Annotated in this window: 51 protein-coding genes, 1 tRNA gene and 2 pseudogenes (2 of these 54 only partly in view); 23 read left to right on the forward strand and 31 right to left on the reverse strand. The window is 71.3% G+C overall.

Features of this window, described 5'->3' with window-relative positions:
* Both ACIPSA_RS23065 and ACIPSA_RS23070 read right to left on the reverse strand, forming a co-directional pair.
* Positions 1–740 carry the 5' portion of a pirin family protein gene (locus ACIPSA_RS23065; RefSeq protein WP_402637854.1) on the reverse strand. The gene continues 238 nt to the left of window position 1, outside the view, so 740 of the gene's 978 nt are visible here — the first part of the coding sequence; the start codon lies at positions 738–740; its stop codon lies off the left edge, out of view.
* Between the two features lie 275 nt (positions 741–1,015).
* Complete coding sequence (locus ACIPSA_RS23070) at positions 1,016–1,486, reverse strand: SseB family protein (protein WP_402637855.1); 471 nt, start codon at positions 1,484–1,486, stop codon at positions 1,016–1,018.
* Between the two features lie 213 nt (positions 1,487–1,699).
* Between ACIPSA_RS23070 and ACIPSA_RS23075 the strand changes: the two genes are divergently transcribed.
* The 3 genes from ACIPSA_RS23075 (at position 1,700) to ACIPSA_RS23085 (ending at position 5,255) form a co-directional block, all read left to right on the forward strand.
* Positions 1,700–3,526, forward strand: coding sequence for an acyl-CoA dehydrogenase (locus ACIPSA_RS23075; protein ID WP_402637856.1), 1,827 nt, complete (start codon positions 1,700–1,702; stop codon positions 3,524–3,526).
* An 86-nt stretch (positions 3,527–3,612) separates the two neighbouring features.
* Complete coding sequence (locus ACIPSA_RS23080; RefSeq protein WP_402637857.1) at positions 3,613–4,920, forward strand: M18 family aminopeptidase; 1,308 nt, start codon at positions 3,613–3,615, stop codon at positions 4,918–4,920.
* 80 nt (positions 4,921–5,000) lie between these two features.
* The gene (locus ACIPSA_RS23085) at positions 5,001–5,255 is read left to right on the forward strand and encodes a DUF6458 family protein (protein WP_402637858.1); all 255 of its coding nucleotides are present in this window, start codon (positions 5,001–5,003) and stop codon (positions 5,253–5,255) included.
* On the opposite strand, the gene ACIPSA_RS23090 is transcribed toward ACIPSA_RS23085, so the two are convergent.
* Together ACIPSA_RS23090 and ACIPSA_RS23095 are read right to left on the reverse strand one after the other, a co-directional pair.
* Entirely contained in the window at positions 5,243–7,102 is a 1,860-nt protein-coding gene (locus ACIPSA_RS23090; protein ID WP_402637859.1) for a thioredoxin-like domain-containing protein, read from the reverse strand. The two genes, ACIPSA_RS23085 and ACIPSA_RS23090, sit on opposite strands and share 13 nt — an antisense overlap.
* Positions 7,095–7,520 carry an ATP-binding protein gene (locus tag ACIPSA_RS23095; RefSeq protein ID WP_402637860.1) on the reverse strand — a complete coding sequence of 142 codons (426 nt, stop codon included), beginning with the start codon at positions 7,518–7,520 and terminating at the stop codon, positions 7,095–7,097. Before ACIPSA_RS23095 ends, ACIPSA_RS23090 begins: the two co-directional genes overlap by 8 nt.
* 224 nt (positions 7,521–7,744) lie before the next feature.
* Between ACIPSA_RS23095 and ACIPSA_RS23100 the strand changes: the two genes are divergently transcribed.
* Both ACIPSA_RS23100 and ACIPSA_RS23105 read left to right on the forward strand, forming a co-directional pair.
* Positions 7,745–8,590, forward strand: coding sequence for a Scr1 family TA system antitoxin-like transcriptional regulator (locus ACIPSA_RS23100; RefSeq protein WP_402637861.1), 846 nt, complete (start codon positions 7,745–7,747; stop codon positions 8,588–8,590).
* 9 nt (positions 8,591–8,599) lie between these two features.
* A complete protein-coding gene (locus ACIPSA_RS23105) occupies positions 8,600–8,782 on the forward strand; it encodes a DUF397 domain-containing protein (RefSeq protein ID WP_402637862.1) in 183 nt (60 codons plus the stop codon).
* A 25-nt stretch (positions 8,783–8,807) separates the two neighbouring features.
* On the opposite strand, the gene ACIPSA_RS23110 is transcribed toward ACIPSA_RS23105, so the two are convergent.
* Complete coding sequence (locus ACIPSA_RS23110; RefSeq protein WP_402637863.1) at positions 8,808–9,668, reverse strand: calcium-binding protein; 861 nt, start codon at positions 9,666–9,668, stop codon at positions 8,808–8,810.
* Between the two features lie 167 nt (positions 9,669–9,835).
* Positions 9,836–10,228: a cupin domain-containing protein gene (locus tag ACIPSA_RS23115; protein ID WP_402637864.1), complete on the reverse strand. Its 393-nt coding sequence runs from the start codon at positions 10,226–10,228 to the stop codon at positions 9,836–9,838.
* Between the two features lie 53 nt (positions 10,229–10,281).
* On the opposite strand from ACIPSA_RS23115, the gene ACIPSA_RS23120 reads away from it, so the two are divergent.
* The 3 genes from ACIPSA_RS23120 to ACIPSA_RS23130 all read left to right on the forward strand — a co-directional run bounded on the left by ACIPSA_RS23120 (position 10,282) and on the right by ACIPSA_RS23130 (position 14,627).
* Positions 10,282–11,262 carry a helix-turn-helix domain-containing protein gene (locus tag ACIPSA_RS23120; protein ID WP_402637865.1) on the forward strand — a complete coding sequence of 327 codons (981 nt, stop codon included), beginning with the start codon at positions 10,282–10,284 and terminating at the stop codon, positions 11,260–11,262.
* A 100-nt stretch (positions 11,263–11,362) separates the two neighbouring features.
* On the forward strand, positions 11,363–11,857 hold the full coding sequence (locus ACIPSA_RS23125) for an LURP-one-related/scramblase family protein (RefSeq protein ID WP_402637866.1): 495 nt from the start codon (positions 11,363–11,365) through the stop codon (positions 11,855–11,857).
* A gap of 103 nt (positions 11,858–11,960) precedes the next feature.
* Positions 11,961–14,627, forward strand: coding sequence for a SpoIIE family protein phosphatase (locus tag ACIPSA_RS23130; protein ID WP_402637867.1), 2,667 nt, complete (start codon positions 11,961–11,963; stop codon positions 14,625–14,627).
* Between the two features lie 98 nt (positions 14,628–14,725).
* Here the strand turns inward: ACIPSA_RS23130 and ACIPSA_RS23135 are convergent.
* A pseudogene (locus ACIPSA_RS23135) lies at positions 14,726–15,517 on the reverse strand (carbon-nitrogen family hydrolase); the annotation flags it as partial.
* Between the two features lie 182 nt (positions 15,518–15,699).
* On the opposite strand from ACIPSA_RS23135, the gene ACIPSA_RS23140 reads away from it, so the two are divergent.
* A complete protein-coding gene (locus ACIPSA_RS23140; protein WP_402637868.1) occupies positions 15,700–16,524 on the forward strand; it encodes a maleylpyruvate isomerase family mycothiol-dependent enzyme in 825 nt (274 codons plus the stop codon).
* Between the two features lie 36 nt (positions 16,525–16,560).
* Here the strand turns inward: ACIPSA_RS23140 and ACIPSA_RS23145 are convergent, their stop codons facing one another.
* Both ACIPSA_RS23145 and ACIPSA_RS23150 read right to left on the reverse strand, forming a co-directional pair.
* Positions 16,561–17,856 (reverse strand): nitrate/nitrite transporter, encoded by a 1,296-nt coding sequence (locus tag ACIPSA_RS23145; RefSeq protein WP_402637869.1) that lies wholly within the window; start codon positions 17,854–17,856, stop codon positions 16,561–16,563.
* The gene (locus tag ACIPSA_RS23150) at positions 17,853–18,503 is read right to left on the reverse strand and encodes a GntR family transcriptional regulator (RefSeq protein ID WP_402637870.1); all 651 of its coding nucleotides are present in this window, start codon (positions 18,501–18,503) and stop codon (positions 17,853–17,855) included. Before ACIPSA_RS23150 ends, ACIPSA_RS23145 begins: the two co-directional genes overlap by 4 nt.
* A 189-nt stretch (positions 18,504–18,692) precedes the next feature.
* Between ACIPSA_RS23150 and ACIPSA_RS23155 the strand changes: the two genes are divergently transcribed.
* Complete coding sequence (locus ACIPSA_RS23155; RefSeq protein ID WP_402637871.1) at positions 18,693–19,595, forward strand: D-alanyl-D-alanine carboxypeptidase family protein; 903 nt, start codon at positions 18,693–18,695, stop codon at positions 19,593–19,595.
* 84 nt (positions 19,596–19,679) lie between these two features.
* Here the strand turns inward: ACIPSA_RS23155 and ACIPSA_RS23160 are convergent, their stop codons facing one another.
* The 4 genes from ACIPSA_RS23160 to pdhA (ACIPSA_RS23175) all read right to left on the reverse strand — a co-directional run bounded on the left by ACIPSA_RS23160 (position 19,680) and on the right by pdhA (ACIPSA_RS23175) (position 24,207).
* Positions 19,680–20,429: a hypothetical protein gene (locus ACIPSA_RS23160; RefSeq protein ID WP_402637872.1), complete on the reverse strand. Its 750-nt coding sequence runs from the start codon at positions 20,427–20,429 to the stop codon at positions 19,680–19,682.
* 194 nt (positions 20,430–20,623) lie between these two features.
* Positions 20,624–22,027, reverse strand: a complete 1,404-nt coding sequence (locus tag ACIPSA_RS23165; protein ID WP_402637873.1) for a dihydrolipoamide acetyltransferase family protein — start codon at positions 22,025–22,027, stop codon at positions 20,624–20,626.
* A 10-nt stretch (positions 22,028–22,037) separates the two neighbouring features.
* A complete protein-coding gene (locus ACIPSA_RS23170; RefSeq protein WP_402637874.1) occupies positions 22,038–23,015 on the reverse strand; it encodes an alpha-ketoacid dehydrogenase subunit beta in 978 nt (325 codons plus the stop codon).
* Between the two features lies 1 nt (position 23,016).
* Complete coding sequence (pdhA, locus tag ACIPSA_RS23175; protein WP_402637875.1) at positions 23,017–24,207, reverse strand: pyruvate dehydrogenase (acetyl-transferring) E1 component subunit alpha; 1,191 nt, start codon at positions 24,205–24,207, stop codon at positions 23,017–23,019.
* Between the two features lie 506 nt (positions 24,208–24,713).
* Between pdhA (ACIPSA_RS23175) and ACIPSA_RS23180 the strand changes: the two genes are divergently transcribed.
* Complete coding sequence (locus tag ACIPSA_RS23180; protein WP_402638129.1) at positions 24,714–25,712, forward strand: phosphotransferase; 999 nt, start codon at positions 24,714–24,716, stop codon at positions 25,710–25,712.
* 96 nt (positions 25,713–25,808) lie between these two features.
* Here the strand turns inward: ACIPSA_RS23180 and ACIPSA_RS23185 are convergent, their stop codons facing one another.
* Complete coding sequence (locus ACIPSA_RS23185) at positions 25,809–27,386, reverse strand: protein kinase (RefSeq protein WP_402637876.1); 1,578 nt, start codon at positions 27,384–27,386, stop codon at positions 25,809–25,811.
* 345 nt (positions 27,387–27,731) lie between these two features.
* Here ACIPSA_RS23185 and ACIPSA_RS23190 point away from each other — a divergent pair, with 345 nt between their 5' ends.
* On the forward strand, positions 27,732–29,396 hold the full coding sequence (locus ACIPSA_RS23190) for a protein kinase (RefSeq protein WP_402637877.1): 1,665 nt from the start codon (positions 27,732–27,734) through the stop codon (positions 29,394–29,396).
* Between the two features lie 78 nt (positions 29,397–29,474).
* On the opposite strand, the gene ACIPSA_RS23195 is transcribed toward ACIPSA_RS23190, so the two are convergent.
* On the reverse strand, positions 29,475–30,011 hold the full coding sequence (locus ACIPSA_RS23195) for a bacterial proteasome activator family protein (protein WP_402637878.1): 537 nt from the start codon (positions 30,009–30,011) through the stop codon (positions 29,475–29,477).
* A 153-nt stretch (positions 30,012–30,164) separates the two neighbouring features.
* Here ACIPSA_RS23195 and ACIPSA_RS23200 point away from each other — a divergent pair, with 153 nt between their 5' ends.
* Positions 30,165–30,812 (forward strand): hypothetical protein, encoded by a 648-nt coding sequence (locus ACIPSA_RS23200; RefSeq protein ID WP_402638130.1) that lies wholly within the window; start codon positions 30,165–30,167, stop codon positions 30,810–30,812.
* Positions 30,813–30,830: 18 nt separating this feature from the next.
* Here ACIPSA_RS23200 and ACIPSA_RS23205 read toward each other — a convergent pair whose 3' ends face one another.
* From ACIPSA_RS23205 to pdhA (ACIPSA_RS23230), 6 genes are all read right to left on the reverse strand, one after another.
* Complete coding sequence (locus tag ACIPSA_RS23205) at positions 30,831–31,811, reverse strand: NAD(P)H-quinone oxidoreductase (protein ID WP_402637879.1); 981 nt, start codon at positions 31,809–31,811, stop codon at positions 30,831–30,833.
* A 66-nt stretch (positions 31,812–31,877) separates the two neighbouring features.
* On the reverse strand, positions 31,878–33,233 hold the full coding sequence (locus ACIPSA_RS23210; RefSeq protein WP_402637880.1) for a molybdopterin molybdotransferase MoeA: 1,356 nt from the start codon (positions 33,231–33,233) through the stop codon (positions 31,878–31,880).
* Positions 33,230–34,192 (reverse strand): NTP transferase domain-containing protein, encoded by a 963-nt coding sequence (locus ACIPSA_RS23215; RefSeq protein ID WP_402637881.1) that lies wholly within the window; start codon positions 34,190–34,192, stop codon positions 33,230–33,232. Before ACIPSA_RS23215 ends, ACIPSA_RS23210 begins: the two co-directional genes overlap by 4 nt.
* A 40-nt stretch (positions 34,193–34,232) precedes the next feature.
* On the reverse strand, positions 34,233–35,534 hold the full coding sequence (locus ACIPSA_RS23220; RefSeq protein ID WP_402637882.1) for a dihydrolipoamide acetyltransferase family protein: 1,302 nt from the start codon (positions 35,532–35,534) through the stop codon (positions 34,233–34,235).
* Positions 35,534–36,538 carry an alpha-ketoacid dehydrogenase subunit beta gene (locus ACIPSA_RS23225; protein ID WP_402637883.1) on the reverse strand — a complete coding sequence of 335 codons (1,005 nt, stop codon included), beginning with the start codon at positions 36,536–36,538 and terminating at the stop codon, positions 35,534–35,536. The genes ACIPSA_RS23220 and ACIPSA_RS23225 overlap by 1 nt, the downstream gene beginning before the upstream one ends.
* Positions 36,535–37,671 (reverse strand): pyruvate dehydrogenase (acetyl-transferring) E1 component subunit alpha, encoded by a 1,137-nt coding sequence (gene pdhA / locus ACIPSA_RS23230; RefSeq protein WP_402637884.1) that lies wholly within the window; start codon positions 37,669–37,671, stop codon positions 36,535–36,537. Before pdhA (ACIPSA_RS23230) ends, ACIPSA_RS23225 begins: the two co-directional genes overlap by 4 nt.
* 175 nt (positions 37,672–37,846) lie before the next feature.
* Between pdhA (ACIPSA_RS23230) and ACIPSA_RS23235 the strand changes: the two genes are divergently transcribed.
* Complete coding sequence (locus ACIPSA_RS23235; protein WP_402637885.1) at positions 37,847–38,347, forward strand: Lrp/AsnC family transcriptional regulator; 501 nt, start codon at positions 37,847–37,849, stop codon at positions 38,345–38,347.
* 49 nt (positions 38,348–38,396) lie between these two features.
* Here ACIPSA_RS23235 and ACIPSA_RS23240 read toward each other — a convergent pair whose 3' ends face one another.
* On the reverse strand, positions 38,397–38,987 hold the full coding sequence (locus ACIPSA_RS23240) for a TetR/AcrR family transcriptional regulator (protein WP_402637886.1): 591 nt from the start codon (positions 38,985–38,987) through the stop codon (positions 38,397–38,399).
* A complete protein-coding gene (locus ACIPSA_RS23245) occupies positions 38,984–40,498 on the reverse strand; it encodes a 3-hydroxyacyl-CoA dehydrogenase (RefSeq protein WP_402637887.1) in 1,515 nt (504 codons plus the stop codon). Before ACIPSA_RS23245 ends, ACIPSA_RS23240 begins: the two co-directional genes overlap by 4 nt.
* A 160-nt stretch (positions 40,499–40,658) precedes the next feature.
* Here ACIPSA_RS23245 and paaN point away from each other — a divergent pair, with 160 nt between their 5' ends.
* Entirely contained in the window at positions 40,659–42,353 is a 1,695-nt protein-coding gene (paaN, locus tag ACIPSA_RS23250) for a phenylacetic acid degradation protein PaaN (protein WP_402637888.1), read from the forward strand.
* Between the two features lie 7 nt (positions 42,354–42,360).
* Here paaN and ACIPSA_RS23255 read toward each other — a convergent pair whose 3' ends face one another.
* Genes ACIPSA_RS23255 through ACIPSA_RS23265 form a run of 3 tightly spaced genes read right to left on the reverse strand, consistent with a single transcriptional unit; the run spans position 42,361 to position 45,142 of the window.
* Positions 42,361–43,116 (reverse strand): TrmH family RNA methyltransferase, encoded by a 756-nt coding sequence (locus tag ACIPSA_RS23255; protein ID WP_402637889.1) that lies wholly within the window; start codon positions 43,114–43,116, stop codon positions 42,361–42,363.
* Positions 43,113–44,321 carry an HTTM domain-containing protein gene (locus tag ACIPSA_RS23260; protein ID WP_402637890.1) on the reverse strand — a complete coding sequence of 403 codons (1,209 nt, stop codon included), beginning with the start codon at positions 44,319–44,321 and terminating at the stop codon, positions 43,113–43,115. The genes ACIPSA_RS23255 and ACIPSA_RS23260 overlap by 4 nt, the downstream gene beginning before the upstream one ends.
* A complete protein-coding gene (locus tag ACIPSA_RS23265; RefSeq protein WP_402637891.1) occupies positions 44,318–45,142 on the reverse strand; it encodes a DUF5819 family protein in 825 nt (274 codons plus the stop codon). The genes ACIPSA_RS23260 and ACIPSA_RS23265 overlap by 4 nt, the downstream gene beginning before the upstream one ends.
* Before the next feature lie 434 nt (positions 45,143–45,576).
* On the opposite strand from ACIPSA_RS23265, the gene paaA reads away from it, so the two are divergent.
* The 6 genes from paaA to ACIPSA_RS23295 all read left to right on the forward strand — a co-directional run bounded on the left by paaA (position 45,577) and on the right by ACIPSA_RS23295 (position 50,422).
* Positions 45,577–46,599, forward strand: coding sequence for a 1,2-phenylacetyl-CoA epoxidase subunit PaaA (gene paaA / locus ACIPSA_RS23270; RefSeq protein ID WP_402637892.1), 1,023 nt, complete (start codon positions 45,577–45,579; stop codon positions 46,597–46,599).
* The gene (paaB, locus tag ACIPSA_RS23275; protein ID WP_359062396.1) at positions 46,596–46,883 is read left to right on the forward strand and encodes a 1,2-phenylacetyl-CoA epoxidase subunit PaaB; all 288 of its coding nucleotides are present in this window, start codon (positions 46,596–46,598) and stop codon (positions 46,881–46,883) included. Before paaA ends, paaB begins: the two co-directional genes overlap by 4 nt.
* Positions 46,880–47,599: a 1,2-phenylacetyl-CoA epoxidase subunit PaaC gene (paaC, locus tag ACIPSA_RS23280; protein WP_402637893.1), complete on the forward strand. Its 720-nt coding sequence runs from the start codon at positions 46,880–46,882 to the stop codon at positions 47,597–47,599. The genes paaB and paaC overlap by 4 nt, the downstream gene beginning before the upstream one ends.
* Positions 47,593–48,120 carry a 1,2-phenylacetyl-CoA epoxidase subunit PaaD gene (paaD, locus tag ACIPSA_RS23285; protein ID WP_402637894.1) on the forward strand — a complete coding sequence of 176 codons (528 nt, stop codon included), beginning with the start codon at positions 47,593–47,595 and terminating at the stop codon, positions 48,118–48,120. Before paaC ends, paaD begins: the two co-directional genes overlap by 7 nt.
* A complete protein-coding gene (locus ACIPSA_RS23290; RefSeq protein ID WP_402637895.1) occupies positions 48,120–49,178 on the forward strand; it encodes a 2Fe-2S iron-sulfur cluster-binding protein in 1,059 nt (352 codons plus the stop codon). The genes paaD and ACIPSA_RS23290 overlap by 1 nt, the downstream gene beginning before the upstream one ends.
* Before the next feature lie 107 nt (positions 49,179–49,285).
* On the forward strand, positions 49,286–50,422 hold the full coding sequence (locus ACIPSA_RS23295) for an acyl-CoA dehydrogenase family protein (protein WP_402637896.1): 1,137 nt from the start codon (positions 49,286–49,288) through the stop codon (positions 50,420–50,422).
* An 84-nt stretch (positions 50,423–50,506) separates the two neighbouring features.
* On the opposite strand, the gene ACIPSA_RS23300 is transcribed toward ACIPSA_RS23295, so the two are convergent.
* From ACIPSA_RS23300 to ACIPSA_RS23320, 5 genes and pseudogenes are all read right to left on the reverse strand, one after another.
* Positions 50,507–50,836, reverse strand: a complete 330-nt coding sequence (locus ACIPSA_RS23300) for a rhodanese-like domain-containing protein (protein ID WP_402638131.1) — start codon at positions 50,834–50,836, stop codon at positions 50,507–50,509.
* Between the two features lie 65 nt (positions 50,837–50,901).
* Positions 50,902–51,714 (reverse strand): hypothetical protein, encoded by an 813-nt coding sequence (locus ACIPSA_RS23305; protein ID WP_402637897.1) that lies wholly within the window; start codon positions 51,712–51,714, stop codon positions 50,902–50,904.
* A 75-nt stretch (positions 51,715–51,789) separates the two neighbouring features.
* Positions 51,790–53,247: a DUF2252 domain-containing protein gene (locus ACIPSA_RS23310; protein ID WP_402637898.1), complete on the reverse strand. Its 1,458-nt coding sequence runs from the start codon at positions 53,245–53,247 to the stop codon at positions 51,790–51,792.
* 351 nt (positions 53,248–53,598) lie between these two features.
* Positions 53,599–54,005 (reverse strand): annotated as a pseudogene (locus ACIPSA_RS23315) (hypothetical protein).
* 222 nt (positions 54,006–54,227) lie between these two features.
* Positions 54,228–54,311: transfer RNA gene (locus ACIPSA_RS23320), tRNA-Leu, on the reverse strand.
* A gap of 361 nt (positions 54,312–54,672) precedes the next feature.
* Here ACIPSA_RS23320 and ACIPSA_RS23325 point away from each other — a divergent pair.
* Positions 54,673–55,518, forward strand: coding sequence for an FhaA domain-containing protein (locus ACIPSA_RS23325; RefSeq protein WP_402637899.1), 846 nt, complete (start codon positions 54,673–54,675; stop codon positions 55,516–55,518).
* A 10-nt stretch (positions 55,519–55,528) separates the two neighbouring features.
* Positions 55,529–56,032: the 5' portion of an FHA domain-containing protein gene (locus tag ACIPSA_RS23330; protein ID WP_402637900.1), read on the forward strand. The gene runs 18 nt beyond the window's last position; the window shows 504 of its 522 coding nt (coding positions 1–504); it begins with the start codon at positions 55,529–55,531; its stop codon lies off the right edge, out of view.

Consider the following 56,032-nt stretch of genomic DNA (forward strand, 5'->3'; position numbering starts at 1 on the left):
ACGGCGGTCTGGCCCAGCTTGATCGGACGGCGGTCGGCACCGACGGAGCCGCGGCCGGCCATGACGTACGCGAGGGCGTTGAAGTCCTCACGCCAGGGCAGGGTGATCTCCGCGCCCGGCGCCAGCGTCGCGTGGATCATGGTGATCGGCGTGTGCGTGATGCCGGGACCCTCGTGGCCGTCCAGCTCACCGGCGATGACGCGGAGCAGCGCGCCGCCGTCGGGCGAGGTGAGCAGCTGGACGTTGCGGCCGCGGATGTCCTGGTAGCGGGGGGCCATCATCTTGTCCTTGGCCGGGAGGTTCACCCACAGCTGCAGGCCGTGGAAGAGACCGCCGGACATGACCAGGGACTCCGGCGGGGCCTCGATGTGGAGCAGGCCCGAGCCGGCGGTCATCCACTGGGTGTCGCCGTTGGTGATGGTGCCGCCACCGCCGTGACTGTCCTGGTGGTCGAAGGTGCCGTCGATGATGTAGGTCACGGTCTCGAAGCCGCGGTGCGGGTGCCAGGGGGTGCCCTTGGGCTCGCCCGGCGCGTACTCCACCTCGCCCATCTGATCCATCATGATGAACGGGTCGAGATGACGGTAGTTGATCCCGGCGAACGCCCGGCGCACCGGGAAGCCTTCACCCTCATAACCGCTCGGTGCGGTCGTGACGGTGAGCACGGGACGTGCCACGGCGTCGGCCGGCGCGGCCACACGGGGCAGGGTCAGCGGGTTCTCGACGGTCACTGCAGGCATTGTTCGGACCTCCTTGTGCGACCACTTTAGTTGAGCATTGAACTTTCTGCCACCCCTAACAGAGAAAGCCCGGAGGACATTCCCTCCGGGCCCACACGCGCACGGGTCACCCCCGCTCCGCCCCCGGCCGCACCAGCAGCACGGCTGACCGCGGCCGGGCAGCAGAACGCCGCCGGTCGCACAGGACCAGCGGCGGGGTGTCTGTCGAGGTCACGCGGGCACAGTAAGGCCAATCCCGAGGCGGAAGGGGGGATTCAGCCGCCGTACATGGCGATTCAGCCGCCGTACATACGGCGCATCGCGAAGTCGACCATCTGCTCGACCGCCTTCGCGTCGAAGACCATCCGGTGCTCGCCCTCCATGTCCAGGACGAAGCCGTAGCCGGTCGGCAGCAGGTCGATCACCTCGGAGCCGGTGATCACGAAGTACTTGGACTCCTTGCCCGCGTACCGCCGCAGCTCCTTGAGCGAGGTGAACATCGGGATCACCGGCTGCTGGGTGTTGTGCAGGGCGAGGAAGCCTGGATTGTCACCGCGCGGGCAGTAGACCTTGGAGGTGGCGAACACCTGCTGGAAGTCCTCGGCGGCCAGCTGACCGGTGGTGAAGGCACGCACCGCGTCCGCCAGCGACGGTGGCGACGGCTCCGGATAGAGGGGCGGCTGCTGGCCGTACCCCCCGAGACCGCCGGCCATCTGCTGCTGCGGCCCGGCGTACTGCGCACCCGCGTTCTGGTCGTAGCCGTACATGGGCGTAAGCCTACCGAGCCCGCCGGTCTCTCCGAAGCCCCGTCAAGCCTTCTTGAGCCGTCCCCTAGCGCCCGTATATAGAGCCTTCTCACACTTGGAGGGGCAGGGGTTGCTTCTTATTACCGACGGGTAGCATCATCAGGGCTACTTGTTGGTACGTGAACCAGATGCGAGGAGTCAGTGCCTCGCCGAGTCCGATACGGAGCTGTCACCATGGGGCACTACAAGTCGAACCTCCGCGACATCGAGTTCAACCTGTTCGAAGTACTCGGACGCGACAAGCTGTACGGCACCGGCCCGTTCGGCGAGATGGACACGGACACCGCCAAGAGCGTCCTCGAGGAGCTGACGCGCCTCGCGGAGAACGAGCTGGCCGAGTCCTTCACGGACGCGGACCGCAACCCGCCGGTCTTCGACCCCGAGACGAACACCGCCCCGGTCCCGGCGTCCTTCAAGAAGAGCTACAAGGCCTTCATGAACTCCGAGTACTGGCGGCTCGGTCTGCCCGAGGGCATCGGCGGCACCACGGCTCCTCCGTCCCTGATCTGGGCGTACGCGGAGCTGATCCTCGGCTCGAACCCGGCCGTGTGGATGTACTCCTCCGGCCCGGCGTTCGCCGGCATCCTCTACGACGAGGGCAACGACGTACAGAAGAAGATCGCGCAGATCGCCGTGGAGCGGACCTGGGGTTCGACCATGGTGCTCACCGAGCCCGACGCGGGCTCCGACGTCGGCGCCGGCCGCACCAAGGCGATCCAGCAGGAGGACGGCTCCTGGCACATCGAGGGCGTCAAGCGCTTCATCACGTCCGGTGAGCACGACATGGAGGAGAACATCCTCCACTACGTCCTCGCCCGCCCCGAGGGCCACGGCCCCGGCACCAAGGGCCTGTCCCTCTTCCTCGTCCCGAAGTACCTGTTCGACTTCGAGACGGGCGAGCTGGGCGAGCGCAACGGCGCCTACGCCACCAACGTCGAGCACAAGATGGGCCTGAAGGCCTCCAACACCTGCGAGATGACCTTCGGCGACCGTCACCCGGCCAAGGGCTGGCTGATCGGCGACAAGCACGACGGCATCCGCCAGATGTTCCGCATCATCGAGTTCGCCCGCATGATGGTCGGCACGAAGGCGATCTCCACGCTGTCGACGGGCTACCTCAACGCACTGGAGTACGCCAAGGAGCGCGTCCAGGGTCCCGACCTCGCGCAGTTCATGGACAAGGCCGCGCCCAAGGTCACCATCACGCACCACCCCGACGTGCGCCGCTCGCTGATGACGCAGAAGGCGTACGCGGAGGGCATGCGCGCCCTCGTCCTCTACACCGCCTCCGTCCAGGACGCCATCGCGGTCAAGGAGGCGAACGGCGAGGACTCGAAGTCCGAGCACGCGCTCAACGACCTGCTCCTGCCGATCGTCAAGGGCTACGGCTCCGAGAAGGGCTACGAGCAGCTCGCCCAGTCGCTGCAGACCTTCGGCGGCTCCGGCTTCCTGCAGGAGTACCCGATCGAGCAGTACATCCGCGACGCCAAGATCGACACCCTCTACGAGGGCACCACCGCGATCCAGGGCCAGGACTACTTCTTCCGGAAGATCGTCCGCAACCAGGGCGCCGCGCTGAACTCCCTCGCCGAGGACATCAAGAAGTTCCTGGCGCTCGGCACCGGCGGCGAGGAGCTGGCGGGCGCCCGCGAGCAGCTCGCGAAGGCGGCCGTGGAGCTGGAGGCGATCGTCGGCCTGATGCTGACCGACCTCGCGGCCACCGAGCAGGACGTCAAGAACATCTACAAGGTGGGCCTGAACACCACCCGCCTGCTGCTGGCCTCCGGCGACGTGGTCGTCGGCTACCTGCTCCTCAAGGGCGCCGCGGTCGCCGCCGAGAAGCTGGAGACCGCGTCGGCGAAGGACAAGGCCTTCTACACCGGCAAGATCGCGGCGGCGAAGTTCTTCGCGGCCAACGTCCTGCCCGGCGTCACCCTCGCCCGCAAGATCTCCGAGGGCGTCGACCTGGACCTCATGGAGCTGGACGAGGCCGCCTTCTAGTCCCGGCAGCCGCATCCACAGGTTTCCTGCGAGGGCCCGTTCCCGGTAAGGGGGAGCGGGCCCTCGCCCGTCGTTAAGGTGAACCCATGAGCGAACCAGCCCGCTTCGACCGCGGCCACACCGATGACCTCATGTCCTTCCTCGCGGCGAGCCCGTCGCCGTACCACGCCGTGGCGAACGCCGCCGAACGGCTGGAGAAGGCAGGCTTCCGGCAGGTCGCGGAGACGGACGCGTGGGACGGGACGGCGGGCGGCAGGTTCGTGCTGCGCGGCGGCGCGATCGTGGCCTGGTACGTTCCCGAGGGCGCCGCGCCGCACACACCGTTCCGGATCATCGGCGCGCACACCGACTCCCCCAACCTGCGGGTCAAGCCGCAGCCCGACACCGGAGCGCACGGCTGGCGCCAGGTCGCTGTGGAGATCTACGGCGGGCCGCTGCTGAACTCCTGGCTCGACCGGGACCTGGGCCTGGCCGGCCGGCTGACCCTGCGGGACGGCTCGACGCGCCTGGTGAACGTGGACCGGCCCCTGCTCCGGGTGCCGCAGCTGGCCATCCACCTCGACCGGTCGGTCTCCAGCGAGGGGCTCAAGCTCGACAAGCAGCGGCATCTGCAGCCGGTCTGGGGCCTGGACGGCGATGTGCGCGACGGCGACCTGATCGCCTTCCTGGAGGAGGAGTGCGGGCTGCCGGCCGGCGAAGTGGCCGGCTGGGACCTGATGACGCACTCGGTGGAGCGGCCGGCGTACCTGGGCCGCGACCAGGAGCTGGTCGCCGGCCCCCGCATGGACAACCTGCTGTCGGTGCACGCGGGCGTGGCGGCCCTGACCGCCGTGGCGACCGCGGCGGGCTCTGACCGGCCCCCGGCCCACATCCCCGTCCTGGCCGCCTTCGACCACGAGGAGAACGGCTCGCAGTCGGACACCGGCGCGGACGGGCCGCTGCTGGGCAGCGTGCTGGAGCGTTCGGTGTTCGCGCGCGGCGGGTCGTACGAGGACCGGGCCCGCTCCTTCGCCGGCACGGTCTGTCTGTCCTCCGACACGGGCCACGCGGTCCACCCCAACTACGCGGAGCGGCACGACCCGACGCACCACCCGCGCATCAACGGCGGGCCGATCCTGAAGGTGAACGTCAACAACCGCTATGCGACGGACGGTACGGGCCGCGCGGTGTTCGCCGCCGCCTGCGAGAGAGCGGGCGTCCCCTTCCAGACCTTCGTCTCCAACAACTCCATGCCCTGCGGCACCACGATCGGCCCGATCACCGCGGCCCGCCACGGCATCCGGACCGTCGACATCGGCGCGGCGATCCTGTCGATGCACAGCGCCCGCGAACTGTGCGGCGCGGACGACCCGTTCCTGCTGGCGAACGCGCTGAGGGCGTTCCTGGAGGACTAGGGCCTGTCGGGCATGACCACCGTGGCCCCGGGTACCCGACCCCTTCCGGAACCTCCGGATCGCAAGGGGAGGAGACACCCATGGGCCTCGGCGGATGCATCATCCTCATCGCCGCGGGAGCGATCCTCACGTTCGCGACCGACTGGCACATGAAGGGCGTCGACCTCGACCTGGTCGGCCTCATCCTGATGGCCGTCGGACTGATCGGGGTCACGACGTTCACCAGCATCGCCCGGCGCAGGAGGATCGTGGTGCCGCCCCCGACGACGGTCGTCGAGGAGGAGCGGCACCACCACCGTGACGGCTACGGCCACGGCGACGGCTACGGCGTCTGAGCGTCGTCCATCCCCGCGAGGACGAGCGGCAGCCGGTCCGCGCCGCCCTCGGTCAGGCGGACCGGGACGCCCCAGTCCTGCTGGTGGACGTGGCACGCCGGGTACTCTCCCCCAGTCTTCGACCGGGAGGTGCCCCCAGCCGGGTCGTCGTCGCAGGACGCCGCCATCGCGGAGACGTGCAGGACGCCCTCCGTGACGGCCGGGTTCAGCTCCAGCTCGCGTGAGAGGTCCGTGTCCGCGCCCTCACCCTTCAGCAGCAGCTCGGGCGGGGTGGAGGAGACCAGCAGACGGGTCGACGGGCCGTAGCGAATGTCCAGCTTCTGGCCGGCCGGGGCCTGGAAGATCACGTCCAACCGCAGCGTCCCCGGGGCGACTTCGGTCGCCGCGCGCTGGGTGTGGTGGGCGACGGCCGCCACCCGGACCGCCTCCTCCGGGAGCCGCAGCCGGGTCAGGCGGTGGCGGGCCGACTCGACGACCACGATGTCGTCACCGACGAGGACGGCATCGCTCGGCTCCCTCAAGTCGGTCGCCAGCGTGGTCACTTCGCCGGTCGCGGGATCGTAGCGGCGCAGGGCGTGGTTGTACGTGTCGGCGACCGCCACGGAACCGTCGGGCAGCGCGGTCACACCCAACGGGTGCTGGAGCAGAGCCTGTTCGGCGGCCCCGTCCCGATGCCCGAAGTCGAACAGACCGGTGCCCACAGCGGTGTGCACATGACCGTCGAGGTCCACCCAGCGCAGCGCGGACGTCTCCGAATCGGCGAGCCAGAGCCGGTCGGCGGTCGCCGCGAGGCCGGAGGGCTGGGCGAACCAGGCCTCGGCGGCCGGCCCGTCGACGAGTCCCTCGTTGGTGGTCCCCGCCGCCACCGCCACGGTGCCGTCGACCGGGTCGTACGCCCACAACTGGTGCACACCGGCCATGGCGATCCACACCCTGCCGCCGAAGACCGCCACGTCCCACGGGGACGAGAGGTCGATCTCACGGGCCGGTCCCGAGGTCGGCGAGCCCTGCCACCACTGCTTTCCGGTGCCCGCGAGGGTGGTCACCTCGCCGGTGCCGAGGTCCAGCCGCCGCAGGGCGTGGTTGACGGTGTCGGCTACGACCACGGACGCCCCGTCGTCGAGGAGCGCGAGCCCCTGCGGCTCGCTGAAGGAGGCCTCCTGCGCCGAACCGTCCGCGAAGCCGCGCGCACCGGAGCCGATGCGCCGCACGACCGTCTCCCCGTCCCCTTCCAGCTCCACCAGCTGGTGCCGGGTGGTGTCGCTGACCAGGAAGTTCCCGGAGGGCAGGAGCAGCGCCTTGCCGGGGAAGCGGAGAACGGTCGGCTCCGGCTCCGGCGCCACGTACGGCCCGTCGCCGCGCCGCAGCGTCCCCTTCGCCTCGTGCTCGGCCTCCAGCTCCGCCACCAGCCGCTCGATGGCGTGAGCATGCCCCTCACCGGCGTGCTGCGCGACGACGTAGCCCTCGGGGTCGATCACGACGAGCGTCGGCCAGGCACGCACGGCGTACTGCTTCCAGGTGGCCAGCTCGGGATCGTCGAGCACCGGATGCTCGACGCCGTACCGCTCCACCGCGTCCACGACCGCCTGGTGCTCGGCCTCGTGCACGAACTTCGGTGAGTGCACCCCGATGATCACGACCGTGTCCCGGTGCTTCTCCTCCAGCTCGCGGAGCTCGTCCAGGACGTGCAGGCAGTTGATGCAGCAGAACGTCCAAAAATCGAGAATTACGATGCGTCCTCGCAGGTCGGCAAGGGTGTACTGCTTGTCGCCGGTGTTCAGCCAGCCACCCTTGCCGATCAGCTCGGGGGCGCGGACGCGGACGCGGCGGGGAGACGAGTCACTCATGACTCCCAGGGTGCCGCACGGGCAGGTCGAACCACACCGCCTTGCCCTCCGGGTGTACGAGGCCGTCGTACGGGAGGTCAGGGGCGTGGCCCCAACGGCCGTACGTCAGGGCGTCCACGAGGTACAGGCCCCGGCCGCCCCGCTCCCACGTGTCGGGCGTGAGCCCCTTCGTCACCGGCGGGCGCTCGTCCCCGTCGTACACCACCACCCGCAACCTCTCACCCTCCACGGCCAGCCACAACGCGGCGCCGTCGCCCTTGGCGTGCACGCAGGCGTTCGTGACGAGTTCGGAGGTGCAGAGGGTGGCGTCCTCCACCAACTCATCGAGTCTCAGGGCGCGCAAGACGGTGGCGACGAAGTCGCGGGCGATGTGGGGGGAGGTGGCGTGGGGAGGGCAGAGGAGGGTGTACGTGGGCATGGGGGATCAACTCCGGTGGGGGTGAGGGGGGATTGCCCGTTGCTGTCCGGCGCCCCGGGTGTCGACGGACCGGGGTGGCACTTCCAACGGGCTGGGGGGCATGGGGGAGTTGCGGAGAGCGTGACCATACGGACACTCTCCGTGAGTACAGTGGCGACTGTAGCGGCAAATGTTGAGCAGGCTCAACGTTTCAGAAAACTGGCCATCACTCACAAGGAGGACGTATGACGTCGAGGCCCAACCCCACGGCCCGACAGGCTCGTTTGGGGGCTGAGCTTCGCAAGTTGCGCGAGGCCGCTGGAGTCTCGAACAGGCAGGCCGCCTCGCAACTGGACGTCAGCCCGACCCAGATCAGTCACATCGAGTCGGGGCGGTTCGGTATCAGCGAGGAACGGTTGCGCAGGATGGCCGAGTACTACGACTGCGACGACAGTCGACTCCTGGACGCGCTGGTCGAGATGGCGGCTCCTCGCTTCAACAACTGGTGGGACGACTACCGGGGTGTGATGCCACCTCAGGCACTCGACCTGGCCGAACTGGAGCAGAACGCGTCGTACGTCCGCTCGTTCGAGGTAGTGCACATCCCGGGAGTTCTCCAGACCGAGGACCACGTACGCGCGGCCTCGCTCTTCGCGGAACCGAACCTCCCGGAAAGCGAACGCGAGGCCCGCATCGCGTTCCGTATGCGCCGCCAGCAAGTCATCGATTCGGGTACCCCGTACGACGTGATCATCCATGAAGCAGCACTACGGATGCGCGTCGGCGGCTCCAAGGTTGCCCGCGCCCAGCTTGAGCATCTCCTTCGGGCATCCGAGAGGGAATCCGTCACCGTTCGGGTCATCCCGTTCGCGGCCGAGGGCTTCGCAGGGGCGGGTTTTGCCATGCAGTACGTTGGCGGGGTCGTCCCTCAACTCGACACCGTGCAGATCGACACGACGCACGGCGCCGAGTTCATCGACGCCACAGCAAGGCTGAATCGCTACCGAGCCCTCTTCGAAAGCAGCGACGGCGCTGCGCTGACGCAGGATGCTTCCCTTGACCTCATTCGTCGTATCACCCAGGCCCTGTGAAGGAACCCCGTGCCTGAAGCCCTCCAGTGGCAGAAGTCGTCGTTCTCCGGAGGAGCCGGCGACACCAACTGCCTGGAAATAGCCGCCACCACCCCCACCACCCTCCACCTCCGCGAGAGCGACACCCCCGCCACCGCCCTCACACCCGCCCCCACCGCCCTCCGCGCCCTGCTCACCGCGCTGAAACGGTGAGCAGGGCGGCCGCTGGGCCGACGGGTCAGTCCTGGTGGATCACGTTCGTGCCGGAGCCGCCGGACAGGGTGTCCCGGCCCGGGCCGCCGTACAGCTTGTCGTTGCCGCTGTTGCCGTAGAGCTTGTCGTTGCCGCTGTTGCCGTACAGGACGTCGTTGCCCTTGCCGCCGGTCAGGGTGTCGTCGTCGGATCCGCCGTAGAGCTTGTCGTTGCCGTCGTCGCCGGACAGGTACTGGGCGCCGTTGCCGCCGTGCAGCACGTCGTTGCCCTTGCCGCCCTGGATGATGTTGTCGCCGCCGCTCGCGTAGATCGTGTCGCTGCCGTCGCCGCCCCAGGCCAGGCCCTCCGCGCCCACCGTGATGGTGTCGTTGCCCGCGTCGCCCGAGACGTAGGCGCCGTCGAGGCGGCCGGAGTCGGTCAGCTTGTCGTTGCCGGCGCCCAGCGAGATCTCGGCGTAGAAGTAGATCTGGTCGGTGGAGTTCTTGTAGGCGACCGTGTCGTTGCCGTCGCCGAGGTTCATGACCAGGGCGGCGTACGGGTCCTGGCTGTCGACCAGGGTGACCGTGCAGGAGACCTTCGTGTGGTCCGCGCTGACGGGGTAGGAGCAGTCGTGGCCCGCGGTGATCGGGACGACGTCGTCGATCACATAGGTGATGCCCGACTTCTCCGCGGTGAGCGACGCGGTGACGGTGGCCTTGTTGGTCTGGCCGGCGGCGGCCTTGTAGGTGAGCTGCCAGTCGTTCTGGTTGACCGAGGCGGTGGCCGACGACGGCGCCGCGCCGGCGGTGCCGGCCAGGGTGAACGGCACGGCCAGGGCCGTGCCGAGGACCAGCGTCGCCGTCGAGACGGCGCGTATCACCCGGCGGCGGGCGGGACGAGAGCGCATTGCGAAACCTCCGAGAGGAACGTGCAGAATCTTTTTGCGACTTACGCAGCGTTCGACTCGGGACCGATGGGTCTGGTTGGGCAACTTCCTTGCGCGCACCGGAAGTTCAACTGTGGGACACCCCCCGGCCCGGTGGATTCCGGGGAGCGGTGGATTCCGGGGAGCGGTCAGTTCAGCGCGTGTCCGGTGGTCGCGTCCACGTGATCCGGCACCTCGTCATGGCGGTCGCCGACCGTGGACGTGCCGGTGGGCTCGATGACCAGGATCTCGGTGGGCACGGGCGCGTAGGGCTTGTGCTCGGTGCCGCGCGGGACGGTGAACACCGAACCCCGGGGCAGGACGACCGTGCGCTCGCCGGCCGCCTCCCGCAGGGCGATGCGCAGTTCGCCGCCCAGGACGAGGAAGAACTCGTCGGTGTCGTCGTGCACGTGCCAGACGTGCTCGCCCTCGACCTTCGCCACGCGTACGTCGTAGTCGTTGACGGTGGTGGCGATGCGGGGGCTCCACAGAGCGTCGAAGGAGGCGAGGGCGGAGGCGAGGGAGATGGGTTCGTTGCTCATGTCCGTCATCCTGGGCAATGGCCCGGCACCGGCACGAGTGCTAGAAATCGCATATGGCGCAAGGATCCTCTCAACCGGTGCGGCCCCACCGGGTCGCCGTGATCGTCGACGGGGGCACGAACCCGTTCGAGGTCGGTGTCGCCACCGAGCTGTTCGGGCTGCCGCGCCCCGAGCTGGGCCTGCCCCGGCCCCTGTACGAGGTGACCCTGTGCGCGCCGACGCCCGACGTGCGGATGAACCACGGCTTCTTCACGCTGACCGCGGTGCCCGGCCTGGAGGCGGTGGACGAGGCGGACACCCTGGTCGTGCCGGGCCGCCCGGACAACGTCGTGCCGCGCGGGCTCGACGTCCTGGACGCGATCCGGCGCACGCACGCGCGTGGCGCCCGTGTCGTCAGCTTCTGCACCGGCAGCTTCGCGCTCGCCGAGGCGGGACTGCTCGACGGCAGACGGGCCACCACCCACTGGCTGTGGGCCGACTCCTTCCGGACCCTGCACCCCAGGGTCCGGCTGGAGCCGGACGTGCTCTTCGTGGACGAGGGGGACGTACTGACCGCCGCCGGCAGCGCGGCCGCACTCGACCTGGGGCTGCACATCTGGCGCCGGGACCACGGCGCGGAGATCACCAACGCCGTCTCCCGGCGCCTCGTCTTCGCCGCCCACCGGGACGGGGGCCAGCGGCAGTTCGTCGAGCGGCCGGTGCCCGACGTGCCGGACGAGTCGCTCGGCCCGCTGCTGGCATGGGCGCAGGCACGGCTGGGCGAGCCGCTGACGGTGGCGGACCTGGCCGACCGCGCGGCCGTCTCCCCCGCCACGCTGCACCGCCGGTTCCGTGCCCAGCTGGGCACCACCCCGCTGGCCTGGCTGACGGGAGAGCGGGTCACGCTGGCCTGCCGGCTGATCGAACGGGGAGAGGAACGGCTGGACGTCGTCGCCGCGCGCAGTGGCCTGGGCACGGCGGCCAACCTGCGGGCGCGGCTGCGACGAGAGACGGGGCTGAGCCCGTCGGCGTACCGGAGGCGGTTCGGGCCGTGACCGTTTACTCGCCCCCTGACGGATGCGCGCGGACACGTCCGTGATGATCGTCCCGGACACGTCCGTGATGATCGTCCCGCACCGGGGAAGCGGTAACCGCATGAGATTCCTCGTACGCGACCGGCTCCTCGGCTTCGGTGACGACTACTGGATCGAGGACGAGCACGGCGACAAGGTGTTCCTCGTCGACGGCAAGGCGATGCGGCTGCGCGACACCTTCGAGCTGAAGGACACGCGCGGGCGGGTCCTCGTCGACATCCACCGCAGGATGTTCGCCCTGCGGGACACGATGGTCGTCGAGCGCGGCGGTGAGCCGCTGGCGACCATCCGGCGCAAGCGGCTCTCCCTGCTGCGCAACCACTACCGCGTGTCACTGGTGGACGGCACGGAACTGGATGTCAGCGGCAAGATCCTCGACCGCGAGTTCGCCGTCGAGTACGACGGCGAACTGCTCGCGGTGATCTCCCGACGGTGGCTGCACGTCCGGGAGACGTACGGCGTCGACGTCGTACGGGAGGACGCGGACCCGGCGCTGCTGATCGCGGTGGCGGTGTGTGTGATCCACCTGGCGGAGAAGGAGCGGGAGGAGGGCTGAGGCGAGCTGAGCAGGACCGGGGAGGACTGGGGAGGGCCGAGGAGGACCGGGGAGGACCGACGGCCGCCGTGTCCGGTCCGCCGAAGGATGTTAGAAAAGAGGCATGGCGGGAATCTTCGGCCGCCTGCGTTCGGTGCTGAGCGCGCGCACCGTCGCCCGGCAGGTGTTCGTCCTTCAGGCGGCGATCGTGATGCTCCTCGTCGTCGCCGCGGTCGTCGCCGTCGTACTCCAGGCCCGCGCCGACACCGAGCGCGAGGCCCGCAACCGTTCCCTCGCCGTGGCCCAGACCTTCGCTCACGCGCCGGGCACCGCGAAGGCGATGACCGGTCCGGACCCGTCCGCGGTGCTCCAGCCACGTGCCGAGGCGGCCCGCAAGGCATCCGGCGTCGATTTTGTCGTGGCCATGTCTACGGAAGGAATCCGCTACACCCACCCCGACCCCTCCCAGATCGGCAAGCACTACATCGGCACCATCGGCCCGGCCGCGAGGGGCGGGATCGTCCGGGAGACCTACACGGGCCCGCTGGGCCCCTCCGTACGCGCCGTCGTCCCCGTGAAGGACGCGCACGGCAAGGTCGTCGGTCTCGTCGCCGCCGGGGTCAGGCTCTCCGAGGTGAGCGGGGTCGTCGCGCACCAGTTGCCCTGGCTCATCGGCTCGGCGGCCGTGGCCCTCGCCATCGCCACCGCCGGCACCGCCCTGGTCAGCAGGCGGCTGCGGCACCAGACGCACGGCCTGGAGCCCGCCGAGATGACACGGATGTACGAACATCACGACGCCGTCCTGCACGCCGTACGGGAAGGCGTGCTGATCATGGACGGTGAGGGCAGGCTGGCGCTGGCCAACGACGAGGCGCGCCGACTGCTCGGGCTCGCTCCGGACGCGGAGGGATGCCCGGCCCTCGACCTCGACATCGGCCGCGACATGGCCCGGCTGTTCGCCTCCGGACGGGACGCCACCGACGAGGTCCACCTGGCGGGGGGACGGCTGCTGGCCGTCAGCCAGCGGTCGACCGACCGTGACGGCGGACCGCCGGGCAGCGTCGCGACCCTGCGGGACACCACCGAGCTGCAGGCCATCACCGGCAGGGCGGCCCAGGCGCAGGAGCGCCTGAGACTGCTCTACGACGCCGGGCTGGAGATCGGCACCGGACTCGACGTGACCCACACCGCGCAGGAACTGGCGGACGTCGCGGTGCCCCGGTTCGCGGACTTCGCCACCATCGACCTGGCGGCTCCCGTCCTGCGCGGCGGGGAGCCGCAGGAGGGCAACGGGGACATGCGCCGCGTCGCGTTCCGGGGCGTGCGGGAGGACAGCCCGCTCTACCGGCTCGGCGAAGTGATCCGCTTCGTCCCGGCCACCCCGCAGGCCTTCGGCTTCGGCAGCGGCGAGGCCGTACTGGAGGCGGACCTGTCCACCTTCTCCGGGTGGCAGGCGCAGGACCCGGAACGGGCACGGAAGATCGTCGCGTTCGGGATCCACTCGATGATCGCGGTCCCGGTGCGCGCCCGCGGCGTCATCATGGGCGTGGCCACCTTCTGGCGCTCCGGCTCGCGCGAACCCTTCGAACAGGACGACCTCTCCCTCGCCGAGGAGCTGGTGGCCCGCGCCGCCGTCAGCATCGACAACGCCCGCCGCTACACCCGCGAGCACAGCATGGCCGTCACGCTGCAGCGCAGCCTGCTGCCCCGGGCCCTGCCCGACCAGAGCGCCCTCGACGTGGCCTACGGCTATCTGCCCGCGCAGGCCTCGCAGGGCGGGGTCGGCGGGGACTGGTTCGACGTCATCCCGCTGCCCGGCGCCCGGGTGGCGCTCGTCGTGGGGGACGTCGTCGGCCACGGTCTGCACGCGGCCGCCACGATGGGCCGGCTGCGGACCGCCGTCCACAACTTCTCCTCCCTGGACGTCCCACCCGACGAGCTCCTGTGGCACCTGGACGAGCTGGTCACCCGTATCGACGAGGACGAGGCCGACGGCAGCGAGGGCCCGCCGGTCACCGGGGCCACCTGCCTGTACGCCGTCTACGACCCCGGCTCCGGGCTGTGCACCCTGTCCCGCGCGGGCCATCTGGAACCCGCCGTCGTCCACCCGGACGGGAGCGTGGAGATCCTCGACGTCCCCGGCGGGCCCCCGCTGGGCCTGGGCGGCCGCCTCCCCTTCGAGACGGCCGGGCTGATGCTTCCCGAGGGCAGCGCCCTGGTGCTGTACACGGACGGGCTGATCGAGGACCACGGCCGCGACATCGACGAGGGTCTTGAGCTGCTGCGGCGGACGCTGGCCGGGCCCGGCCGCACGCCGGAGGCGACCTGCCGGGCGGTGCTGGAGGCCCTGGTTCCCGAACGGCCCCGCGACGACGTCGCCCTGGTGGTCGCCCGTACCCGGATGCTCGCCGCCGACCGCATGGCGGTCTGGGACGTGCCGGACGACCCGTCGGCCGTCGGCCGCATCCGCGCGGCGGCCACCCGGACGCTGAACGAGTGGGGGCTGACGGAGGAGGCGTTCACGACCGAGCTGATCCTCAGCGAGCTGGTCACGAACGCCATCCGGCACGCCACCGCCCCCATCGGCGTCCGCCTGATCCGCGACCGCACCCTGATCTGCGAAGTGTCCGACGGCAGCAGCACCGCCCCGCACCTGCGCAGCGCGGCCGCGACGGACGAGGGTGGGCGGGGTCTGTTCCTGGTGTCCCAGTTCGCCGAGCGCTGGGGCACCCGTTACACGGCGGACGGCAAGGTCATCTGGACGGAACAGCCCCTGGAGCCCGAGATCTAGCCCGAGATCCCGGGCTGGATCCAGCTCAAGGTCTAGCCCGAGGTCTCCGAGACCTCCGGAGTTTCTGAGGTCTCCGGAGTCTCCGAGGTCCGGGCGATACGGCGCGGGGGCTCCAGCCCCAGCATCCGGTCCTTCAGCGCGGGGAACTGCTCCCGGGTCGCCGCCACCCTCCCGGCGTCGAACTCCACCGTGAGCACCTGCTCCCGCGGCCCCGCCTCCGCCAGCACCTCGCCCCACGGATCGACCACGATCGAGTGACCCGCCTGCGGAACCCGGGCGTGGGTCCCGGCCGTTCCACACGCGAGCACGAACGCCTGGTTCTCGACCGCCCGCGCCCGGGCCAGCAGCGTCCAGTGCGCGCGTCGGCGCTCGGGCCAGCCCGCCGGGATCACCAGGGTCTCGGCGCCGGCGTCGACCAGCCCGCGGAAGAGTTCGGGGAAACGGAGGTCGTAGCAGGTGGCCACGCCGAGGGTGGTCTCCGGCAGGCGGACCGTCACCAGTTCCCGGCCCGCGCCCATCAGCACGGCCTCGCCCTTGTCGAAGCCGAAGCGGTGGATCTTGCGATAGGCCGCGACCAGATCACCGGAGGGGGAGAAGACGAGGGACGTGTTGTAGAGGGGACCGTCAGGGTCCCGCTCCGGAATCGAACCCGCGTGCAGCCAGACGCCCGCGTCGCTCGCCGCCTTGACCATCGCCTCGTAGGTCGGGCCTTCGAGCGGCTCGGCCTCGCTCCCGAACGCCTCGTACGCGAAGGCGCCCGTCGTCCACAGCTCGGGCAGCACGACGAGATCGGAACCCGCCTGCTCCCGCACCAGAGAGGCAACTCGCCGCCTACGGGATTCGACCGATTCGCCCTCTTCTACGGCGATCTGGATCAGCGAGGCGCGCACACTACCACCGTCCTGGCATTCGAGCCGTCCATACGGGCCTACGATCGTCACACGAAAGCACTGCCGGGGTGCCTCACAGCAGCGTAACTTAGCGTCTCAAGACACCCGCCGAGTGCAGCCACCTCCCGCTGGCAACGCTGCCACCAACCGCCCGTGTACCGACCGCCGAGGGGTCCCGTTCCGTGAGTCTGCATCCCACCCTCCAGCCCTACGCCGACGCCTGGACCCACTCCATCGAAGCGATATCCGAGCTGGTGCAGCCGCTTGTCGAGGGCGAGTGGAACCGTCGGACCCCGTGCCCCGGGTGGTCGGTCCGTGACATCGTCTCGCACGTCATCGGCATGGACTGCGAGATGCTCGGCGACCCGCGCCCCATCCACTCCCTGCCGCGCGACCTGTACCACGTGACGAACGAGCACCAGCGCTACAACGAGATGCAGGTAGACGTCCGCCGCCACCACACGGCCCCGGAGATGACCTCCGAGCTGGAGTACACGGTCATCCGCCGCAACCGCCAGCTGCGCAACGAGACCCGCGACCCCGGCCACAAGGTGCGCGGCCCACTCGGCACGGAGATCACGCTCGGAGAGGCGATGTGCAACCGCGCGTTCGACGTGTGGGTCCACGAGCAGGACCTGCGCGCGGCCCTGGGTGTTCCGGGCAACCTCGACTCCCCCGGCGCGCACATCACCCGTGACGTGCTGCTCGCCGAGCTGCCCCGCGTCGTCGCCCAGGCGGCGGACGCCCCGCGCAGTTCGGCGGTCGTCTTCGACGTGTACGGGCCCATCGAGTTCCTGCGCACCATCCGCGTCGACATCCAGGGCCGCGGCACCCTGGAGACCGCGCCCGCCCTCGGCCCCGCCGCCTCCTTCACCCTGGACTGGGAGACCTACGTCCGCCTGGCCTGCGGCCGTGTGACACCGGAGGCCGTGGCCGAGCGGGTGAAGGCGGAGGGCGAGCCGGAGCTGACGGCGGCGATCCTGCGGAACTTCACGGTGACGCAGTAGGGGGGTCACCCCGTCGGCTCGGTCGGCTCGGGCGGCTCACGCGGGGACGTGCACCGTCTCCACCCGGCTGGCGACCAGCCGTTCCCGCTCCCGTCGCGCCGCCCGCCCGCGCAGCCGCAGGATCTGGCTGACACCCAGCGCCTGCAGGACGAACACCGCCGAGAACGCCACGGTGTAGTCGTCGCCGGTGGCGTCCAGCAGGACGCCGATCGCGAACAGGGTCGTCATCGAGGCGACGAAACCACCCATGTTGGTGATGCCGGACGCCGTGCCCTGTCGCTCGGGCGGGTTAGCGGGGCGGGCGAAGTCGAAGCCGAGCATGGACGCCGGGCCGCAGGCGCCGAGCACCGTGCACAGCACCACGAGGAGCCACATCGGCGCCCGGTCCGCGGGGTAGAAGAGGGTCACCGCCCACACGATGGCGGTGGCCGCGACCGTGCCGAGCGCCAGCGGCAGCCGCGCCGCGTGGTGCCGGGCGACGATCTGGCCGTACACCAGACCGACCACCATGTTGGAGAGAACGACCAGGGTCAGCAGTCCGCCCGCCGTGGCCCGGTCGAGGCCCTGGGCCTCGACCAGGAACGGCAGGCCCCACAGCAGCAGGAACACCATCGCCGGGAACTGCGTGGTGAAGTGCACCCACAGGCCGAGGCGTGTTCCCGGCTCCCGCCAGGACGCGACGATCTGCCTGCGCACATAGGCCGCGCCCTGGTGCGGGAACGGCTCCGGCTCGTAGCCCTCGGGATGGTCCTTCAGGAAGAGCAGGACGAGGACGAGGACGACCGCGCCCGCCAGCGCGCTGCCCGCGAACGCCGGGGTCCAGCCGATTCCGTGCAGCAGCCGGGACAGCAGCAGCGTGGAGACCAGGTTGCCCGCCATGCCGACCAGTCCGGCGAACTGCGCGACCAGCGGCCCGCGCCGCACCGGGAACCAGCGGGTGCCGAGGCGCAGCACGCTGATGAACGTCATCGCGTCACCGCACCCGAGCAGCGCGCGCGAGGCGAGCGCCGTGCCGTACGACGGCGAGAACGCGAAGCCCAGCTGACCCGCCGTGAACAGCACGGCCCCGATGCCCAGCACCTTCTTGGTGCCGAGCCGGTCGACCAGCAGGCCCACGGGTATCTGCATGCCCGCGTAGACCAGGAGCTGCAGGATCGAGAACGTGGACAGGGCCGAGGCACCCACATGGAAGCGGTCGGCCGCGTCGAGGCCGGCGACGCCCAGTGACGTACGGAAGATGACGGCGACGAAGTAGACCGAGACGCCGATGCCCCAGACGGCGACGGCACGGCGGCCGCCGGGAGGGTCTCCCGGAAGGGTGGCGCTCCTCATCGGACCTCACCCCGCGCGAGGTGCGAGAACCAGCTCACGTGCCGGTGCACGACCGCGACGGCCGCCTCCGCGTCGCCGGAGCGCAGGGCCTGGAGGATCTCCTCGTGCTCGGTGAGCGTCTTGGCGATCCGGTCGGGGTGGGAGTGCATGACGGCGACACCCATCCGCAACTGGCGGTCGCGGAGCTGGTCGTAGAGGCGGGAGAGGATCTCGTTGCCGCCGCTGCGCACGATCTCGGCGTGGAAGCAGCGGTCGGTGACCGCGGCCGCGGCCAGGTCCCCGGCGGCGGCCTGCTCCTTCTGCCGTGCGAGCAGCTCCTCAAGACGCTCGATCAGGCCCGGCCGTGCGGGTACGGCCTTGCGGGCCGCGTGCTCCTCCACCAGAAGCCGGGTCTCCACCACATCCGCGATCTCCTGCGCGGAGACGGGCAGCACCAGGGCGCCCTTCTTCGGGTAGAGCTTGATCAGGCCTTCCACCTCCAGCCGCAGCAGCGCCTCGCGCACCGGGGTGCGCGAGACCCCGACGGCCTCGGCCAGCTCGCCCTCGGTGAGGAGAGCGCCGCCCTGGTAACGGCGGTCCAGAACACCCTGTTTGACATGGGAGTAGACGCGGTCGGCGGCGGGGGGCTGCTTGACGGCCATGCTCATGCCCACATGATAGATACAACACGTACGCATGGGGGTGGCGGTCCACCATGCGGACGGACTGAAAATATCCCTCAGGAACAGCACAACCTTCTGTGCTACTTACGTGTCACACACGTGCGGCCCTACTCCCCCTGCCACCGCAACTCGGCCGCACCGTAGGGGCATTCGACACTATTCGGGGTATTTGACTTGATTACCGGCATTAAGGGCATCCGTCTCCGCAGGGCCGCAGCCGTCGCCGTGACGTCCGGCGCGCTGCTCGCCACCGGCGCCCTCACCGCGGCACCCGCGCAGGCCGTCACCACGCCCTCGATCGTGGCCAAGGGCGGCTACCTGATGAACAACGCGAACAGCACGACGTTGTTCAAGAAGGCGGCGGACACGCAGCTTCCCACCGGCTCGACCACGAAGATCATGACCGCGAAGGTCGTGCTCGCCCAGTCGAACCTCAACCTCGACGCCAAGGTCACGATCCAGAAGGCCTACAGCGACTACGTCGTCGCCAACAACGCCTCCCAGGCCCACCTGATCGTCGGCGACAAGGTCACCGTCCGTCAGCTGCTGTACGGCCTGATGCTGCCGTCCGGCTGCGACGCCGCCTACGCGCTCGCCGACAAGTACGGCTCGGGCACGACGCGGGCCGCGCGCGTGAAGTCGTTCATCGGCAAGATGAACACCACCGCCAAGAACCTCGGCATGACGAACACGCACTTCGACTCGTTCGACGGCATCGGCAACGGCAACAACTACTCGACGCCGCGCGACCTGACGAAGCTCGCCAGCAACGCGATGAAGAGCTCCACGTTCCGCACGGTCGTGAAGACGAAGTCGTACACGGCGAAGACCGTCACCAAGACGGGCAGCATCCGCACGATGTCGCCGTGGACCAACACCAACGGCCTGCTCAGCAGCTACAGCGGCACCATCGGCGTGAAGACCGGCTCCGGCCCCGAGGCCCACTACTGCCTCGTCTTCGCCGCCACCCGCAACGGCAAGACGGTCATCGGCACGGTCCTCGCCTCCACCTCCATCGCCCAGCGCGAGGCGGACGCGAAGAAGCTCCTGAACTACGGCTTCGCCAAGCTCGGCTGACAGCCACCCAGCACCACGGGCCCGTCGCGGATCGCGGCGGGCCCGTTGCGCATTCCGGAGGGCGTGCGTGGTCGCGAGGCTTCCTCAGGTGAGCTGGTCGTAGGTCTTGAAGGTGTAGGAGGCGTCGTACGACAGCAGGTTCCCGTCGGCCGCCGGCAGCCCGAGCCGTCGGTTGAGGGACGGGGTGAGCGGCCCGCAGTGCTCGGCGGCCGGAGCGGCGAAGGTGTCGTCGTACGCCGAGAACTCGATCACCGGCGGATCCTGGGAGACCCACTTGGAGGGACCCGAGCGCTTCATCTGGAAGTCGACGGGTTCGCCGGCTCCGATGGTGCAGCCGTGCGGCAGCAGCGGGCTCACGAGCCGGAAGCGGAGGCTGAACTTCCCGGTGTAGAAGTCGGACCGGCCCCCGTACTCCGGCTGTATCGCCATCCCCAGGACCGGCGCGTGATCGCCCGCGGGGGTGCCGGTCAGCCCTCCCGGCACGGCGGTCGGCTCACTGTGCATCGCTCCCCACACCTGCCCGTCGCTGCCGTCCGGCAGGGGACCCTCGGCGTGCGTCATGGTGATCCGGGCGAAGTTCACGGTGACCTTGCCGATGGTCAACCGCGTTGCGGCGGTGTGCACTTCGCATCTCCAACGGGCCGGGTCGACACCGTCGGGCAGCGTGGGACAGTCACTGAAATCGGTCGCGGACACGGTGGCGGCGCGGGGAGCGGAGTAGGCGACACCCGGCGCGCACACCGCTGCGGCACCGGCGAGGACCGCGGCGCCCGCGACGGCGGCGACACGGCGAACGGCAACGGAAGCGTGCCTGGAAGCAACGGATTTCGTCATGGCACCAGCCTTCCGCCGGCGTCACTCGGCCACCATCCGTGACATCCCCGGCACGACCCGGAGCTACCCCTGATACGCCGTCCGGGTCCGGGCAGTCGGTCCGGGCCGAGGCCGCCGACAAAAGAGAGGGGACGGCCGCAAGCCTGTGCTGCGGCCGTCCCCTTCACTTCTTCGTGCTACCCGCCCAGGGGCCCTCAGGCCCAGGTGATCAGCCGCTTCGGCTGCTCCAGGATCGCCGCCACGTCCGCCAGCACCTTGGAGCCCAGCTCGCCGTCCACCAGGCGGTGGTCGAAGCTCAGCGCCAGGGTCGTGACCTGGCGGGGCTTCACCTTGCCCTTGTGGACCCACGGCTGGAGCTTGATCGCTCCGATCGCGAGGATCGCGGACTCGCCGGGGTTGAGGATCGGGGTGCCGGTGTCGACGCCGAAGACGCCGACGTTGGTGATGGTGACCGTGCCGCCCTGCATGGCGGCCGGGGAGGTCTTGCCGTCCCGTGCCGTGGACACCAGCTCGCCGAGTGCCTCCGCCAGCTGCGGGAGCGCCTTGGCGTGCGCGTCCTTGATGTTCGGGACGATCAGGCCGCGCGGGGTGGCCGCGGCGATGCCCAGGTTGACGTAGTGCTTGAGCACGATCTCCTGGTTCGCCTCGTCCCAGGACGCGTTGATGTCCGGGTTGCGCCTGATGGCGACCAGCAGGGCCTTGGCGATCAGCAGCAGCGGATTGACCCGCAGGCCCTGGAACTCCTTGTCCTGCTTGAGCTCCTCGACCAGCTTCATGGTGCGCGTCACGTCCACCGTCACGAACTCCGTGACGTGCGGTGCCGTGAACGCCGAGCCGACCATGGCCTGGGCGGTCATCTTGCGGACGCCCTTGACCGGGATCCGGGTCTCGCGCGCGCCGTCGTAGGTCACCATCGGCGCCGGAGGCGTCACGGCAGCGGGTGCGGCCGGTGCCGGCTCGGGAACCGGGGGCGCGACCGGCGTGGGCGCGACCGCCGCGTGCACGTCCTCGCGCGTGATGATGCCGTCCGGGCCGGACGGGATCACCGTGGCCAGGTCGACGCCGAGGTCCTTCGCCAGCTTGCGCACCGGGGGCTTGGCCAGCGGGCGCTGCTGGGCGGCGGCGCCGTGGCCGTGGCCGTTCAGCTCGGTCTGGATCGCCGACGCCGCCTCCGGGGCCGCGGTCCCGGCGCCCTTGCGGGGGCGGCGCTTGGTGGAGGAGACGGCGACGCCGTACCCGACCAGCACCGGCTGGCGGCCCTGTGGCTTCGGCTCCTCCTCGGGCAGCTCGGCCGGCTCGGGAGCCGGTGCCGGCGCCGGCGCCTCGGCGGGAGCCCCGCCGGCCACGTCCACCGCGATGATCGCCGTGCCCACGTCCACCGTGGTGCCTTCGGGGAAGCGCAGCTCACGGACCACGCCGTCGTAGGGGATGGGGAGTTCGACGGCCGCCTTCGCGGTCTCGACCTCGCACACCACCTGGCCGTCGGTCACCGTGTCGCCCGGCTGTACGTACCACTTGAGGATCTCGGCCTCGGTGAGCCCCTCGCCCACGTCGGGCATCTTGAACTCGCGCACGGATGCTTCCGTCATCGTCGTCACGACCCTCTCCTCAGTACGCCAGGGCACGGTCGACGGCGTCGAGCACCCGGTCCAGGTCCGGGAGGTAGGACTCCTCCAGACGCGCCGGCGGATACGGGGCGTGGTAGCCGCCCACCCGGAGCACCGGGGCCTCCAGGTGGTAGAAGCAGCGCTCCGTGATCCGGGCGGCGATCTCCGCGCCCGAGCCGAAGAACACCGGCGCCTCGTGGACCACGACCATGCGGCGGGTCTTCTCCACCGAGGCCTGGACGGTGTCGAAGTCGAGCGGGGAGACCGAACGCAGGTCCAGGACCTCCAGGGACTTGCCCTCCTCGGCGGCCGCGGCGGCGGCCTCCTGGCAGAGCTTGACCATCGGGCCGTAGGCGGCGAGGGTCAGGTCGGTGCCCTCACGGACCACACGCGCCTTGTGCAGCGGGCCCGGGATGGCCTCCGTGTTGACCTCGGCCTTGTCCCAGTAGCGCCGCTTGGGCTCGAAGTAGATCACCGGGTCGTCGCTCTGGATGGCCTGCTGCATCATCCAGTACGCGTCCGACGCGTTGGAGGGGCTGACGATCTTCAGGCCCGCCACGTGCGCGAACAGGGCCTCGGGGGACTCGGAGTGGTGCTCGACCGCGCCGATGCCGCCGCCGTAGGGGATGCGGATGACGACGGGCATCTTGACCTTGCCCAGGGAGCGGGCGTGCATCTTCGCGAGCTGCGTGACGATCTGGTCGTACGCGGGGAAGACGAAGCCGTCGAACTGGATCTCCACCACCGGGCGGTAGCCGCGCAGGGCCAGGCCGATCGCCGTGCCGACGATGCCGGACTCGGCCAGCGGGGTGTCGATGACCCGGCTCTCGCCGAAGTCCTTCTGCAGACCGTCCGTCACACGGAAGACACCGCCGAGCTTGCCGACGTCCTCACCCATGACGAGGACCTTCGGGTCGGACTCCAGTGCCTTGCGCAGGGACTCGTTGATCGCCTTGGCGAGCGCCATCTTCTCGGCCATGTCACTTGCCCCCTTCTGCGTCCGCGAACGACGCCTGGTAGGCGGCGAACTGGGCTCGCTCCTCGTCGACGAGCGCATGCCCGTCCGCGTACACGTTCTCGAAGATGGCGAAGTCGTCCGGGTCCGGCATGGCTCGCACCACTTCGCGCACTCGTTTGCCCAACGCCTCGCTCTCCGATTCGAGTTCCGCGAAGAATCCCTCGTCCGCGTGGTTTGCGGTCTCCAGGAACCGGCGCAGGCGCAGGATCGGGTCCTTCGCCTCCCAGGAGGCCCGCTCGTCGTCGTGCCGGTAGCGGGTGGGGTCGTCGGAGGTGGTGTGGGCGCCCATGCGGTACGTGTACGCCTCGATCAGCGTCGGGCCCTCACCGGTGCGGGCGCGCTCCAGCGCCCACCGGGTGACCGCGAGGCAGGCCAGCACGTCGTTGCCGTCCACCCGCACGCCGGGGAAGCCGAAGCCCTGGGCGCGCTGGTAGAGCGGCACACGGGTCTGCTTCTCGGTCGGCTCGGAGATCGCCCACTGGTTGTTCTGGCAGAAGAACACCACGGGGGCGTTGTAGACCGCGGCGAAGTTGAAGGCCTCGGACACGTCGCCCTGGCTGGAGGCACCGTCGCCGAAGTAGGCGATGACCGCGGAGTCCGCGCCGTCCTTGGCCACGCCCATCGCGTAGCCCGTGGCGTGCAGCGCCTGGGAGCCGATGACGATCGTGTAGAGGTGGAAGTTGTTGCTGTTCGGGTCCCAGCCGCCGTTGTTCACACCCCTGAACATGCCGAGCAGGTTGGTCGGGTCGACCCCGCGGCACCAGGCGACGCCGTGCTCGCGGTAGGTCGGGAAGACGTAGTCGTCGCCGCGGGTGGCCCGGCCGGAGCCGATCTGGGCGGCCTCCTGGCCGAGGAGCGAGGCCCACAGGCCCAGCTCGCCCTGCCGCTGCAGCGAGGTGGCCTCGGCGTCGAAGCGGCGGGTGAGCACCATGTCGCGGTACAGGCCGCGCAGCTCGTCCGGGGTGATGCCGGCGACGTACCCGTCGTACTCGGCGTTCTTCACCCGCTTGCCTTCCGGCGTCAGCAGCTGCACGAGCTCGGGGTCGGCGCTCTGCTTTGCGGTGGTGCGGGTGGTGCGCTTGGTGCCGGTGGTGCCGGCCTTCCCTGCGGCGCTGCGTCGCGGCTTGCTCGCGGCACTGCTGTCCACGGTCACGTGTGCTCCTCCGTCGGTCCGGCCCCCGGGGTTGCCGGTGGGCCAGTGCGGCTCACCTGTTCCGAAACCCGTGCACGGGGTGGGTGCCGCTCGGCCGGGAACAGGCGTGACAGGTGCCCCGGCGAGCGCCCTGCAAACGCCACGTTACCCAGTGCTTCACATTTCTGTGAAACCCCACCTGACCTGCGTTTTTGCTTGGATTTCCAAGTAAATCGGCGCGGACTGGAAGGTCGCTGGTCACAGCCTTGCAGGAGGCCGGAGCAACGGCACGTTATCCCGCGCACCCCGGCCACGGGAAGAGTTCACGTCCGAAACCGACCCGCCACTGAAAGAAGGAAATATCGCTGTATTTCATGCAAACGACAGAGTCGACGCCACTTCGGGCACTGACCGTGAACGAAAGCGACTGCCTGTGATAACGCCCAGCTCACCGGCCTCGCGGGTGCCCTAACATCTGGCGCGTGCCGCGCTCATGTGTACCACCCCCTGTACCCCATGCGCCCCCTCTGGGCGCCTTGCTCCGCCTGTATGCCGCCGGTTCCGCCCTCACCTGCGAGCCCGTCGAGCAGGGGCTGCTCAATCGGGGTTACCGCCTGTGCACCACCCGCGGCCGCTACTTCCTCAAGCACCACTTCGACCCCGACACCGCCGACCCGGCCGCGATCGAACGCCGGCATCGCGCCACCCAGCGCCTGGCCGACCTGGGCGTCCCGGTCGCCCCGCCGCTCCCCGGCCGCGACGGACGCACCGTCGCCGTCGTCGGCGGCCACGCCTACGCCCTGCACCCCTGGATCGACGGCAGACACCGCCACGGCGGCCAGCTCACGCAGGGCCAGTGCGTACGGCTCGGAGCGCTCCTGGGTGCCGTGCACGCCGCCCTGGAGCGCGTGATGCCACCCAAGGGGCGCACGCGCCCGGCAACGAGCCCCCACCCCGTGAAGAGCGCCGACCCCGCCGACACCTTCGCCCTCATCGACGACCTGCTCGCCCACGTCAGCCGCCACCGCCCCTCCGACGCCTTCGACGAACTGGCCCGGCACCGTCTGCTGGAACGCCGCGCGCTCCTCGAACAGCACGCGGACCGGCGCCCCCCGCGCGGCGGTTCGGTGGGCTGGGTGCACGGGGACTTCCACCCCTTCAATCTGCTCTACAAGGGAGACGCGCCCGCCGCGATCGTGGACTGGGACCGGCTCGGAGTGCAGCCCCGCGCCGAGGAGGCCGTACGCGCCGCCGCGATCTTCTTCGTACGGCCCGCCGGTGCCCTCGACCTGCCGAAGGTGCGGGCGTACGCGCGCGCGTACCGGCGCGCCGCCGGAGCCACGCCCTCCGAACTCGCGGCGGCCGTGCACCGCGTGTGGTGGGAACGGCTCAACGACTTCTGGATGCTGCGCTGGCACTACGAGCGCGGCGACACCCGCGCCGACCCCCAGTTCCCGGCCGCCTCCGCGCTCGCGGTGTGGTGGACACGGGAGTACGACGCCGTATGCGACGCGTTCGTGGAATGACAGGGCCCACAACGCGACGCGCGCGTGGAGCCCGGACCGGCTCGCACGCGCGCGTGGGTGTCGTCTTCAGAGGGACGGCGTCGGGAACGACGTCCTTCAAGGAGCGCCCTGGTCACCGCCGTTCGCCGTGCCCGGGTCCGTTCCGCCCGTCGGGTCCGTCGCCGGGTCCGAGGACTCCGGCTGCGACGTGGTCCCCGGATCCGTCGGCTCCTCGGAGGTCGCCGGGTCCGTCGGCTCATCGGTCGGCTCGCTGCTGACCGTGTCGGACGGTGTGTACGACGGCGTGTACGAGGGCGTGTAGTCGGTGCCGGTGCCCGTGTCCGAAGTGTCGTCCGTGGCCGGGTCCGTGGCCTCGTCCGTCGTATCGTCGGACGGGCTCTCCGAGGCCGTCTCCGCCTTCTTGCTGTGCGAGCTGGTCGGGGTCGGCTTGTCGCTCGAACCGGTGCTGCCGTTAACGGTGTGGCGCATCGCCCACGCCACGCCCGCCGTGATGGCGATCACCGCGAGGACGGCGAGGATCCACAACTTGCCCCGGCCGCTGCCCCTGTTGCCGTACCCCTCGAAGCCTCCGTCGTCGCCGCTGCCGTACCCGGCGGGCAGGATCGGCTGCGGGATCTGGGCGGTTCCGGCACCGAAGTCGCCGGGGTGCTGCATCGCGGTCGTGCCGCCGAAGCCGCCCGCCGGGGTGTGCCGGCCGTCGTGCATCTCCACGGGCCCGGTGTTCCAGGTGCCCGTGTGGCCGCCCATGTCGTACAGCATCTGCAGGCCGTACTGGACCAGGCCGCGCATCTCCTCGGCCGTCTGGAAGCGGTCGTCCGGATCCTTGGCGAGCGAGCGCATGACCAGGCCGTCGAGCTCCGGCGGCGAGCTGTCCGAGTTCTGCGACGGCGGAACGGGCATGTCCTGGACGTGCTGATACACCACCGACAGCGGGGTCTCACCGGTGAACGGAGGCCGCAGGGCGAGGAGTTCGTAGAGCAGGCAGCCCGTCGCGTACAGGTCGGAACGGTAGTCGACGGCCTTGCCGAGCGCCTGCTCCGGCGACAGGTACTGGGGCGTGCCCATGACCATGCCGGTCTGCGTCATCGTCGTGGACGCGCCGTGCAGCGCGCGGGCGATGCCGAAGTCCATCACCTTGACGGCACCGTTGTTGGTGATGATGACGTTGGCCGGCTTGATGTCGCGGTGCACGATGCCGTGCTGGTGCGAGTAGGCCAGCGCCTCCAGGACACCGGAGACGATGATCAGGGCCTGCTCGGGGCCCGGCGCCTCGGCGTTGATCAGCAGATCGCGAATGGTGCGGCCCTCGACCAGCTCCATCACGATGTACGGCACCGACTGGCCGCCCACGACGTCCTCGCCGGAGTCGTACACGGCGACGATCGCGTGGTGGTTGAGGCCGGCCACCGACTGGGCCTCGCGCGTGAAGCGGGCCTTGGAGGTCGGGTCCTCGGCGAGGTCGGCGCGCAGCAGCTTGACCGCGACCGTGCGTCCGAGGCGCACGTCCTCGGCCGCGAACACCTCGGCCATGCCACCCCGGCCGAGCCGGTGGGTCAGCCGGTACCGCCCGTCGCCGACGAGCCCTCCGTTGCCCCACATCTCCGGCGCGTCTGACATGCCGCCGCCAGTCGCCTCGGGGTCGGACGGGCCCTGGGCGCTGTGCGTCTGTGCCATCGGTCCTCGCCGTCGTTTCTGCCCGCGGTGCGCGCGGTGTTGTTACGGTCTCCGACGGCCACGCTACAGCCTCCGCGCAAGCCTCCGGTCCGAGACGGGCACCGCGACCGGCCCGAGCCTGACCGGTCATGAAACCCGTAGCACGCGCTGTCGTGCAAATTCTGTGCAGTGGTCGTACGGCCGCTGTAACGCTTCCGCGACGCTTCCTTCGCGTACGGTCACGGAACGGGCACCGCGCTTGACGTGTCAGTGCCCTGGGGCAGACTTGGCCGGGAATGACGCATTCGATCAACGACGGCCGGTCAACGAGCGCTCACCTGACGGCCTAGTGGGGGACGGGGAACGATGAGCCAGGACGGCGCACAGGGCCGGTATACGGGGCGGTCGCTCGCCGGCGGCCGCTACCAGCTGCGCGACTTGCTCGGCGAGGGCGGCATGGCCTCGGTGCACCTGGCCCACGACGCGGTGCTCGACCGCCACGTCGCGATCAAGACCCTGCACACGGAACTGGGCCGGGAACAGGCTTTCCGTGAGCGGTTCCGCCGCGAGGCCCAGGCCGTGGCGAAGCTCACTCACACCAACATCGTCTCCGTCTTCGACACCGGCGAGGACACGCTGTCCGACGGCGGCTCCGCCGCGGGCGACGGGATGCCCACCCCGTACATCGTCATGGAGTACGTCGAGGGCCGCCCGCTGGGCTCGGTCCTCGAGGAGGACATCCGGCGGCAGGGCGCCATGCCCGTCGACAAGGCACTGAAGATCACCGCGGACGTGCTGGCAGCGCTGGAGGTCAGCCACGAGATGGGGCTGGTCCACCGCGACATCAAGCCCGGCAACGTGATGATGACCAAGCGCGGCGTCGTCAAGGTCATGGACTTCGGCATCGCCCGTGCCATGCAGTCCGGTGTCACCTCGATGACGCAGACCGGCATGGTCGTCGGCACCCCTCAGTACCTCTCGCCCGAGCAGGCCCTCGGCCGGGGCGTGGACGCCCGCTCCGACCTGTACTCGGTCGGCATCATGCTGTTCCAGCTGGTCACCGGGCGGCTGCCGTTCGACGCGGACTCCCCGCTCGCCATCGCGTACGCGCATGTGCAGGAGGAGCCGGTGGCTCCTTCGTCGATCAACCGTTCGCTCCCTCCGGCCGTGGACGCGCTGGTCGCCCGCGCGCTGAAGAAGAACCCGAACGAGCGCTTCCCGTCCGCCGAGTCCATGCGCGACGAGTGCCTGCGCGTCGCCGCGTCCGTCCAGGCGGCCCCGCCGAGCATCGTGCCGGGCACCCCGGCGCAGAGCGGCGCGGGCGTCGGCGCCGCGGTGTTCCCGCCGGTCGACGGGGCCGCGCCGGCGCCCGCCGGGCCCGTGCAGACGCCGTACCAGCCGGCCCCGAACCCGAACCCGTACGGCACCCCAGTGCCCCCGACGCCCGCCCCGGCCTACGGCTACCCGCAGCAGGGCGGCTACCAGACCCCTCCGGTCGGGTACGGGCAGCAGGCGCCGTCGACCCCGCCGTACACCATCTCGCCCCAGACCTCGGTCCCGTCCACGGGCGGAGGCGGCGGCAGGGGCAACAAGCCGGTGATCATCGGCTCGATCACGGTGTCCCTGCTCGCGGTCGCCGGCCTGATCGTCGCGCTGACCCTCAACATGGGCAGCGACGACGACGTCAAGGGCGGCGGAAGCAGCGCGAGCACCTCGGCCGCCGCGCACGCGGAGGGCTACCGCGGGCCGGACACGTCGAAGACGATCGAGACCACCGAGTGCACCGAGCCGTCGGAGTCGTACGACGACCCGGACAAGATCCAGCTCCCTGACTTCCGCTTCAAGTACATCAAGTCGGTCAAGGCCTGCGCGCAGGCCGCCGGCTGGACCGTGAAGACCGTGCCGGTCGACGAGAACACGTACGGCCAGGGCGCGGTCACCAACCAGCTCCCCGCCGCCGGCTCGGACGTCGACCCGAAGGACGTCGAGATCCAGCTCTTCGTCTCGTCGGGCAACCCGCCGACCGGCTGAGCCCGGACACGCGCGTGGGAAAGGGCCCGGCAGCCTGTTGCCGGGCCCTTTCGTCATGACTGACGGTCGCCGGGGGACCTACAGGTAAGGCCCGCCGGTGCGGCCGCTCGCGCGCGGCTCGTCACCGTCGTGGCCCATGCCCGGCGGCAGGGCACGGCGCATCTGCTCCAGCTGCGCCCTCGCCGCCATCTGCTGGGCGAAAAGCGTCGTCTGGATCCCGTGGAACAGACCCTCCAGCCAGCCGACCAGCTGGGCCTGCGCGATGCGCAGCTCGGAATCGCTCGGCGTCACCCCGTCCGTGAACGGCAGGGAGAGCCGCTCCAGCTCCTCGACGAGTTCCGGGGCCAGCCCGTCCTCCAGCTCCTTCACCGAGCTACGGTGGATCTCCTTGAGCCGGGCCCGGCTGGCCTCGTCCAGAGGAGCGGCACGCACCTCCTCCAGGAGCTGCTTGATCATGCTGCCGATCCGCATGACCTTGGCAGGCTGCTCCACCTGATCCGTCACCGGCGTCTCGCGGGAGTCCTCGTCTCCTACGCCACCGAGCGCCATCCCGTCCTGGCCCAAGACCAGGATCTGGGGGTTCTCCGGCGACCTTTCGCTCCTCGGCATCTCCATGCCGCCATTCTCTCGCACCCGTACACCTCATCACCGTGGTGCCCCCCATGGAGCCTGATCCACCGTTTAGACCCGTCGGCCGAATCCGGAATGCCGGGACGATCCGCAAATGTGAGGCTTATTTCCGTCGGTTTTCCGTCGGTCTTGGCGACTGTGCTCCGGGAGGTCACCGCCGTGGCTCCATGGCTGCGTCTCACGCTCCGCGCTGCGGGACTGCCACTCGTCCTGGGTGTGGTCGCCGTGCCGTGCGGCGCCGGGCCTTCGTACGGCGCCGAGGCCGCGCCGTCGGGCTCGCGCGCCCCCTCCTCTTCTCTCTCTGCCTCTGCCGCGGCCTCTGCCCCGGCCTCTGCCTCGGCTGCCGACTCCGGCAGCTCCGGCTCCGCCTCCCCCTCTTCCTCTCCCTCCTCCTCCGACTCTGCCTCGGCCTCGGCCTCGGTCTCGGCCGATCCGTCCCGGGCCGGGAGCCGGGCCGGTGAGGGGCGGGTGCGGCCGGGGCGGCCGGAGGGCCCCGCGGCGGAGGTCGAGGGCGATGACACCGCGTCCGGGGAAGAGGCGGATCCCGACGAGAGCGGCGTGGAGAGCGCCCTTGAGACCCTGGCCTCGACACCCTCCGAATCGCCCCAGCAGGCCGCGGTGGTCCCCTCCGTGCCACCGCTGCGGCCCGCCGGGCAGGCCGGCTCCGACACCGCCGGCGCCCCCGCCGAGCCCGTCCTGCAGATCCTGCCGCTGGGCACCGGCCTGGTCCTCATCGGGCTGGGGCTGGGGCTGGCGTTCGTCGCCCTACGGGTACGGAGGGGCTGAGGCCCGCCACCCGGGCCGCTACGGCGCGACCAGGAGCACCTTGCCGACGTGGCCGCTCGCCTCCACCACCCGGTGGGCCTCGGCGGCCTCCGGCATCGGCAGCTCACGGTCGACGACCGGGCGAATGTGACCGGCGGCGATCAGGGGCCACACATGCTCGTGTACGGCCGCGACGATGGCCGCCTTCTCGGCGAGCGGGCGGGCACGCAGCGAGGTCGCGCTGACGGCGGCCCGCTTGGTGAGGAGCGCGCCGATGTTCAGCTCGCCCTTGGCACCGCCCTGCAGGCCGATGATCGCGAGACGGCCGTTGACGGCGAGGGTCTGGACGTTGCGGTCCAGGTATGCGGCGCCCATGTTGTCGAGGATGACGTCGGCACCCGCACCGTCCGTGGCCTTGCCGACCTCGGCGACGAAGTCCTGCTCCTTGTAGTTGATCAGGATGTCGGCACCCAGCTGGGCGCAGTGGTCCAGCTTCTCCTTGGTGCCGGCCGTGACCACGACCTTCGCACCGACCGCCTTGGCGAGCTGGATCGCCATCGTGCCGATGCCGCTGGATCCGCCGTGCACGAGCAGCGTCTCGCCGGGGCGCAGGTGGGACACCATGAAGACGTTCGACCAGACCGTGCAGACCACCTCGGGCAGCGCGGCGGCCTGCTTGAGGTCGACACCCTCGGGAATCGGCAGCAGCTGCCCGGCGGGGACGACGACCTTCTCGGCATAGCCGCCGCCCGCGAGCAGCGCGCACACCTCGTCGCCGACGGCCCAGCCGGAGACCCCGGGACCGAGCGCGGCGATCCTGCCGGAGCACTCCAGTCCGGGGTACGGGGACGCGCCCGGCGGCGGATTGTAGAAGCCCTGGCGTTGCAGGATGTCGGCCCGGTTGACGGCGCTGGCCACCACCTCGACCAGCACCTCGCCCGCGCCCGGCACCGGATCGGGGACCTCGTCCCACACCAGCGCCTCGGGCCCACCAGGTTCGGGAATCGTGATCGCATGCATGACAGCGACGCTACCCTCCGCCGGTGCGGCCTCCGGGCAAGGCCATGGCGTCAGGGACCGGAAGTTTCACGTGAAACACACCCCGATCCCGGCGGTCGCCCACGGAAGATCGATGAGTTCCGTCTCCTGCCCCTGCTGGGTGCCGCCCGGCGGTACGACCGCGAGCGCGTCGGCGGCGGCGACACCACGCAGCATCGCCGGGCCGTTGTAGTGCAGCGGCACGGCACCGTCACCGCGCAGCACCACGGGGATGAGCCGGGTGTCGTACGGATGCCCGTGCACCGTCTCCCGCAGGGGCAGCGCGTACGGCTCGGGGGCCGGGTGCGCGGCGAGGGTCCGCAGCAGCGGTTCGGCGAGCGTGAGCAGGCCGGAGACGGCCGCGAGGGGGTTTCCGGGCAGGCCGACGAGGTGCTGGTTCTCCTTGGTGCGGGCCAGCAGCATGGGATGACCGGGGCGTACTTTGACGCCGTCGACGAGGAGTTCGGCTCCGATGCGTCGCAGGGTGGGGTGGACGTGGTCGACGGGACCGGCCGCGGTGCCCCCGGTGGTGATGATGAGGTCGGCGTCGGACGAGGTGACGGCCCGGTGCAGGGCCTCGGCGTCGTCGCCGAGTCGGCGCACCCCGGTGACCTCCGCGCCGAGCGCGCGCAGCCAGGGCGGCAGCATCGGGCCGAGCGCGTCACGGATGAGCCCCTCGCGCGGGCGCCCTTCGGTGAGCAGCTCGTCGCCCAGGACCAGGATGTCGGCGCGGGGGCGGGGGACCGTGGTGACGCTGTCGTATCCGGCGGCCGCGGCCAGCCCCAGCACGGCCGGAGTGACGAGGGTGCCGACGGGCAGCAGCTGGTCGCCCGTGCGGCACTCCTGGCCGCGGGGGCGGATGTCCTGGCCGTGGCCGACTTCCCCGGTGGGGTGCAGGCGGCCCTTGTCGTCCATGCGGCCGTGCTCGCTGCGCAGGACGGCTGTCGTGTCGGGCGGGATACGGGCGCCGGTCGCGATCCGTACCGCTTCCCCGTCCGACAGCGGCTCCGGCTGGGCCTGGCCGGCCAGGACGCCCTCGGCCCGTACGGCCCAGGGACCGGGCCCGGCGACCGCCCACCCGTCCATCGCGGACGTGTCGAAGGAGGGGAGGTCGGTGAGCGCGTCGAGGGGGGCGGCCAGGACCAGGCCGAGGGCGTCGCCGAGCGGCACCGGGACGGGGGTACGGCGGGCGCCGGAGCGGGCGGCACGGGCGGCGATCTCGCGGGCCCGGGGCCAGGGGGTGGCCTTGTGGTGGCGGTCGTCGGAGGCGGGCCCGGGCACGTGGCCGCCCGGGGCGGGGCCACGATCTGGCCTGGGCTCCCTCACGAGGGCGAGCGCCTCCTCGAGATCGAGGTCGTCGGCGTCCTGGGCGTGCGCGCCGATCCTGCTGCCGCGGGCGGTCATCCGGCGTCCGGCCCCGGGTCGGGCTGCGGGGAGCTGTTCTCTTCCTCCCAGCGCAGCGCCAGTGCCACCGCCTTGCGGGCGGCCTCGGCGACCGCCTCGGGGCCGCCCTTGCCCTGCGCAGCCGCGTAGCCGACGAGGAAGGTGGTCAGCGGGGCCGCGGGGCGGGCCACGCCATGGGCGGCGTCACGTGCGAGGTCGAGCAGGACGCCGGTGTCGACGTCCAGGTCGATGCCCAGCTCGTCCTTGACTGCGGAGATCCATTCATCCAACACGTGTCCATGCTCCCTGATGCGTGCCCTGGCGGTGGCGATGTCGTCCCAGGTGTCGCAGTCGAAGGAGGCGAACGGGTCCGGGACGCGGGTGAGGTCGAGCGCGCCGGTCAGCCGGCGCAGGGGCAGCCCGGCAAGGCCGCCGTGCCCGTGCGCGAGCGCCGCCAGTTCGCGGCGCAGCGCGTCCGTGCGGTACGCGGCCACGAGCGGCTGGTCGCGGCCGTCCGCGTCGGTGAGCAGTGCGCCCTCGGCGCCGGTGGTGCGCAGGGCCGTCAACAGCCGGAGCACCGTGGCCTCTTCGAGGAAGGGCAGGTCGGCGGAGAACACCACGGTGAACTCCGTGTACTCCGGGCCGTGCTCCGGGCCGTGCTCCGCCTTGGTCCGCCGGAGGCCGGCGTCGAGCGCGGCGACCGGTCCGCCGCCGGGCGGCTCCTCGCGGGCCCACCGCACCGGGCGCGCGGTCGGCCGGGGATCGGCGACGACGACGGTCGCGCGTGCCCCGGCACAGGCCGCGAGCACCCGGTCGAGCAGCGGCCGCCCGCCGACCCGCACGGCGGGCTTGTCGACCCCGCCGAGGCGCCGGGCGGCACCACCGGCGAGCACGACGGCATCGTAGGGCGCGACGGCGTACGGGGCGTCGACGTACGGCATGTCGGGACCGGGGGCGGCGGGCTGCTCGGAGGGGGTCACCCTCCGAGTATGCGTGCCGCCCAGATCACAGGGAAACCGGTCAGAGCGTCCGCAGCAGCACCGCCGGCTGTTCCACGCAGTCCGCCACGTACCGCAGGAAGCCGCCCGCCGTGCCGCCGTCGCACACCCGGTGGTCGAAGGTGAGCGAGAGCTGGACGACCTGGCGCACCGCGAGCTCGCCCTCGTGCACCCACGGCTTGGGGACGATGCGGCCGACGCCGAGCATGGCCGCCTCCGGGTGGTTGATGATCGGCGTGGAGCCGTCGACGCCGAACACCCCGTAGTTGTTCAACGTGAAGGTCCCGCCGGTGAGTTCCCCGGGTGTCAGCTTCCCGGCGCGCGCGGCCTCGGTCAGCCGAGCGAACTCCGCGGTCAGCGACTCGGCGTCGCGCGCGTGGGCGTCCCGGACCACCGGCACGACCAGCCCGCGCTCGGTCTGCGCGGCGAACCCGAGGTGTACGTGGTCGAGTTGGACGACCTCGCGGGCGTCGGTGTCGACGTAGGAGTTCAGCTCGGGGAAGCGGGCGAGCGCGGCCGTGCTGATGCGGGCGAGCAGTGCGAGGAGGGAGATCTTCGGTCCTCCGGCCGCGTTCATGGCGGCCCGCGCACGCATGAGTTCCGTCGCGTCGGCGTCGACCCAGCAGGTCGCGTCGGGGATCTCCCGGCGACTGCGGGAGAGCTTGTCGGCGACGGCACCGCGGACGCCCTTGAGAGGGGTACGGATGCCGTTGCGGACGGGGGAGACGCGGGCGGCCGGTTCCGCCGCCACGGGGGCGGGGGCGGCGTCGGCCCGCAGGGCGCCCTCGACATCGGCCCGCAGGATCAGCCCGTCGGGTCCCGAACCGGACAACTGCCGCAGGTCGAGGCCGTTGTCCCGGGCAAGCCGGCGCACCAGCGGGGAGATCACGGGGACGGGCCCCTCGGCGAGCGCAGGCGCCGGGGCGCGAGCGGGGACGGGCGGTGCCGGAGCGGGCTCCTTCGCCGTCCCGTTGGCAGCGGCCGTCGACCGCACCCTCCGGCGCCGCGCCGGCGGTTCCGACGTGCCGTATCCGACCAGCACGTTCCCCGAGCCCGCGGTCTCGCCGCCGGAGGGAGCCGGTCCCACCGCCACCGTCAGCAGTGGCGCTCCCACGGGGAGTTCCGTGCCCTCCTCGCCGAAGCGGGCGGTGACGACACCGCCGTAGGGGCAGGGGACCTCGACCATCGCCTTGGCCGTCTCGACCTCGACGACCGGCTGGTCGATGGCGACGACGTCTCCGACCTGCACCAGCCAGCGGACGATCTCCGCCTCGGTGAGCCCCTCCCCGAGGTCGGGGAGCCTGAACTCCAGCACCTGTGCCATCAGCCCTCGGCCTCCCACTGCAGACGCGCCACGGCGTCCAGGATCCGGTCGACGCCGGGCAGGTGGTGCCGCTCCAGCATCGGTGGCGGGTAGGGGATGTCGAACCCGGCCACGCGCAGCACCGGCGCCTCCAGGTGGTGGAAGCAGCGCTCCGTGACCCGGGCCGCGATCTCCCCGCCGGGTCCGCCGAATCCACCCGACTCGTGCACGACGACCGCGCGTCCGGTGCGGCGCACCGAGGCGCAGACCGTCTCGTCGTCGAAGGGCACCAGGGAGCGCAGGTCGACGACCTCGAGGTCCCAGCCCTCCGCCTGTGCCGCCTCGGCGGCTTCGAGGCAGACGGGGACGGACGGCCCGTACGTGAGAAGCGTGGCGCTCCGGCCCGTGCGCCGCACCACGGCGCGGCCTATCGGTTCAACGGCCGTCGGGTGCTCCGGGTTCCAGGAGTCCTTCGACCAGTACAGCCTCTTGGGCTCCAGGAAGACGACCGGGTCGTCGGAGGCGATGGCGGCGCGCAGCAGTCCGTACGCGTCGGCGACGGTCGCGGGAGTGACGACATGGAGCCCCGGAGTCGCCAGGTAGTACGCCTCGGAGGAGTCGCTGTGGTGCTCGACGCCGCCGATGCCGCCGCCGTAGGGGACGCGGATGGTGATCGGCAGCGGCATCCTGCCGCGCGTGCGGTTGCGCATCCGCGCGACATGGCTGACGAGCTGCTCGAACGCCGGATAGGCGAAGGCGTCGAACTGCATCTCCACGACCGGGCGCAGTCCGTACATCGCCATGCCGACGGCCGTGCCGAGGATGCCCGCCTCGGCGAGCGGGGTGTCCGTGCAGCGGTCCTCGCCGAACTCCTTGGTGAGCCCGTCGGTGACCCGGAAGACGCCGCCGAGCGTGCCGACGTCCTCGCCCATGACGTGCACGGCGGGGTCGGCGGCCATCGCGTCGCGCATCGCGCGCGTGAGGGCCTGCGCCATGGTGGCGGGCTTGACCGCGACGGTGGTCATCGGTGCCCCCCTTCCTGCTCGGCCTCCAGCTCGGCCCGCAACAGGGCGCGCTGCTCCCGTAGTTGCGGGGTGGGCTCGGCGTACACGTGGGCGAACAGGTCCATGGGGTCGAGCTCCGGGTCCCGGTTCATGCGCTCGCGCAGGTCGGCGGCCATCGCCTCGGCGTCCTCGCGCGCGGCCTGCTTGCCGTCCTCGTCGAGCAGCCCGCGGGCGGTCAGCTCCCGCTCCAGCAGCTGGATGGGGTCGTGCTCGCGCCAGGCCTCGACCTCGGCGTCCGCGCGGTAGCGGGTGGCGTCGTCGGCGTTGGTGTGGGCGTCGATGCGGTACGTCACCGCCTCGACGAGCGTCGGACCGCCGCCCGCGCGCGCGCGGCGCACGGCGTCACTGAGCACCTCGTGCACGGCGGCGACGTCGTTGCCGTCGACCAGGCGGCCCGGCATGCCGTACCCGACGGCCTTGTGGGCCAGGGACGGTGCGGCGGTCTGCTTGGCGAGCGGGACGGAGATGGCGAAGCCGTTGTTCTGGACCAGGAAGACCACCGGCGCCTGCCAGACGGCGGCGAAGTTCAGCGCCTCGTGGAAGTCGCCCTCGCTGGTACCGCCGTCGCCCACCAGGGCGAGCGCGACCACGTCGTCGCCCTTGAGGCGGGCGGCGTGGGCGAGGCCGACGGCGTGCGGGAGCTGGGTGGCGAGGGGGGTGCACAGGGGGGCCACGCGGTGCGTGTGCGGGTCGTAGCCGGTGTGCCAGTCGCCGCGCAGCAGGGTGAGTGCCTCGACGGGGTCGACTCCGCGGGCGACGGCCGCGAGCGTGTCGCGGTAGCTCGGGAAGAGCCAGTCCTGCTCCCGGAGGGCCAGCGCGGCGGCGACCTCGCAGGCCTCCTGGCCGGTGCTGGAGGGGTAGACGGCAAGGCGGCCCTGCTTGGTGAGCGCGGTGGCCTGCACGTTGTACCGGCGGCCGCGCACCAGCTGGGCGTACAGCCGGCGCAGCAGCTCCGGGTCGGCCTTCCCGGCCGCCTCCGTGCCGAGGACGCGGTACGGCTCGGCGTCGGGCAGCAACGGCGCGGGGTCCATACGGGGCTGCCAGGCGGGTGGCGGCGAAGGCCGGTACGCGCCTCGCTGCTCCATGACCGTCATGACGGCACCTCCTCGTGGGAGTGGCTACGGGAGGCGTGTCGGCTGTGACCCGCCTCACCTACCGATTGTTCGGTCGTCGGCACATTTTGGCTACATGCACCGTCAGGCTGTGGACAAACGGTTCTCCACAGCCTGGAATGAACGCAGTACGTCCATGGCGGGAAGGCGGGGGGACATGGCACCTGAACAAATGGCCGAGGGCCCGGAAGCCGGCATCGTCCTGCCGCCCCCGCGTCCGCTGGACGCCATCGATCAGGACATCCTCCAGATACTCCAGTCGGACGGCCGTGCGTCGATACGGTCCGTCGCCGAACGCGTCCACGTCTCCCGCGCCAATGCCTACGCACGCATCAACCGCCTCATCGAGGACGGCGTCATCCGCGGATTCGGCGCCCGCGTCGACCATGAACGCGCGGGTCAGGGCACGTCGGCGTACATCACGCTGAAGATCGTGCAGAACACCTGGCGCACGGTGCGCGAGCACCTCAGACAGCTGCCCGGCGCCTCCCACATCGCGCTGGTGGGCGGGGATTTCGACGTCCTGCTCCTGGTGCACACGCCGGACAACAGGGCGTTGCGCGAGCTGGTGCTCACCCGGCTCCAGGCGATCCCTGAGGTGCTCAGCACACGGACGCTGCTCGTGTTCGAGGAGGAGGACCTGGAGCCGGAGGGCTGACCCGCCGGAGGGCTGACCCGCCGGACGGCAGACCCGCCTGCCGGCCGGCTCACTCCTCCCGGCGCAGGCCTCCGAAGGCCAGTCGCACCACGGCGTCGGCCACTTCCCGCTCGCTGGCCCCCCGCCCGTCCGGCCGGTACCACTCGACGACCGAGTTGATCATGCCGAAGACCAGCCGGGTGGCGAGGCGCACCTCCACGTCACCGCGTACGTCCCCGTCGGCGGCGGCCGCCTTCAGCAGCTCGGCCACCTGGTGGTCGAAGTCGCGGCGGCGCTCCAGGGCCCACCGCTCGGTGCCGGTGTTGCCACGCACGCGCAGCAGCAGCGTCACGTAGGGCAGTTCGGCTATGAGGACCTCGACCATGCGCCGGACGACGTACTCCAGGCGGTCGGCGGCACGTCCCTCGCGCGCGTGCTCCTCGTCGAGGATCCCGAAGAGACCATCGAGCGCTCGCCTGACGGCGCGCCGCAGCAGCTCCTCCTTGCCGGCGACATGGTGGTAGATCGACGACTTGGAGATGCCGGCCGCCTTGGACAGATGCTCCATGGAGGTGCCGTCGTAGCCGCGCTCGTTGAAGACCTGGACGGCGACGGAGAGCAGCGTCTCGGGGGTGTAGGTGTCGCGCTTGGCCGTGGTCATGGGGTGCCCTCCCGCTTCTCGGTGGCGTACGCGTGGCGGTAGAGCGCGAGGGACGGTGCGTAGCGTCCGGACGGGTCGCGCAGGTGCAGGTCGTCCAGCAGGTCATAGGCCCAGCCCCGGCCGAGCCTGCGGCTCCATTCGAACGGGCCCAGGGGGTAGTTGACGCCCAGGCGCATCGCCGTGTCGATGTCCTCCTCGGTGGCGACACCCTTGGCGACGGCGTCGTGCGCCAGGTCGACGACCCGGGCGACCGTACGGGCGACGATCATGCCGGGAGCGTCGCCGATCACGCTGACCTCCTTGCCGAGCGCCTGGAAGAGCCCGATGGCCTCCGCGAGGGTCTGCGGCGCGGTGTCCTGGGAGGCGGACAGGGCGATGCGGGTGGCCCTCCTGTAGTCGAGCGCCAGGTCGAAGTAGACGACGTCACGGAACTCGACGGAGGTCTGTCCGTCGGCGAGCACCAGCTGGCCGCCGCCGGGCAGCAGCAGCCGGGTGCCGTGGTCCTCGTCCTCCTCACGGACCGGGATGCCCGCCTCGCGGATCAGCGTGAGCAGCTCGGACGCCGGGCCCAGACCGCCCTCGGCGACGACGTAGGCGGGCGGCCGCTCCATCTCGGCGGTGTGCGGCTCGGAGCGCTCGGCGTCGTCGGCGTAGTCGTACCAGCCGTGTCCGGACTTGCGGCCCAGCCTGCCGGACTCGACCAGGCGCCGCTGGGCCAGCGAGGGCGTGAAGCGGACGTCCTGGAAGAAGGCCTGCCACACGGAGTGCGTGACGGACTCGTTGACGTCCTGCCCGATCAGGTCGGTCAGTTCGAAGGCACCCATCCGGAAGCCGCCGCACTCGCGCAGGACCGCGTCGATGGTGGCCGGGTCGGCGGCCTGGGACTCGTAGACGGCGAAGGCCTCGGCGTAGAAGGGCCGGGCGATGCGGTTGACGATGAAGCCGGGGGTGTCGGCGCAGGCGACCGGCGTCTTGCCCCAGGCGCGGGCGGTCTCGTACGCGCGCGTGGCCGAGGTGACGTCGGTGGCGAACCCGGAGACGACCTCGACCAGCGGCAGCAGCGGGGCCGGGTTGAAGAAGTGCAGTCCCACGAGGCGGGAGGCGTTGCGCAGGGCGCCGCCGATGGCCGTGACCGACAGGGACGAGGTGTTGGTGGCGAGCAGGCAGTCGTCGGCGACGATGTCCTCCAGTGCCCGGAAGAGCTCCTGCTTGACGTCCAGCCGCTCCACCACCGCCTCCACGACGAGCGCGCAGTCCGCGAGCTCGGACAGGCTCTCCGCGGGCCGCAGACGCGACCGGGCCGCGTCCCGGTCGGCGGCGGTGAGCCGGTCCTTCTCGACCAGCCGGTCGAGGCGGGCGCCGATCGCGTCGGCCGCGTCCCGGGCGCGCCCGGGGAGGGCGTCGTACAGCCGTACGGGATGGCCCGCCACGAGCGCGACCTGGGCGATGCCCTGGCCCATGGTGCCGGTGCCCACGACGGCCACGGGGCTGCTGAGGTCGAGTGCTGTCATGTGCGCGATCCTCCCGCACGGGGTTTTCCACAGATGCGGCAGGCCCCCTTGTCCCGACCGATCGTTCGGTTACTCTAACTCTGTCCGGATGTTCCCGCCTCTGTTTCCGCCCAGGTCATGAGCTCGACGAGGAGCTCTTGAGACGAGGAGTTGGTCCCGCATGGCCGCCGAACTGACCGCGCACGAGCTGATCGCCAAGCACCGGCCCACGCTCGACCAGGCGCTGGAGGCCATCCGCACGCGCGCGTACTGGTCCCCGCACCCCGAACACCCGAAGGCCTACGGCGAACACGGCAGTCTGGACGCGGAGGCCGGCAAGGTCGCCTTCGAGGCGCTCCTGGGCAACCGCCTCGACCTCGCCGACCAGCCCGGCATCGACGACTGGGTGGGCGGTGAGGTCTCGCCGTACGGCATCGAGCTGGGCGTGACCTACCCGCACGCCGACCTCGACACGCTGCTGCCCGCCATGAAGGCCGGACAGCGCGCGTGGCGGGACGCGGGCCCGGAGCTGCGCGCCGTGGTCTGTCTGGAGATCCTCAAGCGGATCAGCGACCGCACGCACCAGTTCGCGCACGCCGTCATGCACACCAGCGGCCAGGCGTTCATGATGGCGTTCCAGGCCGGTGGCCCGCACGCGCAGGACCGCGGCCTGGAGGCGGTGGCGTACGCGTACGTGGAGCAGGTCCGCACGCCCGACACCGCGGAGTGGACCAAGCCCCAGGGCAAGCGCGACCCGCTCGTGCTGAGCAAGCAGTTCACACCGGTGCCGCGCGGCATCGCACTGGTCATCGGCTGCAACACCTTCCCGACGTGGAACGGCTACCCGGGCCTGTTCGCCTCCCTCGCCACCGGCAACGCGGTCCTGGTCAAGCCGCACCCGCGCGCGGTACTGCCGCTCGCGCTGACCGTGCGGATCGCCCGCGACGTGCTCGCCGAGGCGGGCTTCGACCCGAACCTGGTGGCGCTGGCCGCCGAGCGGCCCGGCGAGGGCATCGCCAAGGCACTCGCGGTCCGCCCCGAGATCAAGATCATCGACTACACCGGTTCGACGGCGTTCGGCGACTGGCTGGAGGCCAACGCCCTCCAGGCGCAGGTCTACACGGAGAAGGCCGGCGTCAACACGGTCATCGTGGAGTCGACCCGGAAATACAAGGGCATGCTGTCCAACCTGGCCTTCTCGCTGTCCCTGTACAGCGGCCAGATGTGCACCACCCCGCAGAACCTGCTGATCCCCCGGGACGGCATCCGCACCGACGAGGGCCCCAAGACCTTCGACGAGGTCGTCGCCGACCTCGCCCGCTCGGTCGACGGCCTGCTCGGGGACGACGCGCGCGCGAACGCCCTGCTCGGCGCGATCGTCAACCCGGACGTGAAGGCCCGTCTGGAGGCCGCGGCCGGCCTCGGCGAAGTCGCCCTGGCCTCCCGTGAGATCACCAACCCGGACTTCCCGGACGCGGTGGTGCGCACGCCGGTCGTCGTGAAGCTGGACGGCGCAAAGCCGGACGACGAGGCCGCCTACATGAGCGAGTGCTTCGGCCCCGTCTCCTTCGCCGTCGCGGTCGACTCGGCGGCACACGCGGTGGAGCTGCTGCGCCGGACCGTCCGGGACAAGGGCGCGATGACCGTCGGCGCGTACACGACCGACGGGGACGTCGAGCGGGCGATCGAGGAGGTCTGCCTGGAAGAGGCCGCCCAGCTGTCGCTCAACCTCACCGGCGGGGTGTACGTCAACCAGACCGCCGCCTTCTCCGACTTCCACGGCTCGGGCGGCAACCCGGCGGCCAACGCGGCGCTCTGCGACGGCGCGTTCGTGGCGAACCGCTTCCGGGTGGTGGAGGTCCGCCGGGAGGCCTGATCGGCGCCTAGGAGTCGAGCGGTGCGCCCCCGGTGGCGCTCCAGTGGTACAGCGTCATGGCCACACTGGTCGCGAGGTTGTAGCTGGAGACCTGGGGGCGCATCGGCAGCGCCACCAAGTGGTCGGTGCGCGCGCGCAGTTCCGCGGACAGACCGCTCCGCTCCGAGCCGAAGGCCAGTACGGCGTCGTCCGGCAGCTTCACGCCCCGGATGTCCTCGCCCTCCGGGTCGAGCGCGAACAGCGGCCCGGACGGCAGTTCCGCCACCGTCAGCCGCTCCACCACGGTCGCGAAGTGCAGTCCCGCCCCGCCGCGCACCACCGTGGGATGCCAGGGGTCGAGCGTGCCCGTGGTGACGACCCCGGTCGCCCCGAATCCGGCGGCCAGCCGGATCACGGCACCGGCGTTGCCCAGGTTGCGCGGGTTGTCGAGGACCACGACGGGCGCGGTGCGCGGCGTACGGGCGAGCGCCCGCAGACCCGCCTCGCGAGACGGCCGTACGGCCAGCGCGGCCACGGCGGTGGGGTGCGGGCGCGGGACGACCGAGGCGTACGTCCGCTCCGGCACCTCGGTCAGGAGCACGTCCAGCGCGTCCCGCACGTCCGGGGCCAGCTCGTCGGCGAGGGCGAGCGCCGCCCGCCGGTCCGTGGTGACCGCCACCGGGACTTCGGCCCCGAAGCGCACGGCGTGCTTGAGCGCGTGGAAGCCGTCGAGCAGCACGGCGGAACCGGCGCGCTCACGCCAGAGGGTCACGGGGTCGGTCATGCCGTGAAGCCTACGCGGGTGCGCTCCCCCTCCTCCGGGGTGCGGGGCCGGGGCAGCACACGGCTCCTGTGCGGCAGAACTCGCCCACGCACGCGTGCCGCCCAGCCGCCGAGCCGGTCCAGGAACGTGGTGGGCAGGAAGACCGCGTCCGTGGCGATCATCGCCAGGGAGAAGAAGGGCAGCCCGAGGACGACCGCGATCACGGCGTGCTCGGTCATCATCGCGGCCAGCAGGACGTTCTTGACCCGCCGGTTGAACAGCGTGAACGGGAAGGCGACCTGCACGATCACCGTCCCGTAGGTCACCAGCATGACCATCGTGCCGTTGGAGGACATCAGGCCGGCGAGGGAGGGCCAGGGCGAGAAGGAGTCGAGGTGGAGCGGGTAGTAGACCGCGGTGCCGTCCTGCCAGCGCGAACCCTGGATCTTGTACCAGCCGGCCGTGGCGTAGATCAGGCACGCCTCGGCCATGATCACGAACACGGCGCCGTTGTGGAGGGCGTTGGCGATCACGTCCAGCAGGATCCGGGGCTGGTCCGACTTCGTGAGACGACCGGTAAGCCACCACAGGCCCAGCGCCGCCCACACCGTCCACACGAGCGCGGGCACCAGCCAGCCGCTGCCGAGGCGACCCAACAGGGTCACCGCGCCCAGCGCCGATCCGAGCACCGCCCACAGGGCCGGTCCCACCCGGTCGGCGACCCGCTCCCCACGCGCGCGTGCGGCCCCCGTGCGCACCGCCCGGCGCGCGTCCAGCGACCACACCTGGCCGCAGCGCGTGAACACCAGGTAGATGGACATCAGGTGCAGCACGTTGTCGCCGCCGTCGCCCATGAAGATGCTGCGGTTCTGCAGGGAGAGGACGCCGAGCATGAACAGGACGGACATGGTGCGGGTGCGCCAGCCCAGCAGCAGCAGGACGCTCGACACGACGGCCAGCGCGTAGCACGTCTCGAACCAGGCCTGCCCGTCGAACCACAACAGGGCCGTGAAGGCGCCGTTGTCCGACGTCAGCTGCTGGGCGATGTTCCAGCTCCACGGACCGTCGGGGCCGTACAGCTCCTGGCGGTGGGGGAACTCGCGCAGCAGGAACAGCAGCCAGGTGCCGGCGAAGCCGATGCGGATCACGGCGGTCTGCCGGGGGCCGAGGGCGGACTCGGTGACGCGGGCGATGCCACGGGAGACCGACAGGAAGAGACGGTTCACTGCACACCCCTCGCGGCCTCGGCGTCCGTGACCTTCCACCAGGGCAGCAGGCGGTACACCGGTATGTCGGAGACCTGCTCGTGGCTCCACTCGGGCGGGGGCACGTTGGTGGTCTGCGAGCGGACCTGCACGCTCCGCACGATGCCCTTCCGGCACGTCGCGTCCTCCCGGTAGAGGCGCATCACCACGATCCGGCGCAGGTACTGCCCGGAGAGCGACCCGCGCAGGCCCACGGGGCGGTTCTCGGCGTCGTGCGTGGCGGTGAAGAAGTCCCACGCCCGGCGCAGTTCGTTCTGCTCGGTGTGGCTGGGCAGCGGATTGCCGTCGATCGCCTCGCCGTCCCGCGCGGACAGGTCGTTCCAGCCGGTGGTCGTCATGGTGCCGTCGGCCGCGCGGACCTGCGCCCGTACCTGGACCGCGATGTTCTGCTGCAGCGGGTTCGGCGCGAACAGCTTCCAGTTCTGCTCGAACTCGGGATAAATCCACTCGTCGATCGCCGTGCCGTGCTTCTTCGTCACCGTGTTCGCCGGCGCGACGTGCAGAAACACCATCCCGAGGTGCACACAGGCGGCCACCGCGACGACCGCGAGGGCCAGCGCCGCCCCGATCTGGTAGCGGGGGGAGAGCGCGGCGACGCCGGTACGGGGAGCGAGCGCGGCGACGCCGGGCTCCACCGCGGCCGAGGGCCGAAAGCCGCCCAGCGCGCTGGTCTCACCGGTCTCACCGGTCTCACTGACAGCGTCCGCTGCCGCCGGCCGACGCGCCCCGTCCGGCCCGTCCGGCCCGTGCGGGGCGTTCGAGTCTCCGTCGTACGCGTCCATTCCGCCCCGTTTCCCGATCCCGCTCCGTCTTCCGGCCGCCCCGCCGCAATGCGCCGCATGGTCCGTGAGCACCGCTCCTCGGCGTTCGCACGGAACGGTACTCAGCCCCACCCGACGGGCGCAGCCCCGGGGAACCACCGTTACACGTGGCCATCGCCACTCCGGTCCGAGTTCCCGCGCCCGCCGCGGATGCTCCGCGCCCGGGCGGCGCCGCACGGCCACGGACCGTCCCACAGCCATCACAGCAGGCCGTACGACGTCATACGCCCCGCTGTGCGCGTCCTCCACAGGGGTCCCGCAGGTTGTCCACAGGCCTCCGTCACGGTTGTCCACAGCGGTTGACACCTTACGGCGCTCGCCCCACCATTGAATCGCACGAACCGAACGATCGGTCGGGACGTTTTTCCGCCAGAGCCCGAGGTCAGGGGGACCGCATGGCCACAGCAGCCGCGCACCGTACCGCAGGCACACCGGCGTCCGGCGCCCAGGACACCGCCGACACGGCGGCGTACCAGCGCGCCTTCGACGCCGCCGTGGCCGCGGACGAACGCATCGAGCCCCGCGACTGGATGCCCGATGCCTACCGCGCGACGCTGGTCCGGCAGATCGCCCAGCACGCCCACTCCGAGATCATCGGCATGCAGCCGGAGGCCAACTGGATCACGCGCGCGCCCTCGCTGCGCCGCAAGGCCATCCTCATGGCCAAGGTCCAGGACGAGGCCGGCCACGGCCTGTACCTGTACAGCGCCGCCGAGACCCTCGGCACCAGCCGTGAGGAGCTCCTCGACAAGCTGCACAGCGGCCGCCAGAAGTACTCCTCGATCTTCAACTACCCCACCCTGACCTGGGCCGACGTCGGCGCGATCGGCTGGCTGGTGGACGGCGCCGCGATCACCAACCAGGTGCCCCTGTGCCGCTGCTCGTACGGGCCGTACGCGCGCGCGATGGTCCGCATCTGCAAGGAGGAGTCCTTCCACCAGCGCCAGGGTTACGAGCTGCTGCTCGCCCTCAGCCGCGGCACACCGGAGCAGCACGCGATGGCCCAGGACGCGGTGAACCGCTGGTGGTGGCCGTCCCTGATGATGTTCGGCCCGCCCGACGACGAGTCGCAGCACTCCGCGCAGTCGATGACCTGGAAGATAAAGCGCCACTCGAACGACGAGCTGCGCCAGCGCTTCGTCGACATCTGCGTCCCCCAGGCCGAATCCCTGGGCCTCACCCTCCCCGACCCGGATCTGCGGTGGAACGAGGAGCGCGGGCACCACGACTTCGGCGCGATCGACTGGACGGAGTTCTGGGAGGTCCTCAAGGGCAACGGCCCGTGCAACGAACAGCGGATCACCCAGCGCCGGCGGGCGCACGACGAGGGCGCGTGGGTACGGGAGGCGGCCGCGGCGCACGCGGCCAGGCACAACGGCGGAGCACGGACCGGCGGGACTGGAGGAACGCAGGCATGACGAACACCGACTGGCCCCTGTGGGAGGTCTTCGTGCGCTCGCGCCGCGGCCTCTCCCACACCCATGCCGGCAGCCTGCACGCGCCGGACGCGGAGCTCGCCCTGCGCAACGCCCGTGACCTGTACACCCGGCGCGGCGAGGGCGTATCGATCTGGGTCGTCCCGGCGTCCGCGATCACCGCGTCCTCCCCGGACGAGAAGGACCCCTTCTTCGAACCGGCCGCCGACAAGCCCTACCGGCACCCGACCTTCTACGAGATCCCGGAAGGGGTGAAGCACCTGTGACCACCACGGTTCCGGCGAGCGCGGCGCTCGCCCTCGGCGACGACGCCCTGGTGCTCTCGCACCGCCTGGGAGAGTGGGCCGGCCACGCCCCGGCCCTGGAGGAGGAGGTCGCCCTCGCCAACATCGCGCTGGACCTGCTCGGCCAGGCCCGGGTGCTGCTGTCCCTGGTGGGCGACGAGGACGAGCTGGCGTATCTGCGCGAGGAGCGGGCCTTCCGCAACCTCCAGCTGGTGGAGCAGACCAACGGCGACTTCGCGCACACGATCGTCCGCCAGCTGTACTTCTCCACCTACCAGCACCTGCTCTACGCGCAGCTGGCGGCCGGCGACGGCCCGTTCGCGCCGCTCGCCGCCAAGGCCGTCAAGGAGGTCGCCTACCACCGCGACCACGCCGAGCAGTGGACGCTGCGACTCGGGGACGGCACGAACGTCAGCCATGAGCGGATGCGGCGGGCGTGCGGGGAGCTGTGGCGGTTCACCGGAGAGATGTTCCAGCCGGTGGAGGGCCTGGACGCCGACTGGACGGGCATGGAAGCGGCCTGGCTGGAATCCGTCGGCGCCGTGCTCGGCCGGGCCACCCTCACGGTCCCCGAGGGGCCGCGCACCGGGGCATGGTCGGCGGGCGCCGGCCGGCAGGGCCTGCACACCGAGCCCTTCGGACGGATGCTCGCCGAGATGCAGCACCTGCACCGCAGCCACCCGGGGGCGTCATGGTGACGGCGACCGCGCTGGAGACGGAGCTCCTGGAGCTCGCCGGTTCGGTGCCCGACCCCGAACTGCCCGTACTCTCCCTCCAGGAGCTGGGCGTGCTGCGCGCGGTGCGCCTGCGCGGCGCCGACGCGGTCGACGTCGACCTGACCCCGACCTACACCGGCTGCCCGGCCGTCGAGGCGATGTCCCTGGACATAGAGCGGGTCCTGCGCGAGCACGGCATGCGGGAGGTCACCGTCCGCACCGTGCTGGCGCCCGCCTGGTCGACCGACGACATCACGGACGAAGGGCGGCGCAAGCTGCGGGAGTTCGGCATCGCGCCCCCGCGCGAGCGCCGGGATTCCGGACCGGTCGCGCTGACGCTGGGTCCGACCCGCACCCTGCCCGGCGAACCCGACCCCCTCCACTGTCCGCACTGCGGATCCGCCGACACCGAGCTGCTCAGCCGGTTCTCCTCCACCGCGTGCAAGGCGCTGCGACGCTGCCTCGACTGCCGTGAACCGTTCGACCACTTCAAGGAGTTGTGATGGCCCGCTTCCACCCGCTCCCGGTGGCCGCGGTCGACCGGCTCACCGACGACTCCGTGGCCCTGACCCTCACCGTCCCCCTGGAGCTGCGCGAGCAGTACCGGCACGCGCCGGGCCAGCACCTCGCGCTGCGGCGGGTCGTCGACGGCACGGAGATACGACGGACGTACTCGATCTGCTCCCCGGCCCCCGGCGCCGAGGGACCGAGCACCCTGCGGGTCGGGGTGCGGCTGGTCGAGGGCGGGGCCTTCTCGACGTACGCGCTCAAGGAGGTGAACGTCGGCGACGAGCTTGAGGTGATGACCCCGGCCGGACGCTTCACCCTGGAACCCGCGCCCGGTCTGTACGCCGCGATCGTCGGCGGCAGCGGCATCACCCCAGTGCTGTCGATCGCCTCGACGCTGCTGGCGCGCGAGCCCGGGGCCCGGTTCTGCCTGATCCGCAGCGACCGGACGGCCGCCTCCACGATGTTCCTGGAGGAGGTCGCCGACCTGAAGGACCGCTACCCCGAGCGGCTGCAGCTGGTCACCGTGCTCTCCCGGGAGGAGCAGCAGGCGGGCCTGCCGTCCGGCCGTCTCGACCGGGAGCGGCTGACGGGGCTGCTGCCCGCGCTGCTGCCCGTGGACGGGGTGGCGGGGTGGTTCCTGTGCGGGCCGTTCGGACTGGTGCAGGGTGCCGAACAGGCCCTGCGGGAACTCGGCGTGGACCGGTCCCGGATCCACGAGGAGATCTTCCACGTGGACGCCGGCGCGGCTGCGGTACCGGCCGCTCCGGCCCTCGCGCACAGCACCGTGACCGCCCGGCTCGACGGGCGCGGCGGGACCTGGCCGGTCCAGGACGGCGAGTCGCTCCTGGAGACGGTCCTGCGCAACCGCTCCGACGCGCCTTACGCCTGCAAGGGCGGGGTGTGCGGGACGTGCCGGGCCTTCCTGGTCTCGGGCGAGGTGCGCATGGACCGCAACTTCGCGCTGGAGGCGGAGGAGACGGAGGCGGGATATGTGCTGGCCTGCCAGTCGCATCCGGTGACGGAGAAGGTGGAGCTGGACTTCGACCGGTGACCGGTGACCAGTGACGGCGGGTCGCCGCCTCACCGTTCCCTTCTTCTAGAACCTGTTCTATCTTGACGGACCGTCAGATCAACGGATCCGCCGGGAGGGACAGGACCGTGGACTTCACCTTCACCGAGGAGCAGCTGGCAGCGGCCGAGGCGGCCAGGGGAGTGTTCGCCGGGGTGGCGCCCGACGCGGTACCGAGCCCCGCGCTCACCACGGGCGCCGTGGCCGACGGCTTCGACCGCGCCCTGTGGGCCCGGCTCGCCGACGCGGACCTGCTGAGCCTGCTGTTCGACGCGGAGCACGGCGGGGCGGGCCTGGACGCCATCGCGCTGTGCCTGGTGCTGCGGGAGTCCGGGAAGGTGCTCGGCCGCGTGCCGCTCCTGGAGAGCAGCGCGGCCGCGGCGGCCGTACAGGCCTACGGCGGCAAGGAGTTGGCGGCCCGGCTGCTGCCCCGGGCCGGGACCGGTGAACTGGTGCTGACCGTCGCCGCGAACGGCCGTACCGGCCATGACCCGGCCGAACTCGCCGTGACCGCACGGCGGGACGGTGACGCTTGGGTGCTGGACGGGGTGCAGACGGGGGTGCCGTGGGCGTACGACGCCGACCTGACCGTCGTACCCGCGCACACCGGCACCGGCCTGAGCGTCCTCGCGCTGGTGCCCCGGGAGCACGATGGCGTCGCCCTCGCCGAGCAGGTCTCCACCAGCGGAGAGCGGCTGGGCGAGCTGCGCCTGGAGTCCGTGCGGATCGCGGCCGGTGACGTCATCGATGCCGACGGAGCGTGGCAGTGGCTGCGGGAGCTGCTGATCACCGGGACCTGTGCGCTGGCCCTCGGGCTGGGTGAGCGGGTGCTGCGGATGACCAGCGACTACACCGGCGAGCGGGTGCAGTTCGGGCATCCGATCGCGACCTTCCAGGCCGTCGCCGTCCAGGCCGCCGACCGCTACATCGACCTGCGCGCCATGGAGGCCACCCTGTGGCAGGCCGCGTGGCGGGTCGGCTCGGGGGCACCGGGCGCGCTGCCCGCCTCCGGGGACGTCGCCGTGGCGAAGATCTGGGCGTCGGAGGGCGTACGACGGGTCGTGCAGACCGCTCAGCATCTGCACGGCGGGTTCGGCGCCGACACCGAGTACGCCCTGCACCGGTACCACGCCTGGGCCAAACACCTGGAGCTGGCGCTCGGCCCGGCGGCGGCACACGAGGAGGCGCTGGGCGACCTGCTGGCGGCGCACCCCCTGGGCGGCTGACCCGCGCCAAGGGGCGGGTGGCCAAAGGGGCCTGGAGAGACCTGGAAAGACCTGGAGGCTCCTACTGGGGAGACCTGGAGGGGCCTAGAGGACGTGGCCCGGCCGGCCCTCGTCCGTCACGACGGGGCGGCCGGCCGCCTGCCAGACCTGCATACCGCCGTCCACGTTCACGGCGTCGATGCCCTGCTGGACCAGATACATCGTGACCTGGGCCGAGCGGCCGCCGGACCGGCAGATCACATGGACCCGGCCGTCCTGCGGAGCCGCCTCGGTCAGCTCGCCGTAGCGCGCCACGAACTCGCTGATGGGGATGTGCAGTGCCCCCTCGGCGTGGCCCGCCTGCCACTCGTCGTCCTCACGGACGTCCAGCAGGAAGTCGTCGTCCTTGAGGTCCGTGACCCCGACCGTGGGCACACGCGCTGCGAAACTCATGTCTCCGACGCTACCCGACGCGAAGCGGAAGCCGGATCGCGCTCGCGCTACCCCTGCCCCAGCAGCCCCGCCAGCTCCGCCTCCCGCTCCGCCACGTCGACGCGGAGTTTCTCGGCGATCTCGTCCAGGAGTGCGTCGGGGTCCTCGGGGGCCAGGCGGAGCATCGACGCGATCGCGGTGTCCTCCAGCTCCCGGGCGACCAGGGCGAGGAGCTCCTTGCGCTGGGCCAGCCACTCGAGGCGGGCGTAGAGCTCCTCGGCGCGGCTCGGGGCTCGCTCGGCGGGCGCCGGACCCGCGGCCCACTCCTCGGCGAGCTCGCGCAGCAGCGCCTCGTCGCCGCGGGCATAGGCGGCGTTGACGCGAGTGATGAACTCCTCGCGCCGCATGCGCTCACCCTCCTCCTGTGCCAGGTCCGGGTGGGCCTTGCGGGCCAGCTCGCGGTAGAGCTTGCGGGCCTCCTCGCTCGGGCGCACCCGCTCCGGAGGCCGTACCGCCTGGTCCGTGAGCATCGCCGCGGCCTCGGGGAACAGGCCGTGCCCGTCCATCCAGCCGTGCAGCAGCTCCTCGACCCCGGGGATCGGCATGACCCGGGCCCGCGCCTCCTCCGCGATCCGGATGTCCTCCGGGTCGCCGGTGCGCGCGGCCCGGGCCTCGGCGATCCGCGCGTCCAGCTCGTCCAGCCGGGCATACATCGGGCCGAGTTTCTGATCGTGCAGCCGGGAGAAGTTCTCGACCTCGACGCGGAAGGTCTCCACCGCGATCTCGAAGTCGATCAACGCCTGCTCGGCGGCCCGCACGGCCTGCTCGAGCCGCTCCTCGGGCCTTGGCGGCGGGGACTGCTCAGCTTCCGGGGTCGTCACCCGACCAGCCTAGGCCACGGCCGAAACCCGTCGCCCGCAGTGGTCCGGATCAGGACGGGGCCGTCCCCGGACCCGTCACACGCCCATCTCCGCCGCGATCCGCCCCGACCGCACCGCCGCCACCAGGTCCGCGTGGTCCGCCTCCGTGCGGTCGGCGTAGCGGACCGAGAACTCGGCCATGGCCTCGTCCAGTTCCTCGTTCTTGCCGCAGTAGCCGGCGATCAGACGGGGGTCGACGCTGTGGGAGTGGGCGCGGGCCAGCAGGGCGCCGGTCATGCGGCCGTAGTCGTCGATCTGGTCGGCGGCGAGGGCGGCGGGGTCGACACTGCCCTTGCGGTTGCGGAACTGACGGACCTGGAAGGGACGGCCGTCGACCGTCGTCCAGCCCAGCAGGATGTCGCTGACCACCTGCATGCGCTTCTGACCGAGGACCACGCGGCGGCCCTCGTGGTCCGCGGGCACCGCGTCGAAGCCGGCCGTCGCCAGATGCGGGACCAGTGCGGACGGGCGGGCCTCCTTCACCTGCAGGACCAGCGGTTCACCGCGGTGGTCAAGGAGCAGGACGACATACGATCGCGTGCCCACGCTGCCCGTGCCGACCACGCGGAACGCCACGTCGTGCACCGCGTGCCGGGCCAGCAGCGGGAGACGGTCCTCCGAGAGCGTCGACACGTACGGCTCGAGGGACGCGGCCACCGCCGCCGCCTCCGCGTCCGGGACGCGCCGCAGCACCGGCGGGGCGTCGACGAACCGGCGCCTGCCGTCCTCGGTGACCTCCGTCGACTTCGCCGCGAACCGCCCGCTGGTGTTGGCCCGCGCTTTCTCCGAGACCCGCTCCAGCGTGCCGAGCAGATCGTGGGCGTCGGTGTGCGAGACGAGCTCCTCGTCCGCAATGGCGTTCCAGGCGTCCAGAACCGGCAGCTTGGCCAGCAGGCGCATGGTGCGCCGGTACGCGCCCACCGCGTCGTACGCCGCCTTGCGGCACATGTCCTCGTCGGCGCCCGCCTCCCGGCCCGCCAGCACCAGCGAGGCGGCGAGCCGCTTGAGGTCCCACTCCCAGGGGCCGTGCACGGTCTCGTCGAAGTCGTTCAGGTCGATGACCAGGCCGCCGCGGGCGTCGCCGTACAGGCCGAAGTTGGCCGCGTGCGCGTCGCCGCAGATCTGGGTGCCGATCCTGGTCATGGGCGTGCGCGCCAGGTCGTACGCCATGAGGCCGGCCGAGCCGCGCAGGAAGGCGAAGGGGGTCGCGGCCATCCTGCCCATCCGTATCGGCGTGAGCCCGGGAATGCGGCCGCGGTTGGACTCCTCGACCGCGCTCACCGCGTCGGGACGGGAGCCGTCCAGGTCGAGGGCGCTGTGCGTACCGCGCGGGACGCGCGTCCGCAGCGCCTTGCCCTCCTCCTTCGGCGAACCCTGCGGCGGCCACTGGCCGAACCCGCCCACCCGGGGCAGCCTGCGCGCCACACCCGCGCCCACCGTCTCCGCCACTCCCGCTCCGGCCTCGGTCACCGCGACCGCCTCCCCCGCGTCCACACACGCTCTCGCACGAACACCAACTCGTGCAGACCGTACAGCCGGTGGCCGAAACGCGTCAGGCCCTGTGGACAACCCCACGGCTGTGGAAAACCGGGGTCCGGCCTCGGACGCCTCGGCGTCACGCCCGCAGACGGTTCCGGCCGGCGTTCACCTCCCGATGCGAGGGTGCCCGCTCGTCGCGCAGCCGGCGGCACGACGGCGAACTCACCGTACAGGCCGAGCACTTCATGCTCCGGACCGGCGGCCCGCCGACATTCAGGGTGGCGCGGCACAGCACGGCGAAGACGGCGCGGCGCGCCACGGTGAAGACCCTGATCACGCCCGCTTCAGCCCGTGATCCCGCCCGCTTCAGCCCGTGCGGGCGCCGAGGACCGAGGTGGTGAAGTGCGCCAGCTGATCTCGCAGTTCCTCGCGGGGCATGCCCTTCTCCCCGGCCAGGTAAGCGACGAGGTCGGCCCGGGTGGCGGCGAGGAGTCCGCGCCGGTCTGCTCCAGGGCCAGTGCGAGGTGACGGTTGTCGAGCCTGAAGCACAGGACGGCGTCGAGCAGGGCCGGCACACGCACAAGCGGCGGGGTGGCGGGCCCCAGGGGCGGCGGGCCCTCTTCGACGGCGTTCCTGATCGGTTCGAGCCGTGCCTCGTACAGCGCGCGGACCAGCCCACCGGCACCGTCCAGCACCTCACCGGCCGCCCGACCCACGGCTTCCGGGTGGTGGCCGAACGGGAGCTGACACGGGAGCTGACACGGGACGGACAGGTCTTGGCCGTCTCAGGGGTGGTGAACGGGATGAACAGCTCCGCGGCCGTGGACCGTACGACCGGCAGGAGCCGTTGCAGCCGGTCCGTGACATAGATCACCGACGGGGCCGGCTGCGCCCGCCACCGGGCCGTGCGATGCCTCACAATCGCAAGCGCAACGAGAAACGGGCCCCTGCCGTGACTTCCGTCACCGGCAGAGACCCGTTTCACGGTTTCTCTGTGCGCGAGGGGGGAGTTGAACCCCCACGCCCTTGCGGGCACTGGAACCTGAATCCAGCGCGTCTGCCTATTCCGCCACCCGCGCATTGGGTGTGTCCTCCGGTCCCGGCCCCTGTGGGCTGGCCCCTTCCGACATCGAGAACATTAGCACGTGGGACAGGGTGGGTTCACATCCCTTGTCGCCCGCCCACACCGCCGGACGGGCGTGTATCGAAGAGTCCCTGTTCACGTATCAACCTCGTACCGGTCCCCGTCATCTCCCCAGGAGGCGGACCGGGTCCACAGTCAGGTGCGGGACACTGGTCTTGTCCCGCCTCTACGATCCTTGACAGAGGGAGTTCGAAGGGGAGCCGCTGGGGGAACCGGCTGATTGTCGGGCGCGTGGATACGATCAGTAAGCAGTACCAGGCAAGGCAGTACGGAAGCAGCGACAGAGGAGGTGCCCCATGGGAGTCCTGAAGAAGTTCGAGCAGCGTCTCGAAGGTCTGGTCAACGGCACCTTCGCCAAGGTGTTCAAGTCCGAGGTCCAGCCCGTCGAGATCGCCGGTGCGCTCCAGCGCGAGTGCGACAACAACGCGACCATCTGGAACCGCGACCGGACCGTCGTGCCCAACGACTTCATCGTGGAGCTGAGCGCGCCGGACTTCGAGCGCCTCAGCCCCTACTCCGGCCAGCTCGGCGACGAGCTCGCCGGAATGGTGCGGGACTACGCGAAGCAGCAGCGCTACACCTTCATGGGACCGATCAAGGTCAACCTGGAGAAGGCGGACGACCTGGACACGGGTCTGTACCGGGTGCGCAGCCGAACGCTCGCCTCGTCCAGCAGCCAGCAGGCTCCGCCCTCCGCCCGGCCCGGTCAGGGCGCCCAGGGCGGCTACAACTACCCGCCGGCCGCCCCCGCCGCAGCACCGCCCATGCCGGCCGCGCCGCCGCCCGGCGGCAGGCCCGGCGGCTACGGCTACCCGCAGCCCGCCGGACAGCGCCCCACGGCCGCCCCGACGAGCGGCGGGCGCACCCGCTACTGGATCGAGATCAACGGCAGCCGCCACCAGATCTCCCGCCCGACGCTGGTGATGGGCCGCAGCACCGAGGCCGACGTGCGGATCGACGACCCCGGCGTCTCCCGCCGGCACTGCGAGATCCGGACCGGAACGCCCTCGACGATCCAGGATCTCGGCTCCACCAACGGCATCGTGGTGGACGGGCAGCACACCACCCGCGCTACGCTCCGCGACGGCTCGCGGATCGTCGTGGGCAGCACCACCATCATTTACCGGCAAGCCGAAGGGTGAAGCGGGGGCAATGTCAGAGCTGACCCTCACGGTCATGCGGCTGGGTTTCCTGGCCGTACTGTGGCTGTTCGTGATCGTGGCCGTGCAGGTCATCCGCAGCGACCTGTTCGGTACGCGCGTCACCCAGCGCGGCGCGCGCAGGGAGGCGGCACGGCCGCAGCAGGCCGCACGGCAGCAGGCCGCCGCGGCTCCGCAGCAGCGCGGCCAGCAGGCCGGCGGCGGCCGCCAGCGCCGCAACGCCCCCACCAAGCTCGTCGTGAGCGAGGGCATCCTCACCGGCACGACCGTCGCGCTGCAGGGCCAGACGATCACCCTGGGCCGCGCCCACGACTCCACGATCGTGCTGGACGACGACTACGCCTCCAGCCGCCATGCCAGGATCTACCCGGACCGCGACGGCCAGTGGATCGTCGAGGACCTCGGGTCCACCAACGGCACGTATATGGACCGGTCCCGGCTGACGACCCCCACGCCGATCCCGCTGGGCGCGCCGATCCGCATCGGCAAGACCGTC

Origin of the sequence: Streptomyces sp. NPDC086549 (genome assembly GCF_044746205.1) — a bacterium.
GTDB lineage: Bacteria > Actinomycetota > Actinomycetes > Streptomycetales > Streptomycetaceae > Streptomyces.

Bases quoted from the DNA above. Each gene is read 5' to 3' on its own strand.
- ACIPSA_RS23070 (WP_402637855.1), bottom strand. From the start codon at position 1,486: ATGTACGGCTACGACCAGAACGCGGGTGCGCAGTACGCCGGGCCGCAG.
- ACIPSA_RS23075 (WP_402637856.1), top strand. From the start codon at position 1,700: ATGGGGCACTACAAGTCGAACCTCCGCGACATCGAGTTCAACCTGTTC.
- ACIPSA_RS23080 (WP_402637857.1), top strand. From the start codon at position 3,613: ATGAGCGAACCAGCCCGCTTCGACCGCGGCCACACCGATGACCTCATG.
- ACIPSA_RS23085 (WP_402637858.1), top strand. From the start codon at position 5,001: ATGGGCCTCGGCGGATGCATCATCCTCATCGCCGCGGGAGCGATCCTC.
- ACIPSA_RS23090 (WP_402637859.1), bottom strand. From the start codon at position 7,102: ATGAGTGACTCGTCTCCCCGCCGCGTCCGCGTCCGCGCCCCCGAGCTG.
- ACIPSA_RS23095 (WP_402637860.1), bottom strand. From the start codon at position 7,520: ATGCCCACGTACACCCTCCTCTGCCCTCCCCACGCCACCTCCCCCCAC.
- ACIPSA_RS23100 (WP_402637861.1), top strand. From the start codon at position 7,745: ATGACGTCGAGGCCCAACCCCACGGCCCGACAGGCTCGTTTGGGGGCT.
- ACIPSA_RS23110 (WP_402637863.1), bottom strand. From the start codon at position 9,668: ATGCGCTCTCGTCCCGCCCGCCGCCGGGTGATACGCGCCGTCTCGACG.
- ACIPSA_RS23115 (WP_402637864.1), bottom strand. From the start codon at position 10,228: ATGAGCAACGAACCCATCTCCCTCGCCTCCGCCCTCGCCTCCTTCGAC.
- ACIPSA_RS23120 (WP_402637865.1), top strand. From the start codon at position 10,282: ATGGCGCAAGGATCCTCTCAACCGGTGCGGCCCCACCGGGTCGCCGTG.
- ACIPSA_RS23125 (WP_402637866.1), top strand. From the start codon at position 11,363: ATGAGATTCCTCGTACGCGACCGGCTCCTCGGCTTCGGTGACGACTAC.
- ACIPSA_RS23130 (WP_402637867.1), top strand. From the start codon at position 11,961: ATGGCGGGAATCTTCGGCCGCCTGCGTTCGGTGCTGAGCGCGCGCACC.
- ACIPSA_RS23145 (WP_402637869.1), bottom strand. From the start codon at position 17,856: ATGAGGAGCGCCACCCTTCCGGGAGACCCTCCCGGCGGCCGCCGTGCC.
- ACIPSA_RS23150 (WP_402637870.1), bottom strand. From the start codon at position 18,503: ATGAGCATGGCCGTCAAGCAGCCCCCCGCCGCCGACCGCGTCTACTCC.
- ACIPSA_RS23160 (WP_402637872.1), bottom strand. From the start codon at position 20,429: ATGACGAAATCCGTTGCTTCCAGGCACGCTTCCGTTGCCGTTCGCCGT.
- ACIPSA_RS23170 (WP_402637874.1), bottom strand. From the start codon at position 23,015: ATGGCCGAGAAGATGGCGCTCGCCAAGGCGATCAACGAGTCCCTGCGC.
- ACIPSA_RS23185 (WP_402637876.1), bottom strand. From the start codon at position 27,386: ATGGCACAGACGCACAGCGCCCAGGGCCCGTCCGACCCCGAGGCGACT.
- ACIPSA_RS23190 (WP_402637877.1), top strand. From the start codon at position 27,732: ATGAGCCAGGACGGCGCACAGGGCCGGTATACGGGGCGGTCGCTCGCC.
- ACIPSA_RS23195 (WP_402637878.1), bottom strand. From the start codon at position 30,011: ATGGAGATGCCGAGGAGCGAAAGGTCGCCGGAGAACCCCCAGATCCTG.
- ACIPSA_RS23205 (WP_402637879.1), bottom strand. From the start codon at position 31,811: ATGCATGCGATCACGATTCCCGAACCTGGTGGGCCCGAGGCGCTGGTG.
- ACIPSA_RS23210 (WP_402637880.1), bottom strand. From the start codon at position 33,233: ATGACCGCCCGCGGCAGCAGGATCGGCGCGCACGCCCAGGACGCCGAC.
- ACIPSA_RS23220 (WP_402637882.1), bottom strand. From the start codon at position 35,534: ATGGCACAGGTGCTGGAGTTCAGGCTCCCCGACCTCGGGGAGGGGCTC.
- ACIPSA_RS23225 (WP_402637883.1), bottom strand. From the start codon at position 36,538: ATGACCACCGTCGCGGTCAAGCCCGCCACCATGGCGCAGGCCCTCACG.
- pdhA (WP_402637884.1), bottom strand. From the start codon at position 37,671: ATGACGGTCATGGAGCAGCGAGGCGCGTACCGGCCTTCGCCGCCACCC.
- ACIPSA_RS23235 (WP_402637885.1), top strand. From the start codon at position 37,847: ATGGCACCTGAACAAATGGCCGAGGGCCCGGAAGCCGGCATCGTCCTG.
- ACIPSA_RS23240 (WP_402637886.1), bottom strand. From the start codon at position 38,987: ATGACCACGGCCAAGCGCGACACCTACACCCCCGAGACGCTGCTCTCC.
- ACIPSA_RS23245 (WP_402637887.1), bottom strand. From the start codon at position 40,498: ATGACAGCACTCGACCTCAGCAGCCCCGTGGCCGTCGTGGGCACCGGC.
- paaN (WP_402637888.1), top strand. From the start codon at position 40,659: ATGGCCGCCGAACTGACCGCGCACGAGCTGATCGCCAAGCACCGGCCC.
- ACIPSA_RS23255 (WP_402637889.1), bottom strand. From the start codon at position 43,116: ATGACCGACCCCGTGACCCTCTGGCGTGAGCGCGCCGGTTCCGCCGTG.
- ACIPSA_RS23265 (WP_402637891.1), bottom strand. From the start codon at position 45,142: ATGGACGCGTACGACGGAGACTCGAACGCCCCGCACGGGCCGGACGGG.
- paaA (WP_402637892.1), top strand. From the start codon at position 45,577: ATGGCCACAGCAGCCGCGCACCGTACCGCAGGCACACCGGCGTCCGGC.
- paaB (WP_359062396.1), top strand. From the start codon at position 46,596: ATGACGAACACCGACTGGCCCCTGTGGGAGGTCTTCGTGCGCTCGCGC.
- paaD (WP_402637894.1), top strand. From the start codon at position 47,593: ATGGTGACGGCGACCGCGCTGGAGACGGAGCTCCTGGAGCTCGCCGGT.
- ACIPSA_RS23290 (WP_402637895.1), top strand. From the start codon at position 48,120: ATGGCCCGCTTCCACCCGCTCCCGGTGGCCGCGGTCGACCGGCTCACC.
- ACIPSA_RS23325 (WP_402637899.1), top strand. From the start codon at position 54,673: ATGGGAGTCCTGAAGAAGTTCGAGCAGCGTCTCGAAGGTCTGGTCAAC.